55 protein-coding genes, 1 pseudogene and 1 riboswitch (1 of these 57 running past the window's edge) are annotated in these 54,737 nt (G+C 63.4%); of the genes and pseudogenes, 40 read left to right on the top strand and 16 right to left on the bottom strand.

Annotated features, from left to right (window positions below):
- The 5 genes from BN1136_RS01285 to yciA form a co-directional block, all read left to right on the top strand.
- On the top strand, positions 1-1,151 hold the 3' end of the coding sequence (locus tag BN1136_RS01285; protein ID WP_043807945.1) for a putative bifunctional diguanylate cyclase/phosphodiesterase. The gene continues 1,360 nt to the left of window position 1, outside the view; only the last 1,151 of its 2,511 coding nucleotides appear in the window; the start codon falls outside the window, past its left edge; its stop codon occupies positions 1,149-1,151.
- A gap of 84 nt (positions 1,152-1,235) precedes the next feature.
- Entirely contained in the window at positions 1,236-3,152 is a 1,917-nt protein-coding gene (locus tag BN1136_RS01280) for a transglycosylase SLT domain-containing protein (protein WP_043761813.1), read from the top strand.
- Between the two features lie 178 nt (positions 3,153-3,330).
- Positions 3,331-4,329, top strand: coding sequence for a LacI family DNA-binding transcriptional regulator (locus tag BN1136_RS01275; protein WP_043761812.1), 999 nt, complete (start codon positions 3,331-3,333; stop codon positions 4,327-4,329).
- Positions 4,330-4,575: 246 nt separating this feature from the next.
- A complete protein-coding gene (locus tag BN1136_RS01270; protein WP_043761811.1) occupies positions 4,576-5,388 on the top strand; it encodes an NAD-dependent epimerase/dehydratase family protein in 813 nt (270 codons plus the stop codon).
- A gap of 131 nt (positions 5,389-5,519) precedes the next feature.
- Entirely contained in the window at positions 5,520-5,918 is a 399-nt protein-coding gene (gene yciA / locus BN1136_RS01265; RefSeq protein WP_081843793.1) for an acyl-CoA thioester hydrolase YciA, read from the top strand.
- A gap of 6 nt (positions 5,919-5,924) precedes the next feature.
- Here the strand turns inward: yciA and BN1136_RS01260 are convergent, their stop codons facing one another.
- The gene (locus tag BN1136_RS01260; RefSeq protein ID WP_043761809.1) at positions 5,925-6,149 is read right to left on the bottom strand and encodes a hypothetical protein; all 225 of its coding nucleotides are present in this window, start codon (positions 6,147-6,149) and stop codon (positions 5,925-5,927) included.
- Between the two features lie 111 nt (positions 6,150-6,260).
- Here BN1136_RS01260 and BN1136_RS01255 point away from each other — a divergent pair, with 111 nt between their 5' ends.
- Complete coding sequence (locus BN1136_RS01255) at positions 6,261-7,106, top strand: endonuclease/exonuclease/phosphatase family protein (RefSeq protein ID WP_043761808.1); 846 nt, start codon at positions 6,261-6,263, stop codon at positions 7,104-7,106.
- Positions 7,107-7,175: 69 nt separating this feature from the next.
- Here BN1136_RS01255 and BN1136_RS01250 read toward each other — a convergent pair whose 3' ends face one another.
- Positions 7,176-8,432, bottom strand: coding sequence for a LysM peptidoglycan-binding domain-containing protein (locus BN1136_RS01250; RefSeq protein WP_231557824.1), 1,257 nt, complete (start codon positions 8,430-8,432; stop codon positions 7,176-7,178).
- Between BN1136_RS01250 and BN1136_RS20455 the strand changes: the two genes are divergently transcribed.
- Positions 8,433-8,705: a hypothetical protein gene (locus BN1136_RS20455; protein WP_231557823.1), complete on the top strand. Its 273-nt coding sequence runs from the start codon at positions 8,433-8,435 to the stop codon at positions 8,703-8,705. It begins immediately after the preceding gene.
- An 87-nt stretch (positions 8,706-8,792) separates the two neighbouring features.
- Here BN1136_RS20455 and gloB read toward each other — a convergent pair whose 3' ends face one another.
- The gene (gene gloB / locus BN1136_RS01245; protein WP_043761806.1) at positions 8,793-9,557 is read right to left on the bottom strand and encodes a hydroxyacylglutathione hydrolase; all 765 of its coding nucleotides are present in this window, start codon (positions 9,555-9,557) and stop codon (positions 8,793-8,795) included.
- Between the two features lie 81 nt (positions 9,558-9,638).
- Here gloB and BN1136_RS01240 point away from each other — a divergent pair, with 81 nt between their 5' ends.
- A complete protein-coding gene (locus BN1136_RS01240; RefSeq protein ID WP_043761805.1) occupies positions 9,639-10,361 on the top strand; it encodes a class I SAM-dependent methyltransferase in 723 nt (240 codons plus the stop codon).
- Between the two features lie 6 nt (positions 10,362-10,367).
- Here BN1136_RS01240 and rnhA read toward each other — a convergent pair whose 3' ends face one another.
- On the bottom strand, positions 10,368-10,832 hold the full coding sequence (gene rnhA, locus BN1136_RS01235; protein WP_043761804.1) for a ribonuclease HI: 465 nt from the start codon (positions 10,830-10,832) through the stop codon (positions 10,368-10,370).
- Between the two features lie 75 nt (positions 10,833-10,907).
- Here rnhA and dnaQ point away from each other — a divergent pair, with 75 nt between their 5' ends.
- Positions 10,908-11,642 (top strand): DNA polymerase III subunit epsilon, encoded by a 735-nt coding sequence (dnaQ, locus tag BN1136_RS01230; RefSeq protein WP_043761801.1) that lies wholly within the window; start codon positions 10,908-10,910, stop codon positions 11,640-11,642.
- A complete protein-coding gene (locus tag BN1136_RS01225; RefSeq protein WP_043761799.1) occupies positions 11,639-12,895 on the top strand; it encodes a TIGR03503 family protein in 1,257 nt (418 codons plus the stop codon). Before dnaQ ends, BN1136_RS01225 begins: the two co-directional genes overlap by 4 nt.
- A 67-nt stretch (positions 12,896-12,962) precedes the next feature.
- On the opposite strand, the gene BN1136_RS01220 is transcribed toward BN1136_RS01225, so the two are convergent.
- On the bottom strand, positions 12,963-14,480 hold the full coding sequence (locus tag BN1136_RS01220; RefSeq protein ID WP_043761798.1) for an HD domain-containing phosphohydrolase: 1,518 nt from the start codon (positions 14,478-14,480) through the stop codon (positions 12,963-12,965).
- 172 nt (positions 14,481-14,652) lie between these two features.
- Positions 14,653-17,109: an acyl-CoA dehydrogenase FadE gene (fadE, locus tag BN1136_RS01215; protein ID WP_043761797.1), complete on the bottom strand. Its 2,457-nt coding sequence runs from the start codon at positions 17,107-17,109 to the stop codon at positions 14,653-14,655.
- 254 nt (positions 17,110-17,363) lie between these two features.
- Between fadE and lpcA the strand changes: the two genes are divergently transcribed.
- The 3 genes from lpcA to BN1136_RS01200 all read left to right on the top strand — a co-directional run bounded on the left by lpcA (position 17,364) and on the right by BN1136_RS01200 (position 19,488).
- On the top strand, positions 17,364-17,942 hold the full coding sequence (gene lpcA / locus BN1136_RS01210) for a D-sedoheptulose 7-phosphate isomerase (RefSeq protein ID WP_043761851.1): 579 nt from the start codon (positions 17,364-17,366) through the stop codon (positions 17,940-17,942).
- Positions 17,943-18,062: 120 nt separating this feature from the next.
- A complete protein-coding gene (locus BN1136_RS01205; protein ID WP_043761796.1) occupies positions 18,063-18,860 on the top strand; it encodes a class II glutamine amidotransferase in 798 nt (265 codons plus the stop codon).
- Positions 18,861-19,152: 292 nt separating this feature from the next.
- Complete coding sequence (locus BN1136_RS01200; protein ID WP_043761795.1) at positions 19,153-19,488, top strand: Hpt domain-containing protein; 336 nt, start codon at positions 19,153-19,155, stop codon at positions 19,486-19,488.
- A 12-nt stretch (positions 19,489-19,500) separates the two neighbouring features.
- Here BN1136_RS01200 and BN1136_RS01195 read toward each other — a convergent pair whose 3' ends face one another.
- Positions 19,501-20,424 (bottom strand): gluconeogenesis factor YvcK family protein, encoded by a 924-nt coding sequence (locus tag BN1136_RS01195; protein WP_043761794.1) that lies wholly within the window; start codon positions 20,422-20,424, stop codon positions 19,501-19,503.
- A 116-nt stretch (positions 20,425-20,540) separates the two neighbouring features.
- Here BN1136_RS01195 and BN1136_RS01190 point away from each other — a divergent pair, with 116 nt between their 5' ends.
- Together BN1136_RS01190 and BN1136_RS01185 are read left to right on the top strand one after the other, a co-directional pair.
- Positions 20,541-21,719 (top strand): FIST signal transduction protein, encoded by a 1,179-nt coding sequence (locus BN1136_RS01190; RefSeq protein ID WP_043761793.1) that lies wholly within the window; start codon positions 20,541-20,543, stop codon positions 21,717-21,719.
- A gap of 18 nt (positions 21,720-21,737) precedes the next feature.
- The gene (locus BN1136_RS01185) at positions 21,738-23,819 is read left to right on the top strand and encodes a PAS domain-containing hybrid sensor histidine kinase/response regulator (RefSeq protein ID WP_043807943.1); all 2,082 of its coding nucleotides are present in this window, start codon (positions 21,738-21,740) and stop codon (positions 23,817-23,819) included.
- A 258-nt stretch (positions 23,820-24,077) separates the two neighbouring features.
- Here BN1136_RS01185 and BN1136_RS01180 read toward each other — a convergent pair whose 3' ends face one another.
- The 4 genes from BN1136_RS01180 to narQ form a co-directional block, all read right to left on the bottom strand.
- Positions 24,078-24,653, bottom strand: coding sequence for an LON peptidase substrate-binding domain-containing protein (locus BN1136_RS01180; RefSeq protein ID WP_043761791.1), 576 nt, complete (start codon positions 24,651-24,653; stop codon positions 24,078-24,080).
- 311 nt (positions 24,654-24,964) lie between these two features.
- Positions 24,965-25,390, bottom strand: a complete 426-nt coding sequence (locus BN1136_RS01175; protein ID WP_043761790.1) for a globin domain-containing protein — start codon at positions 25,388-25,390, stop codon at positions 24,965-24,967.
- A gap of 286 nt (positions 25,391-25,676) precedes the next feature.
- Positions 25,677-26,315, bottom strand: coding sequence for a two-component system response regulator NarL (gene narL / locus BN1136_RS01170; RefSeq protein ID WP_043761789.1), 639 nt, complete (start codon positions 26,313-26,315; stop codon positions 25,677-25,679).
- A complete protein-coding gene (narQ, locus tag BN1136_RS01165) occupies positions 26,315-28,027 on the bottom strand; it encodes a nitrate/nitrite two-component system sensor histidine kinase NarQ (RefSeq protein ID WP_043761788.1) in 1,713 nt (570 codons plus the stop codon). Before narQ ends, narL begins: the two co-directional genes overlap by 1 nt.
- Positions 28,028-28,105: 78 nt before the next feature.
- Positions 28,106-28,245: riboswitch (molybdenum cofactor riboswitch) on the top strand.
- Between narQ and moaA the strand changes: the two genes are divergently transcribed.
- The 18 genes from moaA to BN1136_RS01075 all read left to right on the top strand — a co-directional run bounded on the left by moaA (position 28,233) and on the right by BN1136_RS01075 (position 43,113).
- Positions 28,233-29,228, top strand: coding sequence for a GTP 3',8-cyclase MoaA (gene moaA, locus BN1136_RS01160; RefSeq protein WP_043761787.1), 996 nt, complete (start codon positions 28,233-28,235; stop codon positions 29,226-29,228). Its footprint overlaps the riboswitch before it by 13 nt.
- A 250-nt stretch (positions 29,229-29,478) precedes the next feature.
- Positions 29,479-29,988, top strand: coding sequence for a ferredoxin-type protein NapF (gene napF, locus BN1136_RS01155; RefSeq protein ID WP_043761786.1), 510 nt, complete (start codon positions 29,479-29,481; stop codon positions 29,986-29,988).
- 8 nt (positions 29,989-29,996) lie between these two features.
- A complete protein-coding gene (locus tag BN1136_RS01150; protein ID WP_231557822.1) occupies positions 29,997-30,281 on the top strand; it encodes a chaperone NapD in 285 nt (94 codons plus the stop codon).
- A gap of 192 nt (positions 30,282-30,473) precedes the next feature.
- Entirely contained in the window at positions 30,474-32,963 is a 2,490-nt protein-coding gene (gene napA / locus BN1136_RS01145) for a nitrate reductase catalytic subunit NapA (protein WP_043761785.1), read from the top strand.
- 13 nt (positions 32,964-32,976) lie between these two features.
- Complete coding sequence (gene napG / locus BN1136_RS01140; protein ID WP_043761784.1) at positions 32,977-33,711, top strand: ferredoxin-type protein NapG; 735 nt, start codon at positions 32,977-32,979, stop codon at positions 33,709-33,711.
- Positions 33,708-34,583, top strand: coding sequence for a quinol dehydrogenase ferredoxin subunit NapH (gene napH / locus BN1136_RS01135; protein ID WP_043761783.1), 876 nt, complete (start codon positions 33,708-33,710; stop codon positions 34,581-34,583). The genes napG and napH overlap by 4 nt, the downstream gene beginning before the upstream one ends.
- On the top strand, positions 34,583-35,038 hold the full coding sequence (locus tag BN1136_RS01130; RefSeq protein ID WP_043761781.1) for a nitrate reductase cytochrome c-type subunit: 456 nt from the start codon (positions 34,583-34,585) through the stop codon (positions 35,036-35,038). The genes napH and BN1136_RS01130 overlap by 1 nt, the downstream gene beginning before the upstream one ends.
- Positions 35,039-35,049: 11 nt before the next feature.
- Positions 35,050-35,640: a cytochrome c3 family protein gene (locus BN1136_RS01125; RefSeq protein ID WP_043761779.1), complete on the top strand. Its 591-nt coding sequence runs from the start codon at positions 35,050-35,052 to the stop codon at positions 35,638-35,640.
- 192 nt (positions 35,641-35,832) lie between these two features.
- Positions 35,833-36,339, top strand: coding sequence for a molybdenum cofactor biosynthesis protein B (moaB, locus tag BN1136_RS01120; RefSeq protein WP_043761778.1), 507 nt, complete (start codon positions 35,833-35,835; stop codon positions 36,337-36,339).
- A 49-nt stretch (positions 36,340-36,388) separates the two neighbouring features.
- The gene (gene moaC, locus BN1136_RS01115) at positions 36,389-36,883 is read left to right on the top strand and encodes a cyclic pyranopterin monophosphate synthase MoaC (protein WP_043761777.1); all 495 of its coding nucleotides are present in this window, start codon (positions 36,389-36,391) and stop codon (positions 36,881-36,883) included.
- Positions 36,880-37,125 (top strand): molybdopterin synthase sulfur carrier subunit, encoded by a 246-nt coding sequence (gene moaD, locus BN1136_RS01110; protein WP_043761776.1) that lies wholly within the window; start codon positions 36,880-36,882, stop codon positions 37,123-37,125. The genes moaC and moaD overlap by 4 nt, the downstream gene beginning before the upstream one ends.
- Positions 37,126-37,224: 99 nt before the next feature.
- A complete protein-coding gene (gene moaE, locus BN1136_RS01105) occupies positions 37,225-37,704 on the top strand; it encodes a molybdopterin synthase catalytic subunit MoaE (protein ID WP_043761775.1) in 480 nt (159 codons plus the stop codon).
- A gap of 60 nt (positions 37,705-37,764) precedes the next feature.
- Positions 37,765-38,493 carry a molybdate ABC transporter substrate-binding protein gene (gene modA, locus BN1136_RS01100; protein WP_043761773.1) on the top strand — a complete coding sequence of 243 codons (729 nt, stop codon included), beginning with the start codon at positions 37,765-37,767 and terminating at the stop codon, positions 38,491-38,493.
- Between the two features lie 99 nt (positions 38,494-38,592).
- On the top strand, positions 38,593-39,273 hold the full coding sequence (gene modB, locus BN1136_RS01095; protein ID WP_043761770.1) for a molybdate ABC transporter permease subunit: 681 nt from the start codon (positions 38,593-38,595) through the stop codon (positions 39,271-39,273).
- Positions 39,270-40,325: a molybdenum ABC transporter ATP-binding protein gene (modC, locus tag BN1136_RS01090; RefSeq protein WP_043761767.1), complete on the top strand. Its 1,056-nt coding sequence runs from the start codon at positions 39,270-39,272 to the stop codon at positions 40,323-40,325. The genes modB and modC overlap by 4 nt, the downstream gene beginning before the upstream one ends.
- Positions 40,326-40,367: 42 nt before the next feature.
- Positions 40,368-41,147, top strand: a complete 780-nt coding sequence (locus BN1136_RS01085; RefSeq protein WP_043761765.1) for an alpha/beta fold hydrolase — start codon at positions 40,368-40,370, stop codon at positions 41,145-41,147.
- A gap of 111 nt (positions 41,148-41,258) precedes the next feature.
- The gene (gene parM, locus BN1136_RS01080) at positions 41,259-42,302 is read left to right on the top strand and encodes a plasmid segregation protein ParM domain-containing protein (RefSeq protein WP_231557821.1); all 1,044 of its coding nucleotides are present in this window, start codon (positions 41,259-41,261) and stop codon (positions 42,300-42,302) included.
- Entirely contained in the window at positions 42,295-43,113 is an 819-nt protein-coding gene (locus BN1136_RS01075; protein WP_231557820.1) for a hypothetical protein, read from the top strand. Before parM ends, BN1136_RS01075 begins: the two co-directional genes overlap by 8 nt.
- A 64-nt stretch (positions 43,114-43,177) precedes the next feature.
- On the opposite strand, the gene moeB is transcribed toward BN1136_RS01075, so the two are convergent.
- Together moeB and moeA are read right to left on the bottom strand one after the other, a co-directional pair.
- A complete protein-coding gene (gene moeB, locus BN1136_RS01070) occupies positions 43,178-43,933 on the bottom strand; it encodes a molybdopterin-synthase adenylyltransferase MoeB (RefSeq protein ID WP_043761759.1) in 756 nt (251 codons plus the stop codon).
- Positions 43,930-45,156 (bottom strand): molybdopterin molybdotransferase MoeA, encoded by a 1,227-nt coding sequence (moeA, locus tag BN1136_RS01065; RefSeq protein WP_043761848.1) that lies wholly within the window; start codon positions 45,154-45,156, stop codon positions 43,930-43,932. Before moeA ends, moeB begins: the two co-directional genes overlap by 4 nt.
- Before the next feature lie 377 nt (positions 45,157-45,533).
- Between moeA and folE the strand changes: the two genes are divergently transcribed.
- Together folE and BN1136_RS01055 are read left to right on the top strand one after the other, a co-directional pair.
- Positions 45,534-46,190, top strand: a complete 657-nt coding sequence (gene folE, locus BN1136_RS01060) for a GTP cyclohydrolase I FolE (RefSeq protein WP_042077431.1) — start codon at positions 45,534-45,536, stop codon at positions 46,188-46,190.
- Positions 46,191-46,471: 281 nt separating this feature from the next.
- On the top strand, positions 46,472-48,121 hold the full coding sequence (locus BN1136_RS01055; protein WP_043761756.1) for a methyl-accepting chemotaxis protein: 1,650 nt from the start codon (positions 46,472-46,474) through the stop codon (positions 48,119-48,121).
- 128 nt (positions 48,122-48,249) lie between these two features.
- Here the strand turns inward: BN1136_RS01055 and BN1136_RS01050 are convergent, their stop codons facing one another.
- Complete coding sequence (locus tag BN1136_RS01050; protein ID WP_043761847.1) at positions 48,250-49,980, bottom strand: formate--tetrahydrofolate ligase; 1,731 nt, start codon at positions 49,978-49,980, stop codon at positions 48,250-48,252.
- A gap of 66 nt (positions 49,981-50,046) precedes the next feature.
- Here BN1136_RS01050 and BN1136_RS01045 point away from each other — a divergent pair, with 66 nt between their 5' ends.
- Entirely contained in the window at positions 50,047-50,454 is a 408-nt protein-coding gene (locus tag BN1136_RS01045; RefSeq protein ID WP_043761754.1) for a hypothetical protein, read from the top strand.
- A 22-nt stretch (positions 50,455-50,476) separates the two neighbouring features.
- Here the strand turns inward: BN1136_RS01045 and BN1136_RS01040 are convergent, their stop codons facing one another.
- Positions 50,477-51,379, bottom strand: coding sequence for a LysR family transcriptional regulator (locus BN1136_RS01040; protein ID WP_043761752.1), 903 nt, complete (start codon positions 51,377-51,379; stop codon positions 50,477-50,479).
- A gap of 109 nt (positions 51,380-51,488) precedes the next feature.
- Between BN1136_RS01040 and BN1136_RS01035 the strand changes: the two genes are divergently transcribed.
- The 4 genes from BN1136_RS01035 to BN1136_RS01020 all read left to right on the top strand — a co-directional run bounded on the left by BN1136_RS01035 (position 51,489) and on the right by BN1136_RS01020 (position 54,397).
- A complete protein-coding gene (locus tag BN1136_RS01035) occupies positions 51,489-52,049 on the top strand; it encodes a YceI family protein (protein ID WP_043761750.1) in 561 nt (186 codons plus the stop codon).
- A complete protein-coding gene (locus tag BN1136_RS01030; protein WP_043761748.1) occupies positions 52,049-52,783 on the top strand; it encodes a hypothetical protein in 735 nt (244 codons plus the stop codon). Before BN1136_RS01035 ends, BN1136_RS01030 begins: the two co-directional genes overlap by 1 nt.
- A 184-nt stretch (positions 52,784-52,967) precedes the next feature.
- Positions 52,968-54,089 carry an adenosylhomocysteinase gene (locus BN1136_RS01025; protein ID WP_043761746.1) on the top strand — a complete coding sequence of 374 codons (1,122 nt, stop codon included), beginning with the start codon at positions 52,968-52,970 and terminating at the stop codon, positions 54,087-54,089.
- On the top strand, positions 54,086-54,397 hold the full coding sequence (locus tag BN1136_RS01020; RefSeq protein ID WP_043761744.1) for an Rdx family protein: 312 nt from the start codon (positions 54,086-54,088) through the stop codon (positions 54,395-54,397). Before BN1136_RS01025 ends, BN1136_RS01020 begins: the two co-directional genes overlap by 4 nt.
- Positions 54,398-54,427: 30 nt before the next feature.
- Here the strand turns inward: BN1136_RS01020 and BN1136_RS01015 are convergent.
- Positions 54,428-54,737, bottom strand: a pseudogene (locus BN1136_RS01015) (GNAT family N-acetyltransferase); the annotation flags it as partial.

Below are 54,737 nucleotides of genomic sequence, written 5' to 3'. Positions count from 1 at the left end.
GCCGGCTCAAGCGGCTGGTGCGCCAGGGGGATTGCCTCGCCAGGCTGGGGGGGGACGAGTTCGTGCTGCTGTTGCCGGCGCTCTCCATCAGCCCGCCCCAGGCAGAGATGCAGGCCGACCTCATCGCGGAGCGGCTCATCGGGGAGATTGCCGCCCCCTACAGCTATGGGGGGCAGGTGCTGCACATCGGGGCCAGCGTGGGCATCACGCTCTTCCCAGGCCGGGAGCAGGAGGCGGGGGATCTGCTCAAGCAGGCCGATACCGCCATGTACCAGGCCAAGTCGGCGGGGCGCAAGACCCGGCGCTTCTTCGATGCCTCCATGCAGCTGCAGGCGGATCGGCGCCTGCTCATTCACAACGAGCTGCGCAGCGCGCTGGACAACCATGAACTGACCCTTCACTACCAGCCCCAGCACATGGTGGAGGGAGGGGACATCATCGGTGTCGAGGCCCTGATCCGCTGGCAGCCGCCGGGCCGGGCCCTGGTCTCCCCCGCGGAGTTCATCCCCATCGCCGAAGAGACGGATCTCATCGTCGATATCGGCAACTGGGTGCTGCACGAGGCTTGCACCCAGTATGTCTCCTGGGAGGAGAACGGGATCCACGTCCCCCAGCTGTCGGTCAACGTCAGCGCCAAGCAGTTCCATGCCCCGGATTTCGTCGATCGCATCCACGATGTACTGGCCTCCACCGGCATGGATCCGGCGAGCCTGAACCTGGAGATCACCGAATCCGTGGTGCTCGGCCACGCGGAGGACACCATCAGCAAGATGGCCGAGCTCAAGACCCTGGGCATCAGCTTCGCCATCGACGATTTCGGCGCGGGTTACTCCTCACTGAGCTATCTCAAGCGACTGCCGGCCGATGAGCTCAAGATCGACCGATCCTTCATCCAGGACATCCCCAAGGATGGCGACAACATGGCCATCGTGGAGGCGGTGATCGCCATGGCCCGTCACATGGGCTTCAACGTGACGGCGGAGGGGGTGGAGTCGCGCCAGCAGCTGGAGTTTCTGCAGGCGCAGGGCTGCCATTTCTACCAGGGATACCTTGCCTCCAAGCCGCTACCCGTCCCCTATCTGGAGCGCTATGTCAGCCGGCTGACCCGCAGCGAACGCCTCGCGGTTGTCGACAAAAATAGTGTGGCGTAGCCCCGGGGCTTAGCGGGTAGAATGAAGGTATGTCACCACCGCCAGCGGGCGGTGGTCGTGCCTTTGTAAGGGAGAATGCCATTCGTGAAAGCCGTGCAGGGAATCATCTTATCGGCACTGTGCGTGCCAGGGCTCGTGGCACCCGTCTTTGCGCAAACCATGGAGCAGTCCCTCTATCGCCAGGCCTATGACGCGGTGCGTGCCAACGATCAGGCCGCCTTCAACCAGATCCGCGCCCGCCTGACCCACTATCCGCTGCTGCCCTATCTGGATTACTACCAGCTCGCCTTCCGGCCGGGAGCGGCAGACTACAACGACGTGACCCGTTTCATCCGCCAGCACGGAGACACGCCCCAGTCCAACCGGCTGGAGCGCAGCTATCTCACCTACCTGGCCCAGAGCCAGCAGTGGTCCCAGTTCCTGCGCTTCTACCCGGCCAAGCCGAGCTCCACCGATCTGCTCTGCCAGCATTATCAGGCCCGCTACTACACGGGACACAAGAGTGAAGCGCTGCAGGAGGCCGGCAAGCTCTGGCTGAGCGGCCAGTCCAGGCCCGATGCCTGCGATCCCCTGTTCCAGCTCTGGCAGCAGTCGGGGTTGAAGACCCAGGAGAAGATCTGGCAGCGCATGAACCTGGCCTTTGAGGCGCAGAATGCCAACCTGATCCGCCACCTGGGGGCCCAGCTCGGCAGTGGCATGAAGGCGTACGGTGATCAGATGATCGCCTTGTTCGACCAACCCGCGAGGGCGATGAACCCGGCCAACTTCAGCGCGACGGTGCCATCGCGGCAACTGCTTTCCCTGGGGCTGGCGCGCTATGCGAACCAGGAGCCCGAGGCGGTCCTGCGCCAGCTGGGGGAGATGACCCGCCGCTTCGGCCTGAACCACGCAGAGGTGACCCGGGTGGAGAAGGCCGCCGCTCGCCGCCTGCTGCTCGATCGGGCCATTGTCCAGCGCAACTGGCTGGATGGGGCCCTGGTGCGCTTCAACGATGCCGAGCTGATGGAGCTGCGTGCGCGCCTGGCTGTCTGGGAGCAGGACTGGCGCGGGCTCGAGGGCTGGGTCAAACGGCTGCCCATGGGGCTGCAGAAGGAAGATCGCTGGCGCTACTGGATGGCGCGCTCGCTGGAGAAACAGGGGCGGCAGAAACCGGCACGGGATCTCTATCTCGAGACCGCCAATCTGCGTGGTTTCTATGGCTTCATGGCGGCCCAGCGCACCGGCGTACCCTATCGCATCAAGAACCAGAGCGTGGCGCACAAGGTACCGGACTGGCGCACCGCCAGCCAGCGCTGGCCCTTCCTGCTGCGGGTGCGCGAGCTGCTGGCGATGAACGAGATCACGGCGGCCCGCTCCGAGTGGATTCACAACATGGATCGCAACAGCGTGGCCCAGCGCCTCGAATTCGGCCACATCGCCCTCAACCAGGGGTGGCACGAGCTGGCGATCCTCTCCAGCATCCGGGCGGAAGCCTGGGATGCGCTGGACCTGCGTTTCCCGCTGCCGCTCAAGCGTACCTTCTCCCAGATGGCTCAGGAGCGGACCATGAACACCAGCCTGCTCTACGCCATCTCCCGCCAGGAGAGCGCGCTCTACCCGCTGGCGCAGTCGCCGGTCGGGGCGCGTGGCCTGATGCAGTTGATGCCGGCCACTGCCAGGGAGACCGCGAGCAAGCTGGGGGTCCCCTATCGCAACGAGCAGCAACTGTTCGATCCGGCCATGAACATCCGCCTCGGCAGCGCCTACCTCAAGCGCCTGCTGGACGTGTATGACGGCAACCGGATCCTGGCGGCGGCGGCCTACAACGCCGGCCCCGGTCGGGTGAAGCGCTGGCGCGAGCAGAGCGACAACAAGCCGATGGATGTCTGGGTGGAGAGCATTCCCTATCGGGAGACGCGCAACTATGTCCAGAACGTGCTCTCCTTCGACCTTATCTATCAGCACAAGCTGCAGCAGCCACTGCGTTTCATGTCGGAACGCGAGCTGAATCACGCCTATTGAGTTCGGAGGCAGCCGTTGTCGCGGCTGCCTCCCATTCTGGCTTCAGAATGGTTATTATCCCCTAAGATTTTGTTACAAAAGGAAACCTGCCGGGTGATCGGGCACCGCGTCTTGGGCTGGCAGGTTCGATACAATGCCCGATTAACACAGACAGGCTTGTCCAACAAAGGAATCGAGAGTGGCAACGATCAAAGATGTGTCTCAGCTGGCGAATGTCTCCATTTCGACAGTGTCTCGAGTGATCAACAACACGGCACAGGTAGCGCCAGAGAAGCGCGAGGCCGTACTCGCGGCCATGAAGGAGCTCAGCTTTCGTCCCAACAGCTTCGCCCAGGCCCTGGTGAGCAAACGTTCCAACTGCATCGGCGTGCTGGTCGGGGATCTGTGTGGTGGCCCCTTCTTCGCCCAGATGATGCGCGGCATCGAGAGCATGGTCGACAAGGCGAACAAGTTCACCATCGTCGTCTCCGGCAACCACGATGCCGCGAGGGAACGTCACGCCATCCAGGCGCTGCTGCAGCGCCAGTGCGACGCCCTGATCCTGCACAGCAAGGCGCTGCCTGACGAGGAGCTCAGCGAGCTGGCATCGGGCACGACCCCCATCGTCTTCATCAACCGTCAGGTACCGGGCTGCGAGGATCGCTGTGTCTGGCTGGACAACCAGGCGGGCATCACCACGGCTTGCCAGCATCTGCTGGATGCGGGTCATCGCAAGATCGCCTTTGTCACGTCCGATGACGAGGAGTTCGTCGATGGTCAGCAGCGGATGGCCGGTTATCGCTTCGCCCTGAAACGGGCAGGTATCGAACTGGATCAAGCCCTCATCGGTCGCGCCTACGCCGACGAGAAGGGCGGCTATGTGGCCATGAGCGAACTGCTGTCGCGCGGCATCGAGTTCACCGCCGTTCTGGGCTTCAACGACGCCATGGTGGCGGGGGCCATCTCCTGTCTGCTGGAGCGGGGTTACAAGATCCCCCAGCAGGTGTCGGTGGTGGGCTTCGATGACATCCCCTATGCCCGCTACATCTATCCCAAGCTCACCACGGTGCGCTACCCCATCGAAGAGATGGGGGAGCGGGCGGCCGAGCTGGCCCTGCGCCTGCTGGATCACAAGCCGGTAGAGGGGTTGGCACTCAAGTTCGAGGCAGAACTGGTTCGGCGGGAATCGGTGGCCTGAGCCATCAAGTTGGCCCCGGGCGGGTCGACTTTTTTGCAATAGAGTGAAAGCGCTTTCAGAAATCCTTTTCAACTGTGATCCGCTTCAAAGCTTTTTACCTGCGCTGCCACTAGGATAGGCCCACGAATTAGGAGCGTGCGCTCCCGATTTTCCCGCTGTGGGAGGTAACCGGTTTATCCGGCTATTTCCTTCGTTACTTTCGACGGTCATCATAGGATGGCCGTTTTTTTTTGTCAGGATTTTGCAATGACGAACGAACATGAGTACCAGACGGGGATCCTGGGGGCCGGCTGGCTGGGGCTGCCGCTGGCAAGGGCGCTTCAGGGGTCGGGCCAGCGGGTCGTGGTGACGGTCAGCTCAGCCGAAAAGGCCGAGCAGCTGCGAGGGGAGGGTATCGCGGCCTGGCCGCTGCTGCTTGCCCCCGAGATGGGGGCGCTGCCTTTTCGCTGCCATGATCTGGTGATCTGCGTGCCGCCGAGCAAGACCCCGGATTATCCGGCCTCGGTGGCCCGTCTGTGTCAGCAGGCGAGGGCGGCGGGCGTTCGGCGGGTGCTGTTCATCAGCGCCACTTCGGTGTGGTCGCCCGGCCAGACCGAAGAGGAGACCCCCGAGCCTTCGCATGAGCGGGGGGCGCGGATGCGTGCGGCCGAGCTCGCGGTGCTGGGCGGGGGCTTTGCCTGCGCCATGATACTGCGCCCGGCCGGTCTCTATGGCCCGGAGCGCCACCCGGGGCGGTTTCTTGCCGGCAAGACGCTGGCGGGAGGCGGTCAGGCGGTCAATCTGGTGCACCTGGACGATGTGGTGGCCGCCTGCCAGCTGATGCTGGCAAAGGGGCAGGATGGGGAGGCCTATAACCTGAGCGCCCCTGTCCACCCGCGCCGGGAGCAGCTTTATCCCTTCGCGAGCCGCCTGCTTGGGCTGGCGCCACCACAGTTCATCGAGCCGGCGGGGGACTTTCTCCCCATCGAGGGGCAGCGCATCTGCCAGCGGCACGGTTTTGTCTACCGCTGGCCTGATCCCGCCCACTGGTTTGCCAAACAGGCGGCCCGGCAGGGTTGAACCGGATGGGTCAATGTGGCGCTCTTTATTGGTCGCGGAGCAGGTGGAGTGCGGACTTGGGTGGCAATTGAGGTTTGCCAAGGGGGGGATCGCCCCCTATCATGCCGCCATCCATGATAAAGAGAGCGGTAATGATGGAAGAGACCAAGCGTCACCCCGATGGGGAACTGTTGCTGAGAACCCTGGCGATGCCAGCCGATACCAACCCCAATGGCGATATCTTCGGCGGGTGGATCATGTCCCAGATGGATATAGGGGGGGGCATCATGGCCAAGGAGCTGGCAAAAGGACGCATCTGTACCGTCTCGGTGGAGGGGATGACCTTTCACAGTCCGGTCAAGGTGGGGGACGTGGTGTGCTGCTACGGACGCTGCCTCAAGATTGGTCGCAGCTCCATGCGCCTCAAGCTGGAGGTCTGGGTCAAGCCGGTACTGCGGGAGAACGAAGCCCAGCGATACTGCGTGACCGAGGGGGTATTTACCTACGTGGCCATCGATGAGCAGGGTAAATCCCGTCCTGTCCCGGTCTGAGGCGGCTTAGATCAGCCGGGCATTGATGATGGATATTTCCTGCTCAAGCCCGGTTTTTTGCCGTATCATGCGCTCCAGCATCTCTTCCGAGCCGACACACTGCTTGGTGTCAAACAGGCAGAGATCGCACTGGGGATCCCGCCTGATCTGATAGACGGTGGAGAGTTCCACTTGATGACAGGTTCCTTGTTGATCGTAAAATGTCACACGGTACTGATGCTGTTTCGCCATGGCGGGATCCCTCGTGAATGAGTCGGGCCGGACACGAATAATGAGACTAGTTGGCGATCATGATCTCTGTTCAGATCATGGCGTCTTGCAGAGGCAGGTGGTTGTTAGCCAATGAAAAATAGTTATCGGATTCTGGGGACCTCCCTGCTGACATTGGGACTGGTCGGTTGTTTCGAGGTGCCGGATCAGGACCATCTGGTCACGGCCGCGGGCATAGTGCCCGGCGCTCACTGCGATCGCCCTCCGCTGGTGGCGCTCGCTGCCACCGCCTTGCCCCGGGAGTTCGGCATCACCGTCTGGAATCTTTACAAGGGACAGCGCAAGAACTGGCAGGAGGGGCTGGACGAGTATGCCAAATCCCGGGATCTGGTGCTGTTGCAGGAGTCGGCGACCCGACCCGAGATGCTGGACTGGCTGAGGCGAGGCGACTTCCAGTGGCAGCAGCTGCAGGCCTTCACCCAGGGGGGTGTCTCCTTCGGCGTCATGACGGTCGCCAAGACGCCCCAGGCCTTTGTCTGTGGCGTGCGCTCCCCCGAGCCGCTGCTGCGCATCCCCAAGTCAGGTCTGGTCAGCCTCTACCCCCTGCAGGGGGATCCTGACGGCGTGCTGGTGGTGAACCTCCACGCGGTCAATTTCGAGTTGGGGATGGCCACCTTCCGGGAGCAGCTCAACGATCTGACCGCCCTGGTCCATCGCCATCAGGGGCCCGTCATCCTGGCCGGGGATTTCAACACCTGGAGCGACAAACGCGAATTCTGGCTGAACAAGCTGGTGGGGGAGCTCGGCCTGCAGGAGGCCATCCCGGTGCCCGACTTGCGCCGTACCGCCTTCGGCCGCCCGCTGGATCACCTCTATTACCGCAATCTGGATCTGGTGGAGGTGAGCTCGCCGGCCACCGACGCCTCGGATCACAACCCCATACTGGCGCGCTTCGCGGCCCAGGCCATCACCCCCTGACGGGGCCGGATGGCAGGTAAAAAAATACCCCGCACCAGGCGGGGTATTTTTTTGGATTGTGATGAGCGATCAGCTGTTGTTCTTCACGAACAGGGTCAGTTCCTGACCGGGCTTGAGGTAGTCGCTCTTGCCGAGCTGGTTCCAGCGCATCACGTCGTTGACGCCGACCTGGAATCGGGCGGCGATGGAGGAGAGGGAGTCCCCTCGGCGCACCTGATAGACCATGGACTTGTTGCTGCCCTTGCCCTGCTTGAGCCAGACCACCAGCTTCATGCCAGGTTTCAGGGCCGACTTGGCGCTCAGCCCGTTCCACTTGGCCAGGTCGGCGTGGCTGACGCCGTGTGCCTGGCTGATGCTCCACAGGTTGTCGCCGGAGCGCACCTGATACTGGATCTTGTTGCCGCTGTTGCTGGCGAGCTGTTGCGGCTTGCTCTTGGCGGCCTGGCTCACCATGGCGTTGCCACCATTGGGGATGATCAGGCTCTGGCCACGACGCAGGTTGTTGCCGCGCAGATTGTTCGCCAGCTTGAGCTGCTGCACGCTCACCCCGTGATTCTGGGCGATACGGGACAGGGTGTCGCCGCGGGTGACCTGATAGGAGCGCACGCCACGGGTCCGCTCACGCTGGGGCAGATCGGCCAGGGCCAGCTCCAGGGTATCGGCATACTCGACGGGCACCAGCAGGTTGTAGGGACCCCGCGGTGAGGTCACGCCACGCTTGAGCGCCGGATTGAGCGCCTTGAGCTGGGAGGCGGAAATTCCCGCCAGCTGCGCCGCCACGTTCAGATCGATCTGGCCACCGGTGTTGATGGTCCGCAGCTGCGGCTTGTTGGCCAGCACCGGCAGGGTGACATTGTACTGGTCCGCATTGCGGATCATGTCGGCCATGGCCAGGATCTTGGGCACATACATCCGGGTTTCACGGGGCAGATCCAGCGACCAGTAGTCGGTCGGCCGGCCGGCCCGCTCGTTGCGGACGATGGCGTTGCGCACCCGGCCCTCACCCGCGTTGTAGGCGGCCAGAGTCTGGAGCCAGTCACCGTCGAAGAAACGGTTCAGGTATTCCAGGTAGTCCAGTGCGGCATTGGTGGATGCCAGGACGTCGCGTCGGCCGTCGTACCAGTTGTCGTGGCGCAGGCCGAAATTCTTGCCGGTCGCAGGAACGAACTGCCAAAGGCCGACCGCATTGCTGCGGGAGCGGGCGTTGGGATCGAACATGCTCTCGATCATGGGGATGGTAATAAGCTCCATTGGCAGCTCACGCCGTTCGATTTCCTCTACCATCAGATACAGGTAGGGCTCAGCCCGGCTGGCAATGGTCGCCATATGCTTATCATTACGCAACAACCAATCACGCTGCTGCCGGACACGGGCATTATCATGCGAGTCCAGCTGCATATCATCGCTGATACGCACCCACAGGTTATCAGTGTCATCCATCTCTTCTATCTGTTCGTCACCGAACAGCAATCGGGAAGAGTGTTTCTTGTACGTTTTCTTGCTGACTTGGGGGGATTTGATCGGCTCGATTGCCGTTATCGCCCGGTCATCCTGATGGCTCAGGTTTTGGCAGCCGCTGAGAAACAGCGCTGCCAATAAGGCCGTTCGTAGCTTCATCTCGCTCAGGTCATCTATGGAAAAACAGCTCGCATCATAAGGGGCAATCCCCCCCTGATCAAGGTTTGTTCAAAAAACGTCCTTCCAGGCCCGCAAGACAGTGAAGGTATCCTCTGGATTTTCCAAGCATTTAAGGGCGTATTTCTCAGCAGAAAATTTCACTGAGTCCTGCTCGCAGCGCAGAAAAACATTGAAATGCCGCTCATCCCCCAACCGGGAGGGGAGACTCGGCAGGCCCTGCTGGCGCAGCTTGCTGATCACCCCGATCTGCTGCTGGATCGCCGGGTTGTCCGGCTCGACCGCATGGGCGAAACGCAGGTTGGAGAGGGTGTACTCATGGGCACAATAAAGGAGGGTGTCGTCGGGCAGGGCCGCGAGCCGTTGCAGGGAGCCGTACATCTGGGCCGGGGTGCCTTCGAACAGGCGGCCGCAGCCGGCACTGAAGAGGGTGTCGCCACAGAACAGCATGCCCTGGCCGTAATAGGCGATGTGACCCAGGGTATGGCCGGGAAGATGGAGGACGTCCAGGCTCAGGCCGTGCCAGTCGATCCTGTCCCCGTCATCAAGCCACTGGCCATGATGATCGGGCATGGGGTCATGCTTGGGGCCATAGAGGCGGGCGTGGGGGAAATGGTGCAGCAGCTCGGATACACCCCCGACGTGGTCGCGATGGTGATGGGTCAGCAGGATGGCGTCGAGCTCCAGCCCCAGGATCTCGAGCCGTTCCAGCACGGGAGCGGCTTCGCCCGGATCGACGACCAGGCAGTGATTCTCGTGCCGGATCAACCAGATGTAGTTGTCGCTAAAGGCGGGAACTGTGATGACGGTATACATGGGTCGGCTTCTCTTTAGTGTTCTTTAGGGATGGGATCTTATATAACTGGATGGCATTCGCACCCCCGAGTTGGTTCCATTATGCAGCTGGCACGTACCGAACAACAGATCGCGATCCCGACCAGCTGGTCGGCACTGCCCATGGGGGACTGGGTGGCCGCCGAGTTGCAGGAGCGGCTCGACAGCTGGTGCCCCCATCTGTTTGGTTATCATCTGCTGAAAATCGGCGCCCTGAGCGCCGAACTCTCCTGCGGCTGCTCAACCATTCGCCATCAAATCGGGGTCGCTCCCGGTGGGCGACTGCTGGACCTGGTGGGGGATCCCCTGGCCTTGCCTGTCCGCTCCGGCAGCGTGGATGCCTGCCTGCTCGCCCATTGTCTCGATTTCTCGCCGGATCCCCATCAGGTGCTGCGCGAGGCGGAGCGGGTGCTGACCGACGATGGCTGGCTCATCGTCAGCGGCTACAATCCTGTCAGCCTGGTCGGTCTGGGCCACTATCTGCCTTTCATGCGACGACATCTGCCCTGGTCCGCCCGCATGTTCACGCCCGCCCGGGTGACGGACTGGCTGCAGCTGCTCGGGTGCGAGGTGATGTTCGACGAGCGATTCGGCTTCTCCTTCATGGGCAGGCAGAGCCGGATCGGCTGGTGGCGGGAGAGTCTGGGACGGGACTATTGCCGATCCCTGGCATCCGTCTATGTGATTGCCGCCCGCAAGCGGCGTTTTCCTGTCACCCCGGTGCGCCGCCGCTGGCGGCTGCCGGAGTCGATGGCCGCGCCTGGGATGGCGCGCCAGGGCGGCTAGCGGCCCTCAGGGCTGGTAGCCTTCGTCTTCGGCAAGCTGCTTGCCGCTGGCGGCGTCCCGGGCCAGCTCGTCGCAGCGTTCGTTCTCCGGGTGACCGGAGTGACCCTTGACCCAGAGCCACTCGATCTGGTGGCGTGCCACCTCCGCATCTAGGGCCTGCCAGAGATCGACGTTCTTGACCGGCTGGCGGTTGGCGGTCATCCATCCCTTTTTCTTCCAGCCGATGATCCACTGGGTGATGCCCTGGCGCACATACTGGCTGTCGGTGGTGAGCCGTACCTGGCAGGATTCGTTCAGGGTGCGCAGTCCCATGATGGCCGCCATCAGCTCCATCCGGTTGTTGGTGGTCAGTCTGAAACCGGCCGAGATCTCCTTGCGATGCTTGCCATAGACCATGACGGCGCCATAACCGCCGGGGCCCGGGTTGCCGAGGCAGGAGCCATCCGTAAATAAATCAATCTGTTTTAACATGAGCAATCAATCTGTTTTAGCCGAAGGCTTGGGGTAAACTAGCGAGTAAAACCGAAGTTTGACATGGATTTGATCATGAGCACACCCCAACTGAACCGCCAGATCATTCTGGATACCGAAACCACCGGCATGAATACCGCGGGCGGTCCCGTCTACCTCGGGCACCGCATCATCGAGATCGGCTGTGTGGAGGTGATCAACCGCAAACTGACCGGCAACCATTTCCACGTCTATATCAAGCCGGACCGGCTGGTGGACCCTGAAGCCATCGCGGTGCATGGCATCACGGATGCCTTCCTGGCGGACAAGCCCTCCTTCAACCAGATAGCGGACGACTTCATCGAGTTTATCCGTGGCGCCGAGCTCATCGCCCACAACGCGCCCTTTGACGTGAGCTTCATGGACTACGAGTTCAGCAAGCTCGGCCTCGACTTCAAGACCGCCGACATCTGCGGCATCACGGATACCCTGGCGATGGCGCGGGATCTCTTCCCGGGCAAGCGCAACAACCTGGATGTGCTGTGCGATCGCTACGGCATCGACAACTCCCACCGTACCCTGCACGGGGCCTTGCTCGATGCGGAGATCCTGGCAGACGTCTACCTGCTGATGACGGGTGGCCAGACCAAGCTCAACCTGGCCAGCGAGAGCAGCGAGAGCGACAGCAACCAGGACACCGGCATTCGCCGCCTGGAGAGCAACCGGGCTCCTCTCAGGGTGGTGCGCGCCAGCAAGGAGGTGGTGGCCGCCCATGAGGCCAGGCTGGATCTGGTGCAGAAGAAAGGAGGTGCCTGCCTGTGGCGGCAATGAGTTCGCTCTGGGGCAGCCTGTTGCTGCTGGCCTCGCTCTCTGCCTCGGCCAACGAGGTGTTCGGTCCTTCCGATATTCCCCTGCTCGACAACCGCTTTCGCATCGATTACGGCGTGAAGGAGGTCACCTTCATCATCAAACGCAAGCCGGGGACCCCCTCGGTGATCCTGGTGCGACCGGACGGCAGCAAGCTCTATGTCGGCAAGGTCAAGCCGCCGGAGGTGGGCTGGCAGGCGCTGCAGGATCAGGATCTCATCACGGTGCGCGATCCCATGCCGGGCCCCTGGCAGGCCATCGGCGAGGTCGATCCCGACAACCGGGTGCGTCTGCTCTCCGATATCCGGGTCGTGAGCGAACCGCTGCCGGCTCGTCTCTACCAGGGGGAGCGGGTCAAGTTGCAATCCCGCCTGCTGATCGACGGGGCGGCGCCGGGAGCGGGGTACTACCTCACCGATCTGGGCATGACGGTGAGGCTGCAGCAGTTCAATGATGAGGCCCAGAGCGGAGAGCCCATCTTCGAGGAGACGCTCGGCCATTATCTGGACGATGGCAAGGGGCTGGACGAGGTGCCAGGGGATGGGGTGCTGACCGCCGAGGCGGTGCTGGACGTGCCGGCAGGCAAGTATCGCGCCCTCTACAGTACCGGCAACGAAGTGTTCTCTCGCGCCGAGTCGCAGCAGGTACTGCTCTACCCCTGGCCGGTGAGCTACACCCTTGTCGCTCCCTCGGGAGAGGCGGGGGCCAAGCTCTCCCTGGTCATCGATGGGGAGGAGCTGGATCCGGCTTCCGTGGTGATCCAGGGCAAGGCCAGCGACGGCACCGGTCACAGCCTGGACTTCAGCGAGGTGGCGAAGGAGCTTCGCTTCGGCGTCGATCTCTCCGCCCTCGAGGCGGCGGGCCAGTACCAGGTGGAGGCCACCCTGTTCGGCACGACCCGGCTCGGCCGGGAAGTGCGGCTGCAACTGCCTGCCAAGTCGTTCACCATAGCGCCGCCACCGGCGCCGGTTCCCTCCGCAGCGCCAGCCACCTCGGCGGCCAAGCCGGCCAAGGCCAAGTTTGAGGAGCGTGAGAGCCCGGTCTGGCTGCCCTGGGCACTGGGCGGGGGAGGCGTGGTGCTGCTCCTGCTGGGCGCCGTGGGTTTCATCCTGCTGCAGAAGCGCCGCACGTTGCACAAGGCGATGGCGGCACAGAAGGCGCAGCAGAGCGAGCCCGCCCCGGCCCCCAAGCTGGATCTCAATCTGCCGGAGCAATAGCCCGCCTTCATCCGCATATGAAGAAGCCGCCCATGAGGCGGCTTCTTGCTGTGGCTCGCAGGATGGCTCAGTGGGCGCCGATGTAGATGTCCTTGTACTGTTCGCGGATGTCGAGAAACTTCTCCAGATTGGCCAGCATCAGATCCACCAGCTGGGGATCGAAGTGCTGCGCCCGCTCTTCCCTGATCAGCGACAGTACCTCTTCAAGGGGCCAGGCCCGCTTGTAGCAGCGATCCGAGCCCAGGGCATCGAACACGTCCGCCAGGGCGACGATGCGCCCCTCCAGAGGGATGGCATCCCCCTTGAGTCCGCGAGGGTAGCCGGTGCCGTTCCACTTCTCGTGATGATTGCCGGCGATGGTGGCGCCTATCTGGAATAGCGCCAGATCGCTGCCGGAGAGCATGTCGTGTCCGAGTTGGGCGTGGGTCTTCATGATCTCCCACTCCTCGGGGGTGAGCTTGCCCGGCTTGTGCAAGATGGCGTCCGGGATCCCCACCTTGCCGATGTCATGCAGGGGGGAGGCGCGCTTGATGAGCTCGCACCTGTCTTCGTTCATACCGAGCAACTGGCAGAACAGCTCGGTGTAGAGTGCCACCCGCTTGACGTGCAGGCCGGACTCCTTGGAGCGGCTCTCCACCAGCTCGCCGATGCGGTAGATGATCTCCCGCTGGTTGTCGCCGATCACCTCGTTGAGCCGGATGTTCTCCAGCGCCACTATGATGTTTTCGGTAAACAGGCTCAGCAGGCCGGTATCCATCTGGCTGAGGGGGCGAGTGGTCTCGATGTGGAACAGCAGGTGATGGCGGGCATTCTTGCAGTAGAGCACCATCTGGTTGCCATCGTAGACGTTGCCTCCCCTGGCCATGGCGCTGCGCAGGATGGCCGGGGCCTCGGTGAGCCGCAGTGCAGGGCCGTCGCTGAGCAGGGGCTCCAGCACCTGGTCCCGGACCTCGTAGGCCAGATGCTTCACATCGTAGATCTGGGACCCCTCCAGGTTCAGCAGGGCGCTGAGCTGGGTCTGGGCCCCCTCGACAAACTGGCGCAGGGCGCGCTGCTCGAAGATCCCTCTGGAGGCTTCGATGACTTTCTCCAGCCCCTGGCGATTGCTCTCCAGGGTGCGGATGTCGCGATAGGAGCGCAGGCTGGCGCGCAGCAGGGTGCGCAGCTTCTGGGAGGTGAGTTCGGTCTTGTCCTTGTAGTCGTTGATGTCGTAGTTGGTGACGACGTCATCTTCCGGGGCCTGGCCGGGCTGACCGGTACGCAACACGATGCGCACCATCTTGTTTTGCAGCTCGTCGCGCACGAATTTAACAACCTCGAGGCCGGCGTGATCGGCCTCCATGACGACGTCGAGAAGCAGCAGTGCGACATCCGGGGTGATGGCGAGCAGCGCCTTGGCTTCGGCGGCGGAATAGGCGTGCAGGAAATCTATGGGTTTGCCGTCGAACTCGAACTTGCTCAGGGTGATCTTGGTGATGCGGTGCACTTCGGGCTCATCGTCCACTATCATCACCTTCCAGCCTGCGGTCTGCAGCGCTGACGGGGGAAGATCTTCATCGTCGATAATCAGGATTTGATCATCCATTACGCAATCCTGTGAGTGATACTGTGTTTACCTTAACCGCTTCATTCAATATAGGAAATGGATTGGTATTCAAAATATGATCCAGTCGTTTTCTCCCGCCCCCCGAAAGGCCGCAGGTCGATCTCTTCATGAAAAACGCCTCCACGAGGGAGGCGTTTTGACAGGGTCTGGATCAGGCTGCACGGTGGTAGGCTGAGGCTTCAAACAGCGCCTTGTTTGCCACCAGATCGACAGGGTCGAAGTCATCGACGTTGATGGTGCGCAGGCGACTTGCCTCGGCGCGGCGCAACAGCTCAGCTTCGGTCTGGTTGATGACGCCGAGAGTCAGACCGGCCTCCGCCACCTTGTCGAGCTGGGTGAAGGGACGTCTGGTGCCTTCGGCCTTGCACACCTTGTCAAACAGCGGCTCGGCGGTTAGCACGTCGTCGAGGGCCTGCTCCAGCAGCCCGAAGGGGTTGCCCTCCTCGCGGGTGAGGTACTGGCCTTCGGCCAGACGGCTGCGGGTCGCACTCGGCGTCTGTAGCAGGCGGGCCACCTGGCTGTCGAGCCTGTCGGAGGGACGCTTCAGGTCGCGACCCAGCGGCAGCACGATGGCGCGCAGCGCCAGCCCGATCCAGCGGTTCGGGAAGTTGCGCAGCAGCTCGTCGATGGCTTCCTGTGCCTTGAACAGGGCGTCTTGCAGTGCCCAGTGCAAGAGCGGCAGGTCTGCCTGCTGGCGGCCCTCGTCCTGATAGCGCTTGAGGGCGCTGGAGGCCAGATAGAGCTGGCTCAGCACGTCACCGAGGCGAGCGGAAACCCGCTCCTTGCGCTTGAGCTCGCCGCCCAGGGTACCCATCGCCATGTCCGACAGGAACGCCAGGTTGGCGGAGAGGCGGGAGAGCTGCTGATAGTAGCCCTTGGTCTGATCCTTGTACGGCGCTGCGGCGAAGCGGGCGCCGGTGAGGCCCAGCCAGAAGCTGCGCACCAGGTTGCTGATGGCAAAGCCCACGTGGCTGAACACCGCCTTGTCGAAGTCCTTGAGGGCCTGCTCCTTGTCCGGATGGCTGGCGGCCAGCATCTCGGGCAGCACGTAGGGGTGGCAGCGGATGGCCCCCTGACCGTAGATGATCATGCTGCGGGTCAGGATGTTGGCTCCCTCGACGGTGACCGCGATGGGGGCGCCCTGATAGCCGCGGGCCAGGTAGTTGTTCGGGCCCATGCAGATGGCCTTGCCGCCGTGGATGTCCATGGCGTCGATGATGCACTTCTGGGCACGGTCGGTGAGGTGGTACTTGACGATGGCGGAGATGACAGAGGGTTTCTCGCCGAGATCGATGCCGGTCACCGTCAGCTTGGCGGCGGCGCCCATGATGTAGGCGTTGCCGCCGAGGCGGGCCAGCGGCTCTTCAATCCCTTCCATCTTGCCGATGGGCAGTTTGAACTGGCGACGGATGCGGCTGTAGGCGCCGGTGGCCAGGGCCAGCATCTTGACGCCGCCGGTGCTGTTGGAGGGCAGGGTGATGCCGCGACCGACGGAGAGACACTCCACCAGCATGCGCCAGCCCTGGCCAGCCATGGCCGGGCCGCCGATGATGAAGTCGAGCGGCACGAACACCTCGTTGCCACGGGTCGGACCGTTCTGGAACGGCACGTTGAGGGGGAAGTGACGACGACCGATCTCGACCCCGTCGATGTCGGTGGGGATCAGGGCGCAGGTGATGCCGAGCTCCTCTTCGTCACCCAGCAGGTGATCCGGGTCGCGCAACTTGAAGGCCAGCCCCAGGACGGTGGCGATGGGGGCAAGCGTGATATAGCGCTTGTTCCAGGTCAGGCGCATGCCGAGCACCTCTTCCCCTTCCCACTCTCCCTTGCAAACGATGCCGAAGTCGGGGATGGAGCCCGCATCCGATCCCGCTTCCGGGCTGGTCAGGGCGAAACAGGGGATCTCCTTGCCGACGGCCAGGCGGGGCAGATAGTGGTCTTTCTGTTCCTCGGTGCCGTAGTGTTGCAGCAGCTCACCCGGGCCGAGGGAGTTGGGCACGCCGACGGTGGAGGCGAGCACGGCGCTGGCGCCACACAGCTTTTGCAGCACGCAGGACTGGGCGTAGGCGGAGAACTCCAGGCCGCCGTACTTCTTCTTGATGATCATGGCGAAGAACTTGTTGTCCTTCAGGTATTGCCACACCTCGGGGGAGAGATCGGCGCGCTCGTGGGTCACCTCCCAGTCGTTGACCATGCGGCACACCTCTTCTACCGGCCCGTCCATGAAGGCCTGCTCTTCGGCTGACAGCGTGCTGACCGGAATGGCGTGCAGCTTCTTCCAGTCCGGGTTGCCGGCAAAGAGGTCGGCCTCCCACCAGGTGGTGCCCGCTTCGATGGCTTCCTTCTCGGTACGGGACATCTCCGGCATGATGGACTTGTAGATCTTGAACAGCGGCCTGGTCAGCTGGTTGCGGCGAAACTCCACCAGGTTGAGGGGGATGGCGAGCACCGCGAACAGTACCCACACCAGCAGGGGCACGTGGCCATAGAGGGTGCCGGCGACCAGGGCGGCGGCCGTGGCAAGCGTGGCGGTGAACAGGGACGCCCGGCGGTATGCCATGGCGCCGATCACCAGGATCACCCCGAGCAGAGTGAGGGTCGTCGTCATTTTTCGCTCCTTGCAATGAGTAGCCGAAGTTGGAGAATCGTGGACTAACTGATCCAGAGGTCTGACCTGTTGGTCGTGGTCCCTGTTGTAATTCATACGCACAAACTTATCAAGCTGTTTACAAGCTTGTTACCTTGGCTCTGTGATCGGCATAACGCACGGTCCGCCGCATCTTGGCGGGCGGGGGGCGACGACTGGGCCGGCTTGTGCGACAATGCGGCCACCCTATGTTGGACCACGAGATCTCAAAGACCATGTACCAAGAACTGATCCGCAACGAATTGACTGAAGCTGCCGGCGTGCTCCAGGCGTTTCTGGCCGACGAGCAGAATCTGAAGAACATCGAGGCCGCCGCCAAACTGCTGGCCGCCTCCTTCAAAGAGGAAGGCAAGGTACTCTCCTGTGGCAACGGCGGTTCCCACTGCGATGCCATGCACTTCGCCGAGGAGCTGACCGGCCGCTATCGCGAGAACCGTCCCGGCTATGCCGGCATTGCCATCTCCGATCCCAGCCACCTCTCCTGCGTTTCCAACGACTTTGGCTACGACTATGTCTTCTCCCGCTACGTGGAGGCCGTCGGCCGTCGTGGCGACGTGCTGCTCGGCATCTCCACCAGTGGCAATTCCGGCAACATCCTCAAGGCCATCGAAGCGGCCCATGCCAAAGGCATGAAGGTGATCGCCCTGACCGGCAAGGACGGCGGCAAGATGGCCGGTCTGGCCGATGTCGAAATCCGGGTGCCGCACTTCGGCTATGCCGATCGCATCCAGGAAGTTCACATCAAGGTGATCCACATCCTGATCCAGCTGGTCGAAAAAGAGATGGCCAAGTAATCGGGCGGGCATCGAAGGTGGAGAGGCGCCCGGCTGGACGACAGATCCGGACGCCTCGCAGCCTGCCGACAAATCTGATGAAAGCAGAGATAATCATGTAATTCAGGGGGTTGACGGGATATGTGCGAACTGCTCGGCATGAGCGCCAATGTGCCGACCGACATCTGCTTCAGCTTCACAGGGCTGATGCTGCGGGGCGGCAAGACGGGCCCTCACAAGGATGGCTGGGGGATCACCTTCTACGAGGGGAAGGGGTTTCGCACCTTCAAGGATCCCGAACCCAGTGCCCAGTCCCCCATCGCCAAGCTGGTGCAGGCGTTGCCCATCAAGAGCCGCGCCGTGGTCAGCCACATCCGGCAGGCGAACCGGGGCTGCGTGTCGCTCGAGAACACCCACCCCTTCACCCGTGAGCTGTGGGGGCGCTACTGGACCTTCGCCCACAACGGCCAGCTGACCGGTTACAAGAAGCTGCCGACCGGCCGGCATCGTCCGGTGGGGGACACAGACAGCGAGCACGCTTTCTGCTGGCTGCTCGACAGGCTGGAGCAGAAATACCCCAAGCGTCCGGCAAATTTTCCCGCCATGTTCCGCTATCTGGCGACCCTGTGTGACGAGTTGCGCGGGCTCGGGGTATTCAACATGCTGCTGTCGGACGGGGAGTTCGTGATGACCTATTGCAGCAACAACCTCTACTGGCTGACACGCAGGGCGCCGTTTGGCGAGGCGAGCCTGCTGGATGAGGACGTGGTCATCGACTTTCAGAGCGAAACCACCCCGAACGACGTGGTGACCCTGATCGCTACCCGGCCGCTCACAGGCAATGAAAGCTGGGTGAAGATGGTACCCGGGGAGTTCTGCCTGTTCCGTCTGGGCGAGCTGGAGTATGGCAACGCAGCCAGATTGCCCGCCCGGCAATAAAAAAATACCAGGGTAGAATCCTACCCTGGTTCTTCGCAGCAGCCATACAGGCAAAAAGGGATGAGAGAGGTGTTGCTGAGCCGCATCATTCTCATGGGTTGCATTGTTACTTTAATGTTAATTTTGTGACAACCTTTATCTCTCCCCTCCATGGGGGACATGTCGATAACTTGAACCCGCTCACACTCCGACGCCGCCTTGGCGACCCGCACGCCACCGGAGGGTGGATGACAGCCGCTGTACCAATCGGCTATATTGTGGTCTGTTTGAATACCATCATAGGGAAGAGAAGATGGAATGGCTGGATCAGAAAGTGCTGCGGCAACTGGCAGATGACATCGGTCACGAGATGATGCCGGTCGTCATCTCGGTGTTTGTCGAAGAGGTAGGGGAACAGCTGGCCCAGTTAAGGCCACTCTATGATCAGCGGGACTGGTCCGCTCTGGCCCGTCTTGCCCACAGCATGAAATCTTCTTGTGGCAGCTATGGCGCCCAACCCAGCTATCAACAAGTCATGGCCCTGGAAGCAGCCTGTCGGCGGGAAGACGCGCAAGAAGCCGGGCGTCTGCTGAGCGAGCTGGAATATTCCCTGCCTCAGGTCTTCACCCACCTGGCCCAATTTCACTGATCCCCGGGCGGCTCAGCCCGCCTTGTCATGCGTTCTATGCCAGTTCAGGATGACGTTATCCAGCGCCTGCCTGAGCTTGAGGCGGTCGTGGCGATGGGGCAGGGCAGCCTCACCCAGGTTGGCTCGGACGAGGCAATGCTGCAGCTCGGGGTCCTCATGACCCTCGGGGGCCAGGATGGCATCGATCCGGCCCATGCCTATCCTCTCTTCCAGCCAGCGATGCTGATCGAGTAGAGTCAACTGACCCGCAGGCCCCTCTTCGGCGACCAGATTGCTGATGAAGACAACGATGGCGCCGCTGCTGCGGATCGCCTCGGCAATGTCGCACAGCAGCAGGGGAGGCATGACGGAGGTGAGAAAGCTGCCGGGACCCAGGATGATCATGTCGGCCTGGCTCAAGGCCAGGGCGGCCTCTCGAGTGGCCGGTACGGCCGGTTTCAGGCTCAGGGCCCGCGGCGGTGTAGTGAGCTGGTCGATGGAGACCTCTCCCAGGATCTGGTCGCCGCAGACGGTATGGGCGCACAAGTCGGTGGGGTGTTCGGACATGGGCAGCAGCGTCGGCTCGATCTCCAGCATGTCGCTGATGAGCCGGATGGCATCAAGAGGGCGGACACAGAGGTTGTCGAGGGCCAGCAGCATCAGGTTGCCGAGGTTGTGACCCGCCAGCTCGCCGCGGCCGGTGAAGCGGTACTCGAACAGCTGGCTGCCGATGCTGGGGGTGGTCACCAGCTGGTTGAGGCAGTTGCGCAGATCACCCCAGGCGATGCACTCCTGGCTCTTGCGCAGGCGTCCGGTGGAGCCGCCGTCATCCGTGGTGGTCACTATCCCCGTCAGCCGGGAGCCTAAAAACGAGAGGGAAGAGAGCACGCGGCCCATGCCGTGTCCACCGCCGATGGCGACGACCCGCTCGAAGTCATTGATATTTTTCTGCCACATGCAGTGATCCCGTGGGAGGCCAGCGAGCTTCATTCTAGTCTCTGCGGCCAGGTAATTGTTTGATAAAGGTATGATTTTTGCTTAAGAGCAGCATCCCATACCTGTAGGAGACGGTGTTGAACTTCCTGACGGCTCACTCGCTTGCCGAGACGACCCAACTGGCTGCCCAACAAATAGCAGAGCGGTTGCTTGCCCAATCTCCCCACGCCCCATCATTGTTGCTGGTCTATTTTACCCAAGCGCACGACGCTGCGGTACTGCGCCATGCACTCAAGGAGCACTTTCCCGACAGCCGGCTTATCGGCTGCAGCTCCTGCGGCGGTATCCTGACCCAGGCCGGGCACCATGCCCTGGCGGGCCGGGGTCTGGCGGTCGCAGCGCTTTATGATGACAAGGGCGCGTACGGCGTGGCCGGCCAGGTTGGCCAGACACCGGATGTGCGGACTCTGCTGCGCCGTGCCATCGCCGATGGCGGCCGCCCTGGCGAGCTGCCCCAGCTGGTCTTGCTGCACGCCAGTCCGGGTCTGGAAGAAGCCATGCTGGCGGGCATCGAGAGCGAATTTGGCGCGACCGTTCCCGTCGTCGGCGGATCCGCAGCGGATGACGGCGTGCGCGGCGAATGGCAACTCTGCTGGGATGAGGGAGCAGGGGGGGAGGGCTGTGTGCTGGCGGTGCTCTACCCCGGCTGCCAGCTGGCGTTCCAGTTTCATTCCGGTTATGTGCCAACCGAGCGCCAGGGCATCATCACTGCCCTCGACGGTCGCGAGGTGCTGACCATAGACCATGAGCCGGCGGCCCGGGTCTACGCCCGCTGGACTGAACGGGATAAACCCTGGCCGGTGGGCCCTATCCTAAGGGAGACGACGCTCTCCCCGCTGGCACGCCAGGTCGGCATGCTCGATGACATCCCCTACTACAAGCTCTCGCACCCCGAAGCGGTGACCGTGCGGGAAGGGCTTCGCCTCTTTACCGAAGCCCGGCTGGGGGAGCGCTTGCAACTCATGTACTGCAGTCAGGACGGGTTGTTGCAGCGCAGCCTGAATGCGGTGCGCATCGAGCCCGAATACGGCATGGCGGGGAGCATGCGACCCCTGGGGGCCTTGGTGATATTCTGCGCTGGCTGCCGCCTGGCTCTGGAGGAGCGGTTTGACGACGTGGTGACGCAATTTTGCCTGCGACTGGGGGAGATCCCCTTCATCACGCCATTTACGTTCGGCGAGCAGGGGAGATTGCCCCATGGTGAGCTGGCGCATGGCAACCTCATGGTATCGAGCGTAATCTTCCTCGAGAACTGACACTCAGCTGGATCCAAGATGACAGGCAATAGCGAACTCGAAACCCTGGGCGACAAGCTGCAGACCACGATGGTGGAGCTGATGCGCTGCCGGGAACGGGAGGCCAGATACCGCGAGGAGTCGCAGGCTCTGCTGTGTGGTGTGGCGACGCTGGCGCAGGCCCAGAGCCTGGAGCAGGTGCTGGAGAGCCTCATTCTCGCGCTCAAGACCTTCATCGGGTTTGAAGAGGCAGACGTGATCGCCTGGGAGGGGGCGAGCGGCACTACCCATCTCAGCACCCAGCCGGAAGAGGTCGGCCGCACCTGGTTGCTCTCTCCGCTCTTCTCCAGGGCCATCGATGGGGACACCCTGATCATCTATGATCCTGCCCAGTTGCCGGAGCTGGCCCCTCTGGTGGGGCAGGCTGGCTGGGCCAGCATCATGCTGACCGGGCTGAAAGGGCCAGGTTTCTCCGGTGTGCTGGTCTGTCGGCACAGTGCCGCAGGCACCTTCGATCTCAAGAGCAAGGCGGCGATGCAGCGCTGCCAGCCGCTCATCTCCCAGGCGCTGGTCAACATTGCCTACCGGGCCCGTCTGCAGGAGCAGGTTGAGCTCAAGACCCTGGCCCTGAAGGCCAGCGAGCAGCGCTTTCGCAGCTTCGCCGCCATGGCGTCGGACTGGTTCTGGGAGACGGATCCCGAGCACAGGCTCAGCTATGTCTCTGCGCCTGGCTACCAGAGGGAGCTGCTGGCCCGCCATGCCGGACGCAGCCTCTACGACTTTGCCCACGACAAGCAGGATCCCGCCTGGAGCAGTTACCGGCGTCTTATCGACCGCCATCTGTCGGTGCGGGGGATCCGCGTCCAGGTGTTGCTGGCCAACGGCCCCTGCTGGATGGAGATCCACGCCGAGCCTTGTCACGACCCCCAGGGGGCCTTCATCGGCTATCGGGGGACGGCGCGGGAGATAGGCAACCAGATCCGCCGCGAACAGGAGCTGGCGCGTGCGCGGGACGAGGCCGAGACGGCGAACCGCGCCAAGTCCCAGTTCCTGGCCATGATGACCCACGAGATCCGCTCCCCCATGAATGCCGTGCTGGGGATGCTGGATCTGCTGCAGCACGGGCAGCTCGACGCCCCGCAGCAGACCCTTATCGGTCATGCCACCCACTCCGCACACCTGTTGCAGACCATCATCGACGATGTGCTCGACTTCTCGAAAATCGAGTCCCATACCCTGACGCTGCACTGTGAGTCCTTCCAGCCCGCCGAATTGTGCCGGGCTCTGGTTGGCCCCCTGCAGGCACAAGCCAGCGCCAAGGGTATCGGCTTGTACTGGCACCTCGATGAGACGGTGCCATCCCGTCTGCAAGGGGATGCGGTGCGCCTCTCCCAGGTGATCGGCAACCTGCTCGGCAATGCGGTGAAATTCACGGCAGAGGGCTGCGTGCGACTCGCACTCACCTGGCAGGACGACAGGCTCAGGGTATCGGTCAGCGACACGGGGATCGGTATCTCCCCCGAGGATCAGGCGCAGCTGTTCGAACCCTTCTACCAGGTCGACAGTTCGGCGACCCGGCGCTTCTCCGGTTCCGGACTCGGGCTCGCCATCTGCCGGCGACTGGTACAACTGATGGGCGGGGACATTCGCGTGCAGAGCTCGCCGGGGCAGGGGAGCTGCTTCTGGTTCGAGTTGCCCGGGATGGCCACCCCCTGTTCCCCGGTAGCGGATCCAGCCAGCGAGGGGGTGGGTGCGCTCGATCTGGACGTGCTGGTGGTGGAGGACAGCCCGGTCAATCAGCTGGTGGTGTCGCTCATGCTGCAAAAACTGGCGTGCAGGGTGAGGGTGGCAAACAACGGCCTGGAGGCGCTGACACTGGTTGGTGAACGGCGACCGGATCTGATCCTGATGGATATGCGGATGCCCCAGATGGACGGGCTGGAGGCCACCCGTCGTCTGCGTGAACTGGGTTGCCAGGTGCCCATAGTGGCGCTGACGGCCAATGCGATGATGGAGGACAGGGCCCGCTGCCTTGCGCAGGGCATGGACGACTTTCTGGCCAAGCCCATCAGCCTGGCGCGGCTGCGCAATTGTCTGTTGCGGCACTGCCGGACCCGGTGAGCCGATTTTTGGGTAAAAAAAATGGTCAACTGGGTAGTTGACCAATTCTTCAGCAAATACTGAAGAGAGCACGGGATAAATCGGGTTGTACGGTCTTATATGAAAAAGTCGTGCCAACTTTTCATGACCTGTTTTTTGCGGTTTGTAGCCGAGTTAGGTGTTATTTATCGCTACGCTTGGTTGCAAAATGCAAATTACTACTTTCATTATAAGAATTTTACTGTCAGTAAATTCGCGTTTTGCAAACCGCTTCTTGACTCACTGTGCGATCAGTCGGCGTAAAAACTGGCGCGCCGCTTCACTGTTCTGTTTGGCAATCAACATCTGCTTTTCATAGATCGGCATGGGCAGGATCTCGAGCCAGCGCTGGCAGAGCCAGGACGCATCGTCGAACTGCTTGTCCGGATAGAGCTCATCAAGTTCCGGATACTGCTCAAACACCTCCCTCAATCTGCTGACCAACTGCTCGTCGCTGAAGTCGGAGTGGGCGCTGGGCCAGTTGGGCAGCGTCTCGACCTGCGCATGTCGCAGACCCGAGGCGTCAGTCTCCATCTCGTGGATGCAGAACCGTTCCAGACCCAGCACGGTTACCCCGAGCAAACCATCGTTGAGCGTATAGAAGTCCGTCACCTTGACGCGGGTGCCGACCGGCAGGATCCGCCCGCAAGTGCCCGTGCTGGTCGTCTCCTCCATGACGATGCCAAAGCCCCGATCTTCGATGAAGGACTCCTTGAGCATCTGGAGGTGGCGCGGCTCGAACAGGCGCAGGGGAAGTTTTCCGCCAGGCAGTATGTGTGAAGGCAAGGGGAACAGTGCCAGGTGTTGAAGTTTCATGTTCCATCCTCCGATGAGTCGTATCTGAATGTGACAATGCAGTGACCGTGCCAGAGAGTGGGAAGTGGGGAGGAGATGACCGGGAAATAGCGCGTGAAATTCTTTAATGGCTTTAAAATCAATATATTGAATGTTTTCTATTTGATGTGGTGAAGCACGAAACAGGCAGGATTCAGGTGAGGTTTAAGGGGCTCGAATATGCCCCATCTGCAGAATGGGGCTGCTTTCGCATATTGCAAAAATGGAACACGCAAATTGCCTGGGAGGAGGCACTGCTAGCCGCCTGCTGGCCGTCGATGGATAGGGCCGGATCAGTGAATGGATTCGGTGTTCCGAGTCAGTCCCTCCTTCATCAGGACGGCGATTTCGTCGTACATCTGCGACCAGGCGTCAGCCAGCGCGGGTGTGAAGTACTCCCCCAGACGCCGCGCCAAGACCAGGGTTAATGCCTGCTTCAGGGGTACGAACTGGTCTGGCTGCACATTGAATTTCTGGTGCTGTTTGCCGAGATCCCGAATGATGAAGCTCAATGCATCCAGCTGATCCAGACTGGTAATGACGGTATTCAGGGTGTCGGCAACCTTGGTGACGGGCATTTCCGGATTACTGGGAAAGAGAGTGCGCAGCTCCGGTGACAGGCGAAACAGCTCCTCATATACCTCTGCGACATAGGTGGTGCTCAGGGCGGTGACCTTGCCCCATGCCCTTTGCACCAGTTCTATCTGTTCGGCAGTCATGCGTTTTCTCCTCAGGCCAGTGAACGACATCCTGAAGATAATAATGCATTTACTCAGTAAAGTGCTGTTACACCTATGAACCACAAGGACGAAGGGGAGAGGCAGGTCAGATAAGTGCCGGGGAGGTCATGTTTGCTGCTGCGGGCGGGTTGCCTGGCAGTGTTGTTCCAAAGAGACAGCAGCCGCGTTACGCAGAGGGTTGTTACACCTATGAACCAGAGAGGGCAGGGGGGCACGCCAGCAAGGCGCCGGGGATGGCGGGCTTGCTGGCGCGGGGGCCGGTTGCCTAGTTGCGTTGTTCCAGATACATCACAGCCGCCTCCACGCGGCTTTGGGCCTCGAGCTTCTTGAGCAGGCTCTTGACGTGCACCTTGACCGTGCCTTCCGAGATGTGAAGGACGGAAGCCACCTGCTTGTTGGAGAGGCCCTTGGCTATCTCGCGCATGATCTGCATCTCGCGTCGGGTCAGGCTCTCCAGCTTCTGCTGCAGGTGATCCAGCTCGTAGATGTTCTCGAGGTAGGGGCGCAGCGGCTCGCTCAGGATCTGCTTGCCGGTCATGACATCGGCCAGCTGGGCGAGCAGCATGTCGGGCTCGGTGTCCTTGAGCAGGTAGCCATCGGCACCGGCCTTGAGCAGGGCCACCACGTCCTGGCGGGCATCGGAGACGGTCAGGATCACCACGCGGGAGGTGACCTCTTCGGCCCGCAGCGCCTTGAGGGTATCTAGACCGGACAGGCCCTTCATATTGAGGTCGAGCAGGATGAGGTCCGGCTCGGACTCCTTGGCCATGGCCACGGCGTCAGTGCCGTTGGACGCCTCGCCGACGACCTCGATGTTCTCTTCCAATTCCAGCAACTGCACAATTCCCTTGCGCATCAGGGGGTGATCATCTACGACCAGAACACTGTATTTCATCTCGTCCATCAGGCATCTCTTGTTAGGCTGGTGGGAAAGGTCAGGTGTACGCGGGTGCCTCCACAAGGCGGCTCACTGATGGTCAACTGGCCGTGCAATTTGCTGGCTCGTTCATTCATGATGCTGAGACCGTAGTGATTCACTGCCGAGCTTGCACCCCTTATTCCGACACCATCATCTGCAATCTGAACCAGAATGTTACCATCAGCCAGGGTCTCACAGCTAACGTCAATGCGCTCGGCGTTGGCATGCTTGATGGCATTGAGGACTGCCTCACGGATCAGCTGCAAGATGTGGATATGTTGTCCCGCCTCGAGATCGGTATCGGTCAGACCGTATTGAAGCCCTATCTCGGCCCGGGTCTGGGGCTTGAGTTGCTCCAGCATGACACCGATGGCCTCGCCCAGGTTGGCGTCGCCGATGCTGAGGCGGAAGGTGCCGAGCAGCTCGCGCAGTTGGGTATAGGCGTTGCCAAGCCCCTCGTCGATCTGCTGCATGGCGGCCTCGGTCTTGGCGGTATCTCCCTTGGCAAAAGATCGCTTGAGCAGGGTGGCCTGGATCTTGAGATAGGAGAGGGCCTGCGCCAGCGAGTCGTGTAGCTCGCGGGCGATGACGGCCCGCTCCTCCATCAACAGCAGGCGCTGATGCTGCAGCAGGGTCTGATCCTTGTGCAGCACCTGGGCCAGCAGCATGGAGAAGTTCTTCATCAGGCGCTCGTCGACGGGATGTGTGCTTATCATGTCGAGCCGGCCGTACTCCTCGTCATCCATCTGCAGGTAGAAACTCACCACGGCCTCGAGATCGCCGGGCCACCCTTTGCGTCCCGTGATATAGACGGGCATGGCATTGTGCTCGAAGCGGGTGAGGCGGATGTAATCGATGTGCTGGTGGGCGGCCGCCCGCTCCAGCAGTTTTTGCAGGGTGCGCCGGCTCAGCGGTGCCGCATGCAGTTTCTGGGCGGTGGAATAGAGGAAGGAGAGGGTGTCGTTGGCCTGCTGCAACTTGGCGGTCTTCTCCTCTACCTTGCTCTCCAGTTCCCGATAGAGCTTGCCGAGTTCTGCGGCCATGGTGGCAAAGGCCCCCGACAGTTCTCCCAGTTCGTTCTCACAGTGGGGGGGCAGGGTGAGATCGAATTCCTGGCGCTGGATCTGGCGGGCGCACAACACCAGCTGATTGAGCGGCGCTACCACCTGCTGGCGGGTAAAGCGGACTGTGCACCAGGCGATGGTGATGATGGCGAGCAGGCCAAGCCCCTCGGCCAGGGCCAGCATGCGCACCTTGAACTCGACGTGGTACTGCATCTGGTTGACGAAATCATCGATGGCAGCGACGAACTGCTCGGTATTGTCGGTATAACGGCTGGGAGTGGCGTTCTCGATGTGCTCGCGCATCATCTGCCACTGCAGCAACACCTCGCCATAGGTGCGGCGCAGGGAGGCGGGGGTGATCCAGCGCTGGGTCTCCTGCAGTTCGGGGGCGTTGAGGGTCTGCTCGAACTGGGCGAGCCGCCCCAGGACGGGCTGGTCCTTCTCGATTTCGTAGGCCATCCGGTAGGCCTGCATGCGCAATGAGCCAGACAGGTTGATGGCCTTGGCGTCCGGCACCGAATAGAAGAGGGTAACCATGGCCACCACGGCGATCAGGCTGGCCATGAAGAGGATCAGTACCATGGAACGACCGATGGCGCTGCTGACCGAGTGCACTCTGAACCATTTTCCCATGCCGACAGGCTCCCCTCACAGCCATAAAGACCCCACAAAGTAGCATGGGAGTGTACTCCAAGTTGTGCTAGCATCGAAAAACTAGATGAACTCCGAGCGATTTTGCCTAAGTCATTGAGATAGGGGGAGATCGCCGTCAGCCGTTGTTCGAGCTGAAAGGGTCAGGAAAGAAATGCCCTGGCCTCCCGTATTTGGAAAGGTGTTTATGTTGCCACTTGAAGATGGTTTTTCCCGTCGCTTTTACTATTTGCGCCTGTCGGTCACCGACGTGTGCAATTTTCGCTGTACCTACTGTCTGCCGGATGGATATCACCCGCCGAAAGGGGGGGCAGAGGGGCGCAAGTCCTTCCTCTCCCTGGAGGAGATACGCCGCGTCGTCTCCGGTTTTGCCGCCATGGGGACGCGCAAGGTGCGCCTAACCGGCGGTGAGCCCTCCCTGCGCCGCGACTTTACCGCCATCATAGAGACGGTTGCCCATACCCCCGGCATCGAGAAGGTGGCCATGACCACCAACGGTTATCGCCTGAAAGAGCGTGCCCGCGAGTGGTTCGATGCGGGGCTGACGGCCCTCAACGTCAGCGTCGACAGCCTGGATCCCCGGCAGTTTCACCAGATCACCGGCGAGAACAAGCTGGCCGACGTGATGGCGGGGATAGACGCCGCGCTGGCGGCCGGCTTCAAGTCGGTGAAGATCAATGCCGTGTTGCTCAAGGGGCTCAACGACCATGAGCTGGGCACTTTTCTGGCCTGGATCCAGGACAAGCCCATCGAACTGCGCTTCATCGAGCTGATGCAGACCGGCGAGATGGACACCCTGTTTCGTGACCGCCACACCAGCGGCGATCTCATCAAGCAGCGACTGCTGGAGACGGGCTGGGTGCAGCAGCTGCGCGGGCTGGACGACGGCCCTGCCCAGGTGTTTATGCACCCGGAATCGCGTGGCGGAGTCGGGCTTATCATGCCCTACAGCAAGGACTTCTGCGCCGGTTGCAACCGGCTGCGGGTCTCCTCCCTGGGCAAGCTCCACCTCTGTCTCTTTGGTGACAACGGGGTGGAACTGCGGGACCTGCTCACCGCCGACGACCAGCAGGATGCGCTGCAAGCGCGGATCCGCCAGGCGTTGACCGGCAAGGCCGCCACCCACCGTCTGCACGAAGGCAATGCCGGCATGACCCCTCACCTGGCGTCCATCGGCGGCTGACGCCGGGTCGCCACCCCCGAATCGTCATCGATTAATTAGCAATCCTCACATAGGGGTAATTTGCCTTGCCCCTCTTTCGCCTAATTGCGCCAAGGGTTTGATCCAGCGCAAGAATCCCCCCTGTTTATCTCCCTGGTGGTATATCGCTGGACTTGTCAGAGTCGCAATATACACCCACGCTTATAATTGGTATTGAAAATGCTACTCACGGGATCCACGCAGGGTTCTGTCCCTGTGAAGAGGAGTCGATATGGCCGATGGGATCAATCTGTCACGCCGCGGCCTGCTGCGAGGACGCCTGGCGACGCCCAAACCCGGAGTCCAGCTGCCCTGGTCCGTCTCCTGGGACGAGTTCATTACCGATTGCACCCGTTGCGGTGACTGCCTGACGGCCTGCCCGGAACAGATCCTGGTCAAGGGCGACGGCGGCTTTCCCACCGTGGATTTTTTGCGTGGCGAATGCACCTTCTGCGCCGAGTGTGTCGACGCCTGCCAGGCGCCTGTCTTTCGACCGACAACCCAGACGCCCTGGGAGTATGTGGCCCATATCGAGGCCGGTTGTCTGGCCAGCTCCCAGGTCTTCTGCCAGCGCTGCCAGGACAGCTGCGAGCAGCAGGCCATCCGATTTTCCCCCCAGCTGGGGCGAGTACCGACCCCCAGCATCCAGACCGAGTCGTGCAATGGATGTGGTGCCTGTGTGGCGGATTGTCCGGTCGGCAGTATCAGGATTGGCCTCGCCCACGGCGGGGAGGCGACATGACCCATGAGATGAGCACCTTGGAAAGCAGCGAGATGAAGCGAGAAGAGTTCCATGTATCGAGCCTGGTGGTGCTGGCCCAGCCGGCCCAGCGTCACCAGCTTGCAGAGCGGATCGCCACCCTGGAAGGGGCCGAGATCCACGCCGTCAGCGAGGAGGGCAAGCTGGTGGTGACCCTGGAAGGGGCAAGCCAGCGTCCCATCATGGCGGCCATCGACGCCATCTCGGCGATGCCGGGGGTGCTCTCCGCCTCCCTCATCTATCACCAGTTCGATGAAGGCGAAGTCGAGGAGTAGCGAGCCATGAGGTCGGGCCGGCGAGAGGCCCCCGATGGTCGCCACGGATGAAAAAAACGATGCCGGGTCTATTGTTACCACCAGTTCGATGAACTTGATGCCCAGTGCAAGGAATAAGCGCCATGGAGCTGAGCCAGCGCGGCTCGTCACAATGGCTGTCATTGATGTGATTAAGCAATGCGAGGATATGTCATGAAGCTGAGTCGACGCGACTTTATGAAGGCCAATGCGGTGGCGGCAGCCGCTGCCGTGGCCGGTGTCAGCGCCCCCACCCTGGCGGCGAACCTGATCACCAGTACCGACAAGACCGCCATCACCTGGGACAAGGCGCCGTGCCGCTTCTGCGGGACCGGCTGCTCCGTGCTGGTGGGCTCCCAGGCAGGTCGCGTCGTCGCGACCCAGGGCGATCCCGACGCACCGGTGAACCGTGGCCTCAACTGCATCAAGGGCTACTTCCTGTCCAAGATCATGTATGGCGAGGATCGCCTGACCCAGCCCATGCTGCGCATGACCAACGGCAAGTTTGACAAGAACGGCGACTTCACCCCCATCAGCTGGGATCAGGCCTTCGACATCATGGCCGAGAAGTTCAAGGCCACCCTGAAAGAGAAGGGCCCGACCGCCGTCGGCATGTTCGGCTCCGGCCAGTGGACCGTGTGGGAAGGCTATGCCGCCGCCAAGCTGATGAAGGCGGGCTTCCGCTCCAACAACCTGGACCCCAACGCGCGCCACTGCATGGCGTCCGCGGTCGTGGGCTTCATGCGTACCTTCGGCATGGACGAGCCCATGGGCTGCTATGACGACATCGAGCAGGCCGACGCCTTCGTGCTGTGGGGCTCCAACATGGCCGAGATGCACCCCATCCTCTGGTCACGCATCTCCGATCGCCGCCTGTCCCATCAGGACGTGCAGGTGCACGTGCTCTCCACCTTCGAGCACCGCAGCTTCGAGCTGGCGGACAACGGCATGGTCTTCACCCCGCAGACCGATCTCGCGATCCTCAACTACATCGCCAACTACATCATCCAGAACGACAAGGTGAACTGGGAGTTCGTCAACAAGCACACCCAGTTCCGCAAGGGCACCACGGACATCGGCTACGGCCTGCGCCCCACCAACCCGCTGCAGCAGAAGGCCAAGAACCCGGACAACGGCGACTCCACCCCCATGAGCTTCGACGACTTCGCGAAATTCGTGGCGGATTACGATCTGGAGTCCGTCTCCAAGCTCTCCGGCGTGCCCAAGGACAAGCTCGAGAAGCTGGCCCAGCTCTATGCAGACCCGAGCAAGAAGGTGGTTTCCTACTGGACCATGGGCTTCAACCAGCACACCCGTGGCGTCTGGGCCAACAACCTCTGCTACAACATCCACCTGCTGACCGGCAAGATCTCCCAGCCGGGTTCGGGTCCCTTCTCCCTGACCGGCCAGCCTTCCGCCTGCGGCACCGCCCGGGAAGTGGGCACCTTCGCCCACCGCCTGCCGGCCGACATGGTGGTGACCGAGCCCAAGCACCGCGCCATCGCAGAAAAAGTCTGGAAGCTGCCGGAAGGCACCATCCCCGACAAGGTGGGTTACCACGCCGTGCTGCAAAACCGCATGCTCAAAGACGGCAAGCTCAACGCCTACTGGGTGATGTGCAACAACAACATGCAGGCCGGCCCGAACATGAACGAGGAGGGGCTGCCCGGTTATCGCAACCCGGCCAACTTCATCGTGGTCTCCGATCCTTACCCGACCGTGACCGCCCAGGCGGCCGACCTCATCCTGCCCACCGCCATGTGGGTGGAGAAGGAGGGGGCCTATGGCAACGCCGAGCGCCGCACCCAGTTCTGGCACCAGCAGGTCAAGGCACCGGAAGGGGCCAAGTCCGACCTGTGGCAGCTGATGGAGTTCTCCAAGCGTTTCACCGTGGAAGAGGTGTGGCCGGCCGAACTCATCGCCAAGATGCCGGAGCTCAAGGGCAAGACCCTGTTTGACGTGCTCTATGCCAACGGCCAGGTCAACCAGTTCCCGAAAGAGCAGAGCAAGGGCGCGCTCAATGACGAAGCGGATCACTTCGGCTTCTACGTGCAGAAGGGCTTGTTCGAGGAGTACGCCATCTTCGGTCGCGGCCACGGTCACGATCTGGCACCGTTCGATCAGTATCACGAGGCCCGCGGCCTGCGCTGGCCCGTGGTGGACGGCAAGGAGACCCTGTGGCGCTATCGCGAAGGGTTCGACCCGTACGTGAAGGCGGGTGAAGGGGTGCGTTTCTACGGCAAGCCCGACGGCAAGGCGGTGATCTTCGCGCTGCCCTACGAGCCGGCCGCCGAATCGCCGGACAAGGAGTATGATCTCTGGCTCTCCACCGGTCGCGTGCTGGAACACTGGCACACCGGCACCATGACCCGCCGCGTGCCCGAGCTCTATCGCGCCTTCCCGGATGCGGTGCTCTTCATGCACCCGGAAGACGCCAAGGCCCGTGGTGTGCGCCGTGGCGAGGAGGTGATCGTCTCCTCCCGCCGTGGTGAGGTGAAGACCCGGGTCGAGACCCGCGGCCGCAACCGTCCACCCAAAGGTCTGGTGTTCATGCCCTTCTTCGATGCGAGCCAGCTGGTCAACAAGCTGACCCTGGACGCGACGGATCCGCTCTCCAAGGAGACGGATTACAAGAAGTGCGCCGTCAAGGTCATGAAGGCCTGAGGCGGGATCCGGGATGAGCCGTAGTCGTCGCCAGTTTCTGACCGACCTCGCCAAGGGGGCCTGCTCAGTGGGCCTGCTTGGCATGGGGCTCGGCGGCGTGGCGCGTCAGCAGGCCCAGGCGGTGCCGGCCCAGGCATTGCGCCCGCCGGCGGCTTTGGGGGAGGACATGTTCCTCGGTGCCTGCGTGCGCTGCGGGCTCTGTGTCGAGGCCTGTCCCTACGACACCCTCAAGCTCGCCCGGCTGCTGGATCCCGTGACCACGGGCACGCCCTACTTCGAGGCGCGCAGCGTCCCCTGCGAGATGTGTGACGACATCCCCTGCGTGGCGGCCTGCCCGAGCGGGGCGCTGGATCAGGGGATGACAGACATCGATCAGGCGCGCATGGGGGTGGCGGTGCTCATCGACCACGAGACCTGCCTCAACTACCTGGGGCTGCGCTGCGATGTCTGCTACCGGGTCTGCCCGCTCATCGACAAGGCGATCTCGCTCGAACTGGTACGCAACCCGCGCACCGGCAAGCACGCCATGTTCCTGCCGACCGTGCATAGCGAGTCCTGCACCGGCTGCGGCAAGTGCGAGCACGCCTGCGTGCTGGAGACGGCGGCCATCAAGGTTGTGCCCCATCGGCTCGCCAAGGGGGAGCTGGGCCATCACTATCGGCTCGGCTGGGAAGAGAAGGCGAAGGCGGGCAAGTCCCTCATCGGCGACAGGCTCACCCTGCCTACCCGCAAACCGGAGGGGCTATGAGTCGTTATCCGGGGGCCGAGGCCAGTGCCAGGCTGGGCTGGTGGCGCGCCCACCGCTTCCTGGTGCTGCGCCGGCTCAGCCAGGTCGGCGTGCTGGCGCTGTTCCTGCTGGGGCCGCTGGCGGGCATCTGGATCCTCAAGGGTAACCTCTCCAGCTCGCTGTTGCTGGAGACGGTGCCCCTCACGGATCCCCTGACCCTGCTGCAGTCGGTGGCGACGGGCCATTGGCCCCTCACCACCCTCTGGCTCGGTGCGGGTCTGGTGCTCGCCGGGTACTGGCTGGTCGGGGGACGGGTGTTCTGCTCCTGGGTCTGCCCGGTCAACCTGGTGACGGACGCCGCCGCCTGGGTTCGGGCCAGGCTCGGCCTCAAGGGTAACGGCCAGTTCAATCGCCACACCCGCTACTGGCTGCTGGCCATGGTGCTGGTGGCACCCGCCATCACTGGCGTGCTGGTGTGGGAGCTGGTCAACCCGGTGTCGCTCACCCTGCGCGGCCTGCTGTTTGGCATGGGAGCGGGCTGGGGCCTGCTGGCGGCCCTGTTCCTGTTCGACCTCTTCGTGGTGGAGCGGGGCTGGTGTGGTCATCTCTGTCCGGTGGGGGCCTTCTATGCCCTGGTCAACCGGGTCGGTTTTATCAAGATTGCAGCCAATGGGCGCGAGCGGTGCAGCAACTGCATGGATTGTTATGCAGTCTGCCCGGAGCGACCCATACTGCGCGGCCCGGTTCACGGGGCCAAACGCGGTCACGGGCCCTTGATTGTGGCCCAGGAGTGTACCAACTGCGGCCGTTGCATCGATGTCTGCGCGGAGCAAGTTTTCGAAATCACTACAGGTTTTGCCGTCAAGGCAGAGAAAACGTCGGAGAACAAATAATGAAAAAGCTGATTGGAGCAATGCTGGCCTGTCTGATGGCGGGTTCCTTGATGGCGGCCGTCCCCGAGATCACCAACAGCACGGGGGGGATCAAGTCGGAACGGGGAAGCACGGATCTCGTGACCGAGGCGGACGCGGCCCCGCTCAAGAACTACCGCAAGGACGGCGACACCTATGATCGCCAGTACATGCATCAGCCCCCGCTGATCCCCCACGACACTCGCAACTACGAGGTGGACAACAAGGTCAACAAGTGCCTGGCCTGTCACAGCTTCAAGAACGCCAGCAAGATGAAGGCGCCCAAGATAAGCCCGACCCACTTCGAGACCCGCGATGGCCAGACCCTGGGGGAAGTCTCTCCCCGCCGCTATTTCTGCCTGCAGTGCCACGTGCCGCAAGCGGATGCCAAGCCGCTGGTGGAAAATACGTTTAAACCAGTTGAAGCCTTGAACTGAGGAACCCATAGATGAAATTACCCGGTTTTATCCAGCGTCTGTGGACCACCTTCAAGTCGCCATCCAGGGCAGCCCTCTGGGTCATCCTGCTGATGGGCTTCTTCGGCGGCGTCATCTTCTGGGGTGGCTTCAACACCGCCATGGAAGCCTCCAACACCGAGAAGTTCTGTACCGGCTGTCACGAGATGAAGGACAACGTGTTCGTGGAGTACCGCGATACCATCCACTACGCCAACCGTTCCGGCGTGCGCGCCAGCTGCCCGGATTGCCACGTACCCCACGAGTGGACCTACAAGATCATTCGCAAGGTGCAGGCCTCCAAGGAGCTGTGGGGCATGATCACCGGCAAGGTGGATACCCGCGAGAAGTTCGAGTCGCACCGGCGCGAGATGGCCGAGCGGGAATGGAAGCGGATGAAGGATACGGACTCGCGCGAGTGTCGAAACTGCCACAACTTCGAGTACATGGACTTCTCCCTGCAGGGGCGGCGAGCGTCCCAGATGCACTCCACCAACCTGGCAAGCGGGGCCAATACCTGCATCGACTGCCACAAGGGGATTGCGCATCAACTGCCTGATATGAAAGGCGTCGCAGGCTTCTGATAGCCGGGCCACCGGATCTCGCGGATCCGGTGGCCCGCGATTTTTATGGGTCCATGACCCCCTCTGCCCGACAACTTTTGATAGAATCCCGCCCCGGTAGCGCGACGCCCGGGTTGTCCTGCTTCGGTCGACCCGACCGGGCGGCGCGTTCATCCCATCCTCTCGTGGTCAATCATTGACAGGAAATGCCCCATGGCCCCCAAACACAGCGAATTCATCCCCCTCAAGATCGCCGTCCTGACGGTCTCCGACAGCCGTACCGCCGCCGACGACAGCTCGGGCGACTATCTGGTATCGGCCCTGACCGAGGCCGGGCACCAGCTCGCGGACCGGGCGCGCTGCCCGGACAACCTGTTTCGCATCCGGGCCCGGGTGAGCGACTGGATTGCCGACGAGGGCGTCCAGGTGGTGCTGGTCAACGGCGGGACGGGGTTCAACGAACAGAACCGGGTACCCGAGGCGGTCGGCGTGCTGTTCGAGCGCACCGTCCAGGGTTTCGGCGAGATGTTCCGCCAGCTCTCCTTTGCGGAGATCAAGGGCTCGGCCATGCAGAGCCGGGCGCTGGCAGGGCTCGCCAATCGTACCCTAGTCTGCTGCCTGCCTGGCTCGACCGGCGCCTGCCAGCTCGGGTGGGAGCAGCTGATCCGGGATCAGCTCGACGCCCGCACCAAGCCGTGCAACTTCGTGTCCCATCTGTGATCCCGGGGGTTCCCCGGATCATCCGTCTTATTTTTCGATAAGGGCATACATGAACCTGACCCATCTCAACCAGAGCGGTGAGGCCCACATGGTGGACGTGACCGACAAGCAGGTGACCGAGCGCGAGGCCCGTGCCGAGGCATTCGTCACCATGGCGCCGGAAACCCTGGCCCTGATCCTCGGCGGCCAGCACCACAAGGGGGACGTCTTTGCCACCGCCCGCATCGCCGGCATCATGGCGGCCAAGAAGACAGCCGACCTCATTCCCCTCTGCCACCCCCTGGCCCTCACCAAGGTGGAGGTAGAGATAGAGCCGCTGGCGGCGCAGAATAGGGTCCACATCCGCACCCTGTGCAAGCTCTCTGGCAAGACGGGGGTGGAGATGGAAGCCCTCACCGCGGCCTCCGTGGCGGCGCTCACCATCTACGACATGTGCAAGGCGGTGCAAAAGGACATGGTGATCGAACAGCTGCGGCTGGTGGAGAAAAAGGGCGGCAAGTCCGGTCACTTCCAGTTGAATGCCGGTGCAGGAGAGAACGCATGATCAAGGTACTGTTTTTTGCGCAGGTCAGGGAGCTGGTGGACTGCGACGAGCTGAGCCTGCCCTGCGAGCATGCCACCGCCGAGGCGCTTCGCAGTGCCCTGAGCGAGCGGGGCGACAAGTGGGCGCTGGCACTCGAAGCCGGCAAACTGCTGGTGGCGGTGAACCAGACCCTGGTGCCGCTGGAGACGGCCCTCAACGACGGAGATGAGGTTGCCTTCTTCCCCCCGGTGACGGGAGGCTGACCATGAGCGAGATAACGACCGTGGATCGCACCACTGAGTTGTGCGGTGGTGACGAAGTGGCCTTCTTCCCTCTCTCTCTAGTAACGACCGGAGGCTGACATGAGCGAAGCAACCGGCGTGGATCGCATCCTGGTGCAGCGGGCGGACTTCTCGCTGGCGGAGGAGTACGAGCGGCTCGCCGTCCGCCATGACAGCGGCGCCATCGTCACCTTCGTGGGCAAGGTGCGGGATTTCAACCAGGGGGACGCGGTCAAGGGGCTGGCCCTTGAGCACTACCCCGGCATGACCGAGAAGGCGCTGGCGGACATCGTCGCCGAGGCACGCCGCCGTTGGCCGCTGCAGGAGTGCACCCTTATTCACCGCATCGGCGAGCTGCAGCTCGGGGATCAGATCGTGCTGGTGGCGGTGAGCAGTGCCCACCGCGAGGCCGCTTTCGAGGCCTGCCATTTCATCATGGATTTTTTGAAGACCCGGGCACCGTTCTGGAAAAAAGAGCTGACCGCCGACGGGGAACAACGCTGGGTCGAGGCCAGGGCGAGCGATGACGCCGCTGCGGCCCGCTGGCGACAAGGGGAGTGAGCCCTGGGCTCGTCTCAATCCGGGTGTCGGCCCTGTGCCGACCGTCAAGGGAGTAAGGGAATGAAAGCGTTCGTAACCGTGGTGTTGCTGGGGGTCTGTGCCGGCGCGATGTTCAGTGGTGCGGCCCGGGCCGATGAGGTCAAGGTGGCCGTGGCGGCCAACTTCAAGGGCACCATGGAGCGCATCGGCAAGGAGTTCACCGCCAAGACGGGGCACAGCGTCGTCATCAGCTCGGCGGCCACCGGGGTGCTCTATACCCAGATCACCCACGGCGCCCCCTTCGATCTCTTCCTCTCCGCCGACGTGGTGACCCCCGAGAAGCTGGAGAAAGAGGGCAAGGGGAGTGAGCGCTTCACCTATGCCATCGGCCAGCTGGGCCTGTGGAAGAAGGGGGGCCCGGTGCCCGACGAGGCCAGCCTGCGCGACTGGAAGGGGGAGCTGGCCATCGCGAACCCGAAGACCGCCCCCTATGGCGCCGCGGCCATGGCTACCCTGGCCCACCTCAAGATCGATCCCAAGCAGTATCGGGTGCTGACCGGCACCAACATCAGCCAGACCTGGCAGTTCGTCGACACCGGCAATGCGGGGCTGGGCTTCGTCGCCTGGGCCAACCTGGTGGAGGCGGGCAAGACTGACGAAGCCTGGGCGGTGCCGGCCGACTTCTATCCGGCCATCGAACAGCAGGGGCTGGTGCTGAAGAAAGGGGAGGCGGTGGAGGCCCTGGTGGCCTGGCTCAAGGGCCCTGGCCAGGCGCAGATCAAGGCCGCAGGTTATGCTCTGCCACAATGAGTGACGGCCGACCCCAGGATCGCCGGCCAGCCCTCGGGCTGGCCGGTCTGACGATAAGGAGGCACAGGATGTCATACCCGGACCCCGCGCGGGGGTGCCATGAGTGAGGGGGATCTGCTGGCCGTCTGGCTGACCCTGAGGCTTGCGGCCAGCACCACCGTCATACTGCTGATCCTCTCCCCGCCGCTCGCCTGGTGGCTGTCTCGCAGCCAGCACCGGCTGCGCCCCGTGGTGGAGGCCCTGGTGGCCCTGCCCCTGGTGCTGCCCCCGACCGTGCTCGGCTTCTATCTGCTGATCGCGTTCTCCCCCGAATACGGCGTTGGCAGCTGGTGGCGGGAGACCTTCGGGGCCCCGCTCGCCTTCAGCTTCCTCGGCCTGCTCATCGCCTCCGTCATCTACTCGCTCCCCTTCGTGGTGCAGCCCCTCACCTCCGCCTTCGTCAACATGGGCAACCGGGAGCTGGAGGCGGCGGCCACCCTGGGGCTCGGCCCCATGGAGCGCTTCTTCAAGATCATCCTGCCGATGACGCTGCCGAGCTTCGTGATGGCGGCGGCCCTGGGCTTTGCCCACACCCTGGGGGAGTTTGGCGTGGTGCTGATGATAGGGGGCAACATCCCGGGCGAGACCCAGGTGCTCTCCATCGCCCTGTTCGATCACGTGGAGGCGATGGATTACCAGAACGCCCACCTGCTGGCGGGCGGCCTGATGGGCTTCTCCCTGGTGATGCTGGTGCTGGTCTACGGTGTCCTGCAGCGCCGGCAACGGAGGCTATTCGGATGACCCTGGAGATCAAGGCCCACCGGGCTTTCGGCCTTTTCACCCTGGCGTGCGAGCTGTCGCTCGCCCCAAGCCGGATCCTCGGCCTGTTCGGCCCCTCCGGCTGCGGCAAGAGCACCTTGCTGCGCATCATCGCCGGGCTGGACAGGGCTCCCGCAGACTCCCTGCGCTGGCGGGGACGGGAGCTGGCGACCCTGCGGCCCGAGGCACGCCGCATCGGCCTGGTGTTTCAGGACGCCCGCCTCTTCCCCCACCTGACCGTGCTCGGCAACCTGCAGCTGGCGGCGGGCAAGGGCAGTGGGCGCTGGCAGCCGGAGGCGCTGGCGACGCGACTCGGCTTTGCCGAGCTGCTGGGGCAACCGGCCCACGGCCTCTCCGGCGGTCAGCGCCAGCGGGTGGCCCTGGGGCGTGCCCTCCTCGCGGAGCCTGATCTGTTGCTGCTGGACGAACCCTTCTCGGCGCTGGACAGGCGCAGCCGCATCCATCAGGCCCACGTGCTCAAAGGGTTGCAGCAGGAGAGCGGCATCCCCATGATCTTCGTCAGCCACGCCATGGAGGAGGTGAGCCTGCTCTGCGATCGGCTGGTGCTGCTGGAAGGCGGCCGGGTGGAGGCGCAAGGGACCCCCGGGGAGATCTTCGCCCGCACCGACCTGTCGCTCGCCAGTCGCGACGACGTCGGCGTCATGCTTTCGGCCACCCTGGCCCACTACGATGCCACCGAGCAGATGGCGACCCTGCGACTCGGGGAGCAGCCTCTGATGGTGACCATGGAGCATGCCCCCGATGAAGCGGGCCCCTTGCAGATCAAGGTGGCGGCGCGGGATCTGGTGATCGCCACCACCCCCATCGAGCACTCCAGCCTCTCCAACTGCCTGGAGACCCGGCTGCTGGCGGTGCGGGAGGTCCGGCCCGGGCAAACCCTGTTGCAGTTGGCTCTGGGGCAGCAGATACTGCTGGCCCGGATCACCAGCCGCTCCGCCAGACGGCTCGCCCTGGTGCCGGGAGTGCGGCTCTACGCCTACGTCAAGGCGGTGAGCCTGGTGGGTGAGGGCTGAGGCCGGTACGGGCAGGCCGCTATCGAAGTAAGGAGAGGACGGGTGCGTCGCAACCAGGTAATGAAATCCCACGGGCTGGCCCTGCGCACTGCGGGGGAGGGGCCCCTGCTGGTGCTGTTGCACGGGCTGGGCTCCTCCAGTCTCGACTGGCAGGCCCAGATAGAGCACTTCTGCGATCACTACCGGGTGGTGGCGCTGGACTTGCGCGGGCACGGCAAGAGCTTGCAGGAGGGGCCCTTCGACGTGCCAACCCTGGCGGCGGATGTGGCCCGCTGGCTCGACGAACAGCCCGGGCCTGCCTGGGTGGTGGGGTTGTCGCTCGGGGCCATGGTGGCGCTGGAGCTGGCGCTGCAACTGCCCCACAAGGTGCAGGGACTGGTGCTGGTCAACGGCTTCAGCGAATTTCTGCTGGAGACCCCCAAGGAGCAGGAGCGCTACGCCCAGCGCCTCAAGTGGCTGCGCTGGTTCGGCATGCGACCGCTAGCCTGGTGGCTGGGGCGCGAGCTCTTCCCCGGCCCCGAGCTCGCCCAGGTGCGCCGCACCTTCCGACTGCGCTTCGTGCAGAACAACAGGAAGAAGACCTACCGGGCCCTGCTGGATGGGCTGCCCGGCTGGTCGGTGCGCGCCCGGCTCGGCAACATCCGGCAGCCGGTGGCCATCGTCTCCACCAGCCACGACTACCTGCCGCTGGCCAAGCGGGTGGAGCAGTTCGCTTCCCTGCCGAACGCCACCATCCATACCCCCGAGGGCCACCACGCCTGGCCGGCGGAAAATCCCGCCGGATTCAATCATTTGCTTCACCGGATTTTAGAAACTCATTAAACTTGTCGCCCCTTAGCCCTATCACCCGTGTATGTATTGGTCCGATCGCCTTGCCATTGGCAGATGGCAAGGCAATCGGACCTATTTGCTCTATCTAACAGGTATTTCCTCATGTCTGAAGTAATGAAAATGGCCATCGACGATGGCTCGACCAACGTCAAGGTGAGCTGGATCGAGAACAAGGTGCTCAAGACCATCATCTCCCCCAACTCTTTTCGCAAAGACTGGAAGAGCGCCGCCTTGCGCAAGGACAAGAAGATCTACAACTACGAGATAGGCAACACCAAGTACACCTACGACGCCACCTCCGACAAGTCCCTGGCCACCACCCACGTGGAGTACCAGTACGATGATCTGAACCTGCTCTCCGTGCACCATGCCCTGTTGCAGACCGGGGTTGCCCCCCGTGACGTGGCCATCACGGTCACCCTGCCCATCACCGAGTTCTACAACCCGGACGACTGCCAGCGCAACGAAGAGAAGATAGAGAAGAAGCGCCGCAACCTGATGCGGGCCATCAGCCTCAACAAGGGGGAGCTGTTCAACATCGTCAGCGTGGAGGTGATGCCGGAGAGCCTGCCGGCGGCGCTCTCCCGCCTGATTGGCTCGGGCTGCAACGAGTTCACCAAGACGCTAGTGATCGACTGCGGCGGCACCACCCTGGACATGGGGATCATCGTCGGCGAGTTTGACGACGTCTCCGACGTCTACGGCAACAACGAGATCGGCGTCTCCATGGTGACCGATGCGACCCGCAAGGCCCTGGCGGCGGCAGACAGCGACTCCAGCTACCTGGTGGCCAACGAGTTCATCAAGCGTCGCCACGACATGAGCTTCGTGCGGGACGTGGTCAACGACGAGAGCCAGATCCCGAAGATCCTCGAGAAGATGCAGAACAAGATCGACGAGCTCGGTTCCCAGGTGGCCCACGAGGCGAAGAAGTTCGCCAAGAACCCGAACCGGGTCTACCTGGTCGGTGGCGGGGCTTCCCTTATCTTTGATGCCATCAAGGCCGCCTACCCGACCCTGGGGGAGCGGGTGGAGCTGCTGGACGACGCCCAGTCCGCTCTGGCGCGGGAGATCTGCCTCTACACCACGGAAGAGGAAGAGGTGTACCGGGAATCGCCAGTGATGGCCGAGGTCGGCGATGAGTAGTCAACTCAAGCGCATGACCTTCTCCATCTTCATGGATCCGGGTGCGCTGGAGTCTGATCGCTACGCGGCCGGGATCTTGCAAAGCTGGTATCAGCGGGCGCGCAAGATCCAGGACGATGTGGAGGAGTTCGACTTCTCCAGGAGCCGTTTTCACAAGGACATCTACCTCTCCGGGATGTTCATGTACGTGCTGGCCCCGAGCCTGTGCAAGGCGGTGGCCAATGCCTTCGGCCCCGAGCAGGTGAACCTCGCGACCCTGCGCCACGTCTTCGCCAGCTGCGGGTTCGATCTGGGGGAGGGCAGGGCGCCCGCGCTGCCCGACACCCTGATCGACGAGATAGTGGCCAGGCTGGCTCCCCGGCTGGGGCAGGGGGATAACCGGGGGCTGGCGGACGAGATAGTTCAGCGTCTGGGCCAGCAGGCCGCGGCGCCGCTTCCGGACAGTCTGGTGGACGAGATAGTAAGCCGCATCGGCGAGCAGCAACCCGTCGAGCTGTGGGACGAACTGAAGCAGGGGCTGCCGGCCCCGCTCGATCACGACCAGCTGGCCGAGGCCATCGCGGGCAGGCTGCCCGCCGCGGCGGCGGGGGAGCCGGCGGATCTGGCGCCCCTGGCTAGCAGCATCGAGCTGCTCTCCCGCCAGCTGGAGGAGCAGTCCCGCCTCATCCGCGAGCAGCACCGCCTGATCCAGCGCCTGGCCAGCCAGCCGGTGCGTGGGCCAGGGGCCGCGGAGGCGGCGGAGCCGCTTATCGAGGATCTCTCGAACCAGGTGGCGAGCATGAAGAAGGTCAAGGCGAAGGGGATCTTCTAGGGCCCTGTCGACACCGCCATGCAAAAAGCCGAACCCCGGGGTTCGGCTTTTTTGTGGGGGCTGCTCAGGGCTTGGAGCAGACCGGACAGTCTGGCCGTTTGGGCAGCTTCATCTCGCGAAAGCTGCCCTGGAGGCCGTCAATCATCAGCAGGCGACCGCCATGGTGCCTGCCTGTGCCGGCCAGTAGCTTGATGGCTTCGAGGGCCTGCAGGCTGCCCACCAGGCCGACCACGGGGGCCAGCACTCCGGCCTCCACGCAGCTGAGGGACTGCTCGCCAAACAGGGCGCTGAGGCAGGCGTAGCAGGGCTCGTCCTCCTGCCAGGTGAAGCTGCAGAGCTGCCCTTCGAGCCGGATGGCGGCGCCGCTGACCAGGGGCACCTTGTGCCGGCGCGCGCATAGGTTGAGCAGGTTGCGGATGGCGACGTTGTCGGTGCAGTCGAGCACCAGCTGATGGCTCGGCAGCAGGGCATCGAGCAGAGCCTCGTCGGCGAGGGTGGCGTGGGTCTCCACCTCGAGCCAGGGATTGAGTGCCCTTAGCGCCAGGGCGGCGGAGTCCACCTTGTACTGGCCGATGCGCTCATCGGTGTGCAGCACCTGGCGCTGCAGGTTGGAGAGTTCCACCCGATCGAAATCCACCAGGGTCAGCCGGCCGACCCCGGCCACCGCCAGATACTGGCTGGCGGCGCAGCCGAGGCCCCCGGCGCCGATCACCAGTACGCTAGCCTGTTTGAGTGCCTCCTGCCCCTCGAAGTCGAAGGACTTGAGCACTATCTGGCGGTTGTAGCGCAGGAGCTCCGCGTCGCTCAGGATCTCGCTCACAGCAGCAGCCCCGAGAAGGGCTCGACGGTCACCGTCTCGCCGGCGGCCACCTTGCCGCGCTCCTGCTCGAGCACGATGTAGCAGTTGGCCCGGGACAGGGAGCTGAATACCCCGGAGTCCTGGGAGCCGGTGCTGCGCACCTCCAGGCCGTCTGGGCCCGCGCTCAATATGCCGCGCTGGAAGTCGAGTCGTCCCGGGCTCTTTTTAAGCGACTCGGTGACTGTCGCCTTGAGGAGGATGGGGCGCTCGAACTGCTGGCCGGCGAGGCGGGCCAGCGCCGGCTGCACCAGCTGATCGAAGGTAACCATGGCGGAGACCGGGTTGCCCGGCAAGCCGAAGAACCAGGCGTGAGGCAGCCGGCCGAAGGCAAAGGGCTTGCCCGGCTTGATGGCGAGCTTCCAGAAGCCGATCTCCCCGAGCTCTTCGAGCAGCTGCTTGGTGAAGTCCGCCTCGCCGACCGAGACGCCGCCGGTGGTGATCAGGGCATCGGCCTCGCGGTCGGCCTGCAGGAAGGCGGCGCGCAGGGCGGCCGGATCGTCGGGGATGATGCCAAGGTCCAGGCAGTCTATGCCCATGCGGGTCAGCATCGCCTTGACCCCGTAGCGGTTGGAATCGTAGATGTCCCCATGCCGGAGCGGGGTGCCCAGGGGCTTGAGCTCATCGCCAGTGCTGAAGATGGCCACCTTCAGCGGCCGGCGCACCGAGACGCTGGCGATGCCAAGGGAGGCCAGCAGCGGCAGCTCCCGGGGGCTCAGGCGCAGACCGCTCGCGAGCACCCGGGAGCCTTGTGCCATGTCCTCGCCACGGCGGCGGATATTCTGGCCGGGGGCGGGATTGGTCAGAAAAGTGATCCCGTCGTTGCCGGCCTGCGTTTCTTCCTGCATCACCACCGCCTCAGTGCCCGCGGGCACGGGGGCCCCGGTCATGATGCGGATGCAATGGCCGGCTGGCCATTCGCCGTCATAGGGCTGGCCGGCGAAGGCCTTGCCCGCCACGGGAAGCGGGGTGCCGGCGGCGAGATCTGCCAGGCGCACGGCATAGCCGTCCATGGCGGCATTGTCGAAGGGGGGGACCGAGAGGGGGGAGCTGATCTCCTCGGCCAGTATCCGATCCAGCGCCTGGGGCAGCGGCAGTTGCTCCGTCTCGCAGCAGCAGGTGAGTTGTTCCAGCATCCCTTGCAGCGCCTTGTCCAAGGGGAGGAGTGCACCGGTATCGAATCCCATCATCATGACCTCTCTGGTGTGTAGGGGGCGGATTATCCCAAAAATCCGCCCGGATGGGCAGGCTGATCGCCAAGGAATGCGGGAAAGGCACTCCCGGGCGGGGGAAGGGTGGTCCGACTATCCCCTTGCATGGCCACCCGATAGAGAGAGGGCATCGCAGGCTGGGGCGGCGTTCCATGCCGCGACGGCAGTGCCGACCGGGTCACCACTGCGCCCCCCGGATGGGCAGGCCGGGGCAGGGAAAAGGGAGCGGTTTGGCATAAAGTCAGGGAACGGGCTTGAGTTAGTCAGAATTATGACAATAATCGCCCTGTAAGATTGCGCCATGGCACCATGCCGAAGGCCAACACAGTCCCTGAGCGTGGGAGAGAAACACGATGACGAGCTTAAGCCAGGAAGCCCTGTTGGTCAGGGCAGCGCTGGAGGCCCAGGGCCTCGAGACACCTCTGGTGGCCAATGCACTGAACGGCCAGCAGAAGAAGGAAAAAATCGAAGGCCATATGCGCGCCATCATGGAGACGCTGGGGCTGGATCTGGCCGACGACAGTCTGGCAGAGACGCCGCACCGCATCGCCAAGATGTACGTGAACGAGATCTTCTCCGGCCTCGACTATGCCACCTTCCCCAAGGTGACGGTGATCGAGAACAAGATGAAGGTGGACGAGATGATCATGGTGCGGGACATCAGCCTGACCAGCACCTGCGAACACCATTTCGTCACCATAGACGGCTTTGCCCACGTGGCCTACATTCCCCGCGGCAAGGTGATTGGCCTCTCGAAGATCAACCGCATCGTGCAGTTCTTCGCCCGCCGGCCCCAGGTGCAGGAGCGGCTCACCCAGCAGATCCTGCTGGCGCTGCAGACCCTGCTCGGCACCCAGGACGTGGCCATCAGCATCAAAGCGACCCATTTTTGCGTGAAGGCTCGCGGCGTGATGGACTCCACCTCCTACACCACCACCACCTCCCTGGGTGGCGTGTTCAAGACCCAGCCCGACACCCGTGCCGAGTTTCTCGGTGGCCTGAAGGGCTAAGTCGCAGGGGGCTTGCCCCCTGATCCCATTATTTTCTGAAAATCCCTAAAGCCATGTCCGCGTCGGCCGATATGGCTCTTCGTGCCGTCGGCTGACCACTGGTCAGCCGGCTCCCTTGCGGCGAGTGATATCGCCCCGGGGGACGCCAGGGCGCGGCGCCTCTTTCGCGGGTACCGACGCGGGTGAGGCTTTATGTACTGCTATGGATGGCGGTGACGGTGGTCGAGCTCCCAGGCCCGGCGCCGACCAATGCCACTTGTTTTCCCCATGCAGGACATGCCATGAACACCATGACGATAGGCAAGAAACTTACCGCCGGCTTTGCCGTTCTCGGCCTGATGATGGCCTTTATCGGCGGCTTCTCACTGTTTGAATTCAGCAAGATGAACCGGGCCGCCATCGGGTTTACCGACAGCATCCTGCCCGCGGTCGTGCGCACCAGCACCCTGGGCGAGACCATCAATGCCTTGCGCCGCTATGAGCTGGATGTCTTCCTGGTGGCGGACGATCCCCAGCAAAGAGCCCATTATCGCAACGAGAGCGAGAAGAGCCTGCAGGAGGTCGCACGCCAGATAGTGGCCCACGATGCCACCATCTGGGCAGAGGATCTGGAGGAGCGTCGCACCTTCGACACCGTCAAGGCGGACTGGGAGAGGTACATCGCCCTGCACCAGCGCATCCGGCAAATGCAGGACGCAGGCCAGCTGATTGAGGCCCAGCACCTCTTCATGGGGGAGGGGATCACCCTCTACACCAACCTGACCAAGTCGGTGGGTGATCTCATCCGCATCAACCACGGCTACTCCGTGGGCTCCCGTGCCGAGGTCGTCGGCGCCTTCGACAGCGCCAAGCTGAGCATCATCATCGCCTTGGTACTGGGGCTGGGGTTGGTCACCGTGCTCTCCGTGGTGCTGACCCGCCAGATCCGCGACCCGCTCATCATGCTGGCGCGCCAGGCCCAGCGCATCGCGAGCGGCGATCTCGGCAAGGGGGAGCTGCAGGAGTGGATCCGCGGCAACCGCTTCAACCGTGACGAGCTGGGTCAGCTGGGCTCGGCCATCGACCGGATGCAGGGGGCGCTGGCGGATCTCGTGAGCGAGATCGCCGGCTCGGTGAGCCAGCTCAGCAGCGCGGTGGAGGAGGTGAGCGCCATCTCCGAGCAGTCCGCCAAGGGCATGGCCAGCCAGCAGAGCGAGGTCTCCCAGGTGGCTACCGCCATGAACGAGATGCAGTCCACCGTCAACGAGGTCGCCCGCAACACCACGGACGCCATGAGTGCGGCCAAGCAGGCCTCCCGCACCTCGACCATGGGCAATGAGGTGGTGCGCAGCGCCATCGGCAGCATCGAACAGGTATCCCAGCAGATAGAGCAGGCGGGCGCCGTGGTGCAGCAGCTGGAGACCGACAGCGCCAGCATCAGCATGGTGCTGGACGTCATTCGCGGCATCGCGGAGCAGACCAACCTGCTGGCCCTCAATGCGGCCATCGAGGCGGCCCGGGCCGGCGAGCAGGGCCGTGGCTTTGCGGTCGTCGCGGACGAAGTCCGCTCCCTGGCCCAGCGCACCCAGGCCTCCACCGCCGAGATCAGCAAGATGATCGAGGTGCTGCAGGAGCGCACCGCCGAGGCGGGCAACGCCATGCAGCTGAGCCGTCAGCAGATGCAGAGCAGCGTCGAGCTGGCGCGGGAGGCGGGGGGCAGCATCGACAGCATCAACGGTGCCGTCACCCAGATCACCGACATGAACACCCTGATCGCCACCGCCACCGAGCAGCAGAATGCGGTGACCGAGGAGCTCAACCGCAGCATCGTCAACATCCATGCCGCCGCCGACGAGAACGCCCTGGGGGCGCAGCAGACGGCCCAGGCCTGTGTCGAGCTGAGCAAGCTGGCCAATACCCTGCACCATATGACCCAGCGCTTTACCCTCTAAAGCCTTGCTGGCGTGATAACGAAAGGCCCCGCCAATTGGCGGGGCCTTGTCGTTTCTGGCAGTTTTTTTGACCGTAGGGTCGATTAGCGAAGCGTAATCGGCCGACGCCAGACCCCTTACCCGGCCATTTAGCTCAGCCCAATGATCTCTCCGTTATCATCGATATCGATATGACGATAGGCCGGCAGGCTGCCAAGGCCCGGCATGGTCATGATGGGGCCCGCGAGGGCGTAGACGAAGCCGGCACCGGCGCAGAGCCTCACCTCCTCGACGGGCACCTCGAAGTCCGTCGGCACCCCCTTCCTGGCGGGGTCATGGCTGATGGAGAGGGGCGTCTTGGCCATGCAGATGGGCAGGTGATCCCAGCCCGCCGCCGAGAGTCGGGCCAGCTGCTGGCGGGCCTTGTCCGAGAGGGTGACGCCACGACCGCCATAGCCGCACTCCACCAGGGTGGCGAGCTTGGCCGCCAGGCTCATCTCGTCGGGGTAGAGCAGGCGGGGCTTGCTCGGTTGTGCGCAGGCGCTGACCACGGCCCGGGCGAGCTCGGCGGCGCCGGCCCCCCCCTGGGTGAAGGCCTGGGAGAGGGCGACTCCCTGGGCCCCCGCCTGGCGCGCCTCCTGCTCCAGCAGGGCCAGCTCGGCCTCGCTGTCGGTGGGGAAGCGGTTGATGGCGACCACCACGGGCACCCCGTAGCGGCGGGCGTTGGCGATGTGCCAGGCGAGGTTGGCGCAGCCCTGGCGCAGGGTGGCGAGATCTTCCCCCAACAGGCTCTCGGGCAGGGGCTGGCCCGGGCGGATGTCGAGCAGGCCGCTGTTGGCCTTGAGGCCGCGCACCGTGGCCACCAGCACCACGCAGGCAGGGGCGAGGCCGGACTGGCGGCCCTTGATGTTGAAGAACTTCTCCAGCCCCATGTCGGAGCCGAAGCCCGCCTCGGTCACCACATAGTCGGCGAGGCCGAGGGCCATGCGATCCGCGATGACCGAGGAGTTGCCGTGGGCGATGTTGGCAAAGGGGCCTGCGTGTACCAGCACCGGGGTCTGCTCCGTGGTTTGCATCAGGGTGGGCTGCAGGGCATCCTTCAGCAGTACCGTCATGGCGCCCGCGACCTCGAGCTGCTCGGCGGTGACGGGGTTGCCGTGGAGATCGAGTGCCAGCTGGATGCGACCGATGCGCGCGCGCAAATCCTTCAGATCGCTCGCCAGCGCCAGGATGGCCATCAGCTCGGAGGCGGCGGTGATGACGAAGCGATCGGGGCGCTCGACACCGTCGGCGGTGCCACCCTGGCCTATGGTGAGGTGGCGCAGGGCGCGGTCGTTCATGTCGAGGGTGCGGGGCCAGAGGATGTTGGCCGGGTCGATATCGAGCCGGGTCAGGCCGGTTCTGGTGGTGAACTGGTCGCCCAGCTTCTGTTCGTGGAACAGGCGGGCATCCAGGGCGGCGGCCGCCAGGTTATGGGCGGCACTGAGGGCGTGAAAATCCCCGGTGAGGTGGAGATTCATCTCCTCCATCGGCACCACCTGGGCCATGCCGCCCCCGGCGGCGCCCCCCTTGACCCCGAACACGGGGCCCAGGCTCGGCTGGCGTATGGTGGCGATGCCGGGGTGGCCGATGTGATTGAGCCCCATGGCGAGCCCGATCGTGGTGACCGTCTTGCCCTCGCCGAGGGGCGTCGGGGTGATGGCGCTCACCAGCACCAGCTTGCCGGCGTGTGGGGGGGCCTGCTTGAGCAGCTCCAGGTCCAGCTTGCCCTTGTAGTGGCCATGGGGGTGGAGCAGGTGCGGCGGGATGGCGAGGCGCTCGGCCAGCGCGTGGACGGGGAGACGGGGGGACTGGCGGGAGATCTCGATATCGCTTAGCATCAGCACCTCGTTGGCATGTCGGGTCAAATATGCGGCGAAGTCTAGAGGAATCAACAAGGTTATCCAATGAGCAATGCTATTTTATCCGGCAGTCGTGAGCCCCATCAAAGCCCCATCCTGCTGGATCTCAACGCCCTCTATCACCCGCCCAAGCAGCCGCTGACCGCCCTTGGCATCATCAGCGCCTTCATCCCGCTGTTCGGCTACGGCTGGCAGGCGATGACCCAGGATCCCGAGACCCATTTTCGCCATGAGCTGGCCAGGCGCATCAACAGGCACAAGAGTGACGAGGCCAACCTTGCCCTCATCCTGCAGCTCGCGGCCATGCTGGACTGCCACTGCCTGCGCATTACCCTGCCTTACACCCTGGGCGAGGCGCAGCTCGCCACCTTGCAGCAGCGCTTGCCACGCTGGCAGATAGTGCAGCAGGAGACCCTGCTGCTGGCCGATCTGCCGCTCCCTCCCAAGGCCTGATCCTCTCTCCCGCTCCGGCGCCTCAGGTCTCCCTGTCCCAGTAGTGGGGCGCCAGGTAGCGCTCCTGCACGAATTCGATGAAGCAGCGCACCTTGGCGGAGATGAAGCGGCGATGCGGGTAGAGGGCATAGAGCCCCACCTGTCCCTTCTCCCACTCCGGCAGCAAGGGCACCAGCTCCCCCGAGCGCAGCGCATCGCCGACGATGAAGGTGGGCTGCAGTATGATGCCCTGGTGGTCGCAGGCCGCCCGGGTCAGGGCCACGCCGTTGTTGGCGCGAAGGGGCCCCTGGGGGCGCACGCTCAGCTGCTCCCCATCCCGCTTGAAGACCCAGTCCGGCTGGGTCAGGGTGTAGATGAGGCAGTCGTGCTGCTTGAGATCCTCCGGGGTCCTGGGAGTGCCCCGGCGGGCGAGGTAGTCGGGGCTGGCGCACACCACCAGTCTCATCATGGCGAGCGGCTTGGCCACCAGGGAGGAGTCCGGCAGGTTGCCGATGCGCAGCGCCAGATCGAAGCCCTCCTCCACCAGGGCGACCCGCCGGTCGCTGTACTCTATCTCCAGCTTGAGCTCGGGAAAGCGCTCGCGAAACAGCGGCAGGGCGGGGGAGAGGTGCAGGTAGCCAAAGTCCATGGGCACCGACAGCTTGAGGGTGCCCTGGGGCTGCTGGTTGTTGCGGGTGAGCTGGCTGTGGGTCTCTTCCAGCTCCGCCAGCAGGGCCTGGGAGCGCTGGTAATAGAAGAGGCCCGCCTCGGTGGGGTTGACCTGGCGAGTGGTGCGCGACAGCAGCCGGGTCGACAGGGACTCCTCCAGCTGCTGCATCAGCTTGGAGGTCATGGCGACCGAGATGCCAAGCTGGTGGGCAGCCCGGGTAAAGCTCTGGCACTCCACCACCTTGATGAAGGTACGCATGGCGGCTATCTGATCCATATTCCACTCTCGGTTGATAATTATTTTAATAAATCGATGATTATCTATTACTACTTGGAGGTTAGCATCTCGTTCACAGATGTGAACCCCTAATGAAGGAACGATCGGAATGAAAATGACCAAGGCCCTGCTGGCCTCCTGCCTGTTTATGGCGGCTCCCCTGATGGCGGCCGATTACGACGTCGACGCGGCGCACACCACTGTCCAGTTCAAGGTGGGCCACCTCGGCTTCTCCGAGCTCATCGGCCGGTTCAACACCTTCAGCGGTACCTTCAGCATGGACGACGCCAACCCGGCGGCGGCCAAGGCGAGCTTCGAGATCGATGCCGCCAGCGTGGACTCCAACCACGAAGCCCGTGACAAGCACCTGCGCAGCCCCGACTTCCTGGACGTGAAGCAGTTCCCCAAGATGACCTTCGTCAGCTCCGGTTATGAAGGCACCAAGGAGAAGGGCGTGCTCAAGGGGACTTTGACCCTGCACGGCGTCTCCAAGGAAGTGGCCTTCGACATGGTCCACATCGGTGAAGGCAAGGATCCCTGGGGTGGCTACCGCAGCGGCTTCAACGCCACCACCACCATCAAGCGCAGCGACTTTGGCGTGAACTACATGGTGCCGAACATCCCGGACGAGATGAGCATCAACCTGTTTGTCGAAGGTGTGCGCAAGTAATGGGCGCAGCACTTCTGCTTCAAACCCTGGCGGCCCCTTTGGGGGCCGCTTTGCTGTCATGGCGCTGGTCGCGGCTGGGGTATCTGTGGGGGGCGCTGGCCCTCTGGCTGCTGGGCTGCCTGCTGGGGGGCGCCTATGGTGTGCCGGCCAAGGCGTGGCAGTGGCTGCCGCTCACCCTGCTGGTGCCCGCCCTGGCGCAGCAGGCCGACAAGCGCGTTGCCCTCGCGATCTTCGCCCTGCTGGGCGCCCTGGTGTGGTGGCTGGGACTCTCCTCCGTGCTCGGCAGCGAACCCGGGATCTGGCTGGCCCTGTTGCCCGCCATCGCCTGGTATGGCTGGACGCGCTGGTACGCTGACAGCGAGGAGGGGCTCGGTTTCGCCCTCGGCTTCATCTGGCTGGCGCTGGTCATCGGTATCGACGGCAGCCTGCTCATCGCCCAGCTCGCGGGGGCCCTGGCCGCCTTCGCCGGGTTCCGCGCCCTGCTCGGCGCCTTTGCCGGCGTCAAGGTGTCGCCAAGTAGCCTGGGACTGGCGCTCGCCTTCGTGCAGATGCTGGCCTGGCAGTACGTGGAAGTGCCGCTCTTGGTGCTGCTGCCGGTCTGGTTGCTGCCCCTGCTTGAGCGGGCGCTGCACAGTCGCCCGGGACTGACCCGTTGGGGTCTGCTTATCCTGGTGGCGGGGATAGGGGCAGGCGTGAGCCTGTGGTGGGTGTGGCCAGAGGCCTCTCTTTATTGATTTAAGTATAAAAAACAGGCTATTACCGTATAAATTGACGGGCTTGTCATAGTCTGTGTAGATAAAGATTGAGACCCATGGTGCTTTCAGATAAAAAGGATTTTCATTATCTGGACACACACAGAACCCGGCTTTGCCGGGTTCTGTTTGCCTGCTTTCCCGCGGCACGCTAAGGAGGCCACAGTTGCACAGTCAGGGATCTGAGCATCTGTTTTTTAGCCATTTCACCGAACAGGGACGCCTCGGGGATCTCTGCATCCTGCTGGTGACCCATTTGCTGCCCGACAGACCCCACTTCATCCAGGTGCTCGACCAGGTGGGGCGGGTCGGCGCCATCCTGCCCAAACCCAAGTCCGTGCACGGACCTACCCTGGCCTGGGCACAGCAGCACTACCCCGTATTGCCCCTCAATCGTCACTGGACCTCGGATCCCGAGGGGGTCATCGACCAGATTGCCCCCCTGGTGCGGGAGCATGAGCGGCTCATCATCCTCGACATCGGTGGCTACTTTGCCAAGAGCCAGGCGGTGCTGGCCGAGCACTTTGGCGAACGCTTCATCGGGGTGGTGGAGATGACCGAGAACGGCCATCAGCGTTACGAGCAGGAGCACCTGGCGGCCCCCGTCATCTCGGTGGCCCGCAGCCCCCTCAAGCAGGCGGAAGATATCCAGATCGGCCTGAGCGTGGTCTACTCCGCCGAGTCCCTGGCGCGCACACTGAGGCGCACCTTCAACGTCTGTCAGGCCGCCCTGTTTGGCTATGGCAAGGTGGGGCGCAGCATCGCCCGCGAGCTGCGCTGCCGCAACCTGCACCTGGAGCTGGTGGAGACGGATGCCCTGCGCCAGGTGGAGGCGCTCTCCCACGGCTTCAAGCTGGTGAACAAGGCCGAGGCCCTGGCGCGGGCCGAGCTGGTGATCTGCTCCACCGGCAACGGCTCCCTCGATCTGGCGGATCTGCAGGCCCTGCGCCCCGGCGCCATGCTGGCGTCCGTCACCTCCGCCGACGACGAGTTCGCGTTCTGCCTCTCCCAGCTGCCCTGGCCGAGCGAGGAGGTGTGCCCCCACGTGCTGGCCCTGACCCGTCCCGACGGCAGCACCATCTTCCTGCTCAACCGGGGTGAGGCGGTCAACTTCGTGCACGGCGCCGTCATCGGCGAATATGTCTATCTGGTGCTGGCGGAGATCATCGAAGGGGTGCACCTGCTGGCCCGGCAGGCATCTGACGCAGGCCTGCACGAACTGCCCGAGGCCACCATGCAGCGCATCGCCCGCCACTGGTTAACCGATTTTCACGGAGTCACCCCATGACAGAGACACAAATTCCGATGAACAAACCGCGCATCGAAATCCGTTACTGCACCCTCTGCCGCTGGATGCTGCGGGCGGCCTGGCTGGCCCAGGAGCTGCTCTCCACCTTTGACAGCGAACTCGGCGAGGTGGCGCTGGTGCCCGCCAGCAAGGGGGAATTCCGCATCCTGGTGGACGGGGTGCTGGTGTGGGATCGGGTGGCGGACGAGGGCTTCCCGGAGGCCAAGGAGATCAAGCAGCGGGTGCGCGATGTCATCGCCCCCGAGCGCGACCTCGGCCACGCGGATCGCAAGCCCGCAACCGAATGAGGCGTGAAGATGACAAAGAAGAGGGAGGCATCAGCCTCCCTCTTCTTTTTGTTGCCGTGACGGCTGGCTGGCGACGTCAGCCTGGACGGGGGCGCCGATATAGCGCGCCCGCTTGTGGGGCTTGATGCGGTGCACGTCCACCCAGACCAGGCCGTCGATGCAGTGGTTGAAGTCGGGGTCGATGCCAAAGTCCACGAACTGCACGCCCCCCGGCTCGCACAGCTCGGCGTACTGCTTGTAGAGGGTGGGGATGGCGCAGCCCAGGTTGTCTAGCCCCGCCTTGAGCACCTTGAGGTCGTCCCCGTAGTCGCGCCCCTCGAACAGGGGCGGGGTCTGGGGG

Source organism: Aeromonas taiwanensis (assembly GCF_000820165.1).
Classification (GTDB): Bacteria; Pseudomonadota; Gammaproteobacteria; order Enterobacterales; family Aeromonadaceae; genus Aeromonas; species Aeromonas taiwanensis.
This window is presented reverse-complemented; position numbering and strand designations above follow the sequence as displayed.

What these genes read in the sequence shown, in the direction of transcription:
- yciA (WP_081843793.1), top strand. Translation starts at nt 5,520, where the DNA reads ATGATGGAAGAGACCAAGCGTCACCCCGATGGGGAACTGTTGCTGAGA.
- fadE (WP_043761797.1), bottom strand. Translation starts at nt 17,109, where the DNA reads ATGACGACGACCCTCACTCTGCTCGGGGTGATCCTGGTGATCGGCGCC.
- BN1136_RS01185 (WP_043807943.1), top strand. Translation starts at nt 21,738, where the DNA reads ATGACAGGCAATAGCGAACTCGAAACCCTGGGCGACAAGCTGCAGACC.
- modA (WP_043761773.1), top strand. Translation starts at nt 37,765, where the DNA reads ATGAAAGCGTTCGTAACCGTGGTGTTGCTGGGGGTCTGTGCCGGCGCG.
- moeA (WP_043761848.1), bottom strand. Translation starts at nt 45,156, where the DNA reads ATGGGATTCGATACCGGTGCACTCCTCCCCTTGGACAAGGCGCTGCAA.
- BN1136_RS01220 (WP_043761798.1), bottom strand. Translation starts at nt 14,480, where the DNA reads ATGGATGATCAAATCCTGATTATCGACGATGAAGATCTTCCCCCGTCA.
- BN1136_RS01260 (WP_043761809.1), bottom strand. Translation starts at nt 6,149, where the DNA reads ATGGCGAAACAGCATCAGTACCGTGTGACATTTTACGATCAACAAGGA.
- folE (WP_042077431.1), top strand. Translation starts at nt 45,534, where the DNA reads ATGACGAGCTTAAGCCAGGAAGCCCTGTTGGTCAGGGCAGCGCTGGAG.
- narL (WP_043761789.1), bottom strand. Translation starts at nt 26,315, where the DNA reads ATGGACGAGATGAAATACAGTGTTCTGGTCGTAGATGATCACCCCCTG.
- parM (WP_231557821.1), top strand. Translation starts at nt 41,259, where the DNA reads ATGTCTGAAGTAATGAAAATGGCCATCGACGATGGCTCGACCAACGTC.
- modC (WP_043761767.1), top strand. Translation starts at nt 39,270, where the DNA reads ATGACCCTGGAGATCAAGGCCCACCGGGCTTTCGGCCTTTTCACCCTG.
- BN1136_RS01125 (WP_043761779.1), top strand. Translation starts at nt 35,050, where the DNA reads ATGAAATTACCCGGTTTTATCCAGCGTCTGTGGACCACCTTCAAGTCG.
- moaE (WP_043761775.1), top strand. Translation starts at nt 37,225, where the DNA reads ATGAGCGAAGCAACCGGCGTGGATCGCATCCTGGTGCAGCGGGCGGAC.
- napF (WP_043761786.1), top strand. Translation starts at nt 29,479, where the DNA reads ATGGCCGATGGGATCAATCTGTCACGCCGCGGCCTGCTGCGAGGACGC.
- BN1136_RS01130 (WP_043761781.1), top strand. Translation starts at nt 34,583, where the DNA reads ATGAAAAAGCTGATTGGAGCAATGCTGGCCTGTCTGATGGCGGGTTCC.
- modB (WP_043761770.1), top strand. Translation starts at nt 38,593, where the DNA reads ATGAGTGAGGGGGATCTGCTGGCCGTCTGGCTGACCCTGAGGCTTGCG.
- BN1136_RS01205 (WP_043761796.1), top strand. Translation starts at nt 18,063, where the DNA reads ATGTGCGAACTGCTCGGCATGAGCGCCAATGTGCCGACCGACATCTGC.
- napA (WP_043761785.1), top strand. Translation starts at nt 30,474, where the DNA reads ATGAAGCTGAGTCGACGCGACTTTATGAAGGCCAATGCGGTGGCGGCA.
- BN1136_RS01050 (WP_043761847.1), bottom strand. Translation starts at nt 49,980, where the DNA reads ATGCTAAGCGATATCGAGATCTCCCGCCAGTCCCCCCGTCTCCCCGTC.
- BN1136_RS01255 (WP_043761808.1), top strand. Translation starts at nt 6,261, where the DNA reads ATGAAAAATAGTTATCGGATTCTGGGGACCTCCCTGCTGACATTGGGA.
- BN1136_RS01030 (WP_043761748.1), top strand. Translation starts at nt 52,049, where the DNA reads ATGGGCGCAGCACTTCTGCTTCAAACCCTGGCGGCCCCTTTGGGGGCC.
- BN1136_RS01195 (WP_043761794.1), bottom strand. Translation starts at nt 20,424, where the DNA reads ATGTGGCAGAAAAATATCAATGACTTCGAGCGGGTCGTCGCCATCGGC.
- BN1136_RS01150 (WP_231557822.1), top strand. Translation starts at nt 29,997, where the DNA reads ATGAGCACCTTGGAAAGCAGCGAGATGAAGCGAGAAGAGTTCCATGTA.
- BN1136_RS01045 (WP_043761754.1), top strand. Translation starts at nt 50,047, where the DNA reads ATGAGCAATGCTATTTTATCCGGCAGTCGTGAGCCCCATCAAAGCCCC.
- BN1136_RS01180 (WP_043761791.1), bottom strand. Translation starts at nt 24,653, where the DNA reads ATGAAACTTCAACACCTGGCACTGTTCCCCTTGCCTTCACACATACTG.
- BN1136_RS01240 (WP_043761805.1), top strand. Translation starts at nt 9,639, where the DNA reads ATGCAGCTGGCACGTACCGAACAACAGATCGCGATCCCGACCAGCTGG.
- BN1136_RS01040 (WP_043761752.1), bottom strand. Translation starts at nt 51,379, where the DNA reads ATGGATCAGATAGCCGCCATGCGTACCTTCATCAAGGTGGTGGAGTGC.
- BN1136_RS01200 (WP_043761795.1), top strand. Translation starts at nt 19,153, where the DNA reads ATGGAATGGCTGGATCAGAAAGTGCTGCGGCAACTGGCAGATGACATC.
- lpcA (WP_043761851.1), top strand. Translation starts at nt 17,364, where the DNA reads ATGTACCAAGAACTGATCCGCAACGAATTGACTGAAGCTGCCGGCGTG.
- BN1136_RS01035 (WP_043761750.1), top strand. Translation starts at nt 51,489, where the DNA reads ATGAAAATGACCAAGGCCCTGCTGGCCTCCTGCCTGTTTATGGCGGCT.
- BN1136_RS20455 (WP_231557823.1), top strand. Translation starts at nt 8,433, where the DNA reads ATGCTTATCATTACGCAACAACCAATCACGCTGCTGCCGGACACGGGC.
- napG (WP_043761784.1), top strand. Translation starts at nt 32,977, where the DNA reads ATGAGCCGTAGTCGTCGCCAGTTTCTGACCGACCTCGCCAAGGGGGCC.
- BN1136_RS01075 (WP_231557820.1), top strand. Translation starts at nt 42,295, where the DNA reads ATGAGTAGTCAACTCAAGCGCATGACCTTCTCCATCTTCATGGATCCG.
- BN1136_RS01225 (WP_043761799.1), top strand. Translation starts at nt 11,639, where the DNA reads ATGAGTTCGCTCTGGGGCAGCCTGTTGCTGCTGGCCTCGCTCTCTGCC.
- moaD (WP_043761776.1), top strand. Translation starts at nt 36,880, where the DNA reads ATGATCAAGGTACTGTTTTTTGCGCAGGTCAGGGAGCTGGTGGACTGC.
- napH (WP_043761783.1), top strand. Translation starts at nt 33,708, where the DNA reads ATGAGTCGTTATCCGGGGGCCGAGGCCAGTGCCAGGCTGGGCTGGTGG.
- BN1136_RS01020 (WP_043761744.1), top strand. Translation starts at nt 54,086, where the DNA reads ATGACAGAGACACAAATTCCGATGAACAAACCGCGCATCGAAATCCGT.
- gloB (WP_043761806.1), bottom strand. Translation starts at nt 9,557, where the DNA reads ATGTATACCGTCATCACAGTTCCCGCCTTTAGCGACAACTACATCTGG.
- moaB (WP_043761778.1), top strand. Translation starts at nt 35,833, where the DNA reads ATGGCCCCCAAACACAGCGAATTCATCCCCCTCAAGATCGCCGTCCTG.
- BN1136_RS01055 (WP_043761756.1), top strand. Translation starts at nt 46,472, where the DNA reads ATGAACACCATGACGATAGGCAAGAAACTTACCGCCGGCTTTGCCGTT.
- rnhA (WP_043761804.1), bottom strand. Translation starts at nt 10,832, where the DNA reads ATGTTAAAACAGATTGATTTATTTACGGATGGCTCCTGCCTCGGCAAC.
- narQ (WP_043761788.1), bottom strand. Translation starts at nt 28,027, where the DNA reads ATGGGAAAATGGTTCAGAGTGCACTCGGTCAGCAGCGCCATCGGTCGT.
- BN1136_RS01250 (WP_231557824.1), bottom strand. Translation starts at nt 8,432, where the DNA reads ATGGCGACCATTGCCAGCCGGGCTGAGCCCTACCTGTATCTGATGGTA.
- BN1136_RS01270 (WP_043761811.1), top strand. Translation starts at nt 4,576, where the DNA reads ATGACGAACGAACATGAGTACCAGACGGGGATCCTGGGGGCCGGCTGG.
- moaC (WP_043761777.1), top strand. Translation starts at nt 36,389, where the DNA reads ATGAACCTGACCCATCTCAACCAGAGCGGTGAGGCCCACATGGTGGAC.
- moaA (WP_043761787.1), top strand. Translation starts at nt 28,233, where the DNA reads ATGTTGCCACTTGAAGATGGTTTTTCCCGTCGCTTTTACTATTTGCGC.
- BN1136_RS01175 (WP_043761790.1), bottom strand. Translation starts at nt 25,390, where the DNA reads ATGACTGCCGAACAGATAGAACTGGTGCAAAGGGCATGGGGCAAGGTC.
- dnaQ (WP_043761801.1), top strand. Translation starts at nt 10,908, where the DNA reads ATGAGCACACCCCAACTGAACCGCCAGATCATTCTGGATACCGAAACC.